The organism is Pseudarthrobacter sp. J1763 (assembly GCF_050490295.1).
Classification (GTDB): domain Bacteria; phylum Actinomycetota; class Actinomycetes; order Actinomycetales; family Micrococcaceae; genus JBNPEO01.
Genome location: NZ_JBNPEN010000006.1, coordinates 57,672 through 112,333 on the forward strand (window position 1 = coordinate 57,672; position 54,662 = coordinate 112,333).

Annotated in this window: 59 protein-coding genes and 1 pseudogene (2 of these 60 cut by a window edge); 29 read left to right on the forward strand and 31 right to left on the reverse strand. The window is 59.8% G+C overall.

Annotated features, from left to right (window positions below; all coding sequences use genetic code 11):
- Nucleotides 1–318: the final stretch of an NADPH-dependent F420 reductase gene (locus ACQQCD_RS07730; protein WP_430267819.1), read on the forward strand. Its footprint begins 324 nt before the window's first position; the window shows 318 of its 642 coding nt (coding positions 325–642); its start codon lies beyond the left edge, outside the window; the stop codon is at nucleotides 316–318.
- Nucleotides 319–420: 102 nt separating this feature from the next.
- Here the strand turns inward: ACQQCD_RS07730 and ACQQCD_RS07735 are convergent, their stop codons facing one another.
- Both ACQQCD_RS07735 and ACQQCD_RS07740 read right to left on the reverse strand, forming a co-directional pair.
- A complete protein-coding gene (locus ACQQCD_RS07735; RefSeq protein ID WP_430267820.1) occupies nucleotides 421–921 on the reverse strand; it encodes an SRPBCC family protein in 501 nt (166 codons plus the stop codon).
- Between the two features lie 13 nt (nucleotides 922–934).
- Nucleotides 935–1,267 carry an ArsR/SmtB family transcription factor gene (locus tag ACQQCD_RS07740; protein WP_430267821.1) on the reverse strand — a complete coding sequence of 111 codons (333 nt, stop codon included), beginning with the start codon at nucleotides 1,265–1,267 and terminating at the stop codon, nucleotides 935–937.
- A gap of 209 nt (nucleotides 1,268–1,476) precedes the next feature.
- Between ACQQCD_RS07740 and ACQQCD_RS07745 the strand changes: the two genes are divergently transcribed.
- Entirely contained in the window at nucleotides 1,477–2,400 is a 924-nt protein-coding gene (locus ACQQCD_RS07745; protein WP_430267822.1) for a hypothetical protein, read from the forward strand.
- Between the two features lie 102 nt (nucleotides 2,401–2,502).
- On the opposite strand, the gene ACQQCD_RS07750 is transcribed toward ACQQCD_RS07745, so the two are convergent.
- From ACQQCD_RS07750 to ACQQCD_RS07760, 3 genes are read right to left on the reverse strand one after another with little or no spacing between them, the layout of a single operon-like run.
- Nucleotides 2,503–3,291, reverse strand: a complete 789-nt coding sequence (locus ACQQCD_RS07750; RefSeq protein WP_430267823.1) for a GNAT family N-acetyltransferase — start codon at nucleotides 3,289–3,291, stop codon at nucleotides 2,503–2,505.
- A gap of 4 nt (nucleotides 3,292–3,295) precedes the next feature.
- Entirely contained in the window at nucleotides 3,296–3,802 is a 507-nt protein-coding gene (locus ACQQCD_RS07755; RefSeq protein ID WP_430267824.1) for a hypothetical protein, read from the reverse strand.
- A 3-nt stretch (nucleotides 3,803–3,805) separates the two neighbouring features.
- Nucleotides 3,806–4,393, reverse strand: coding sequence for an HD domain-containing protein (locus ACQQCD_RS07760; RefSeq protein ID WP_430267825.1), 588 nt, complete (start codon nucleotides 4,391–4,393; stop codon nucleotides 3,806–3,808).
- 118 nt (nucleotides 4,394–4,511) lie between these two features.
- Between ACQQCD_RS07760 and ACQQCD_RS07765 the strand changes: the two genes are divergently transcribed.
- A complete protein-coding gene (locus tag ACQQCD_RS07765; protein WP_430267826.1) occupies nucleotides 4,512–4,994 on the forward strand; it encodes a peroxiredoxin in 483 nt (160 codons plus the stop codon).
- Nucleotides 4,995–5,004: 10 nt separating this feature from the next.
- Here ACQQCD_RS07765 and ACQQCD_RS07770 read toward each other — a convergent pair whose 3' ends face one another.
- Entirely contained in the window at nucleotides 5,005–5,853 is an 849-nt protein-coding gene (locus ACQQCD_RS07770) for a class I SAM-dependent methyltransferase (RefSeq protein ID WP_430267827.1), read from the reverse strand.
- 98 nt (nucleotides 5,854–5,951) lie between these two features.
- On the opposite strand from ACQQCD_RS07770, the gene ACQQCD_RS07775 reads away from it, so the two are divergent.
- The 5 genes from ACQQCD_RS07775 (at nucleotide 5,952) to ACQQCD_RS07795 (ending at nucleotide 10,182) form a co-directional block, all read left to right on the forward strand.
- Nucleotides 5,952–6,308 carry a hypothetical protein gene (locus tag ACQQCD_RS07775; RefSeq protein WP_430267828.1) on the forward strand — a complete coding sequence of 119 codons (357 nt, stop codon included), beginning with the start codon at nucleotides 5,952–5,954 and terminating at the stop codon, nucleotides 6,306–6,308.
- A 77-nt stretch (nucleotides 6,309–6,385) separates the two neighbouring features.
- Entirely contained in the window at nucleotides 6,386–7,948 is a 1,563-nt protein-coding gene (gene purF, locus ACQQCD_RS07780; protein ID WP_430267829.1) for an amidophosphoribosyltransferase, read from the forward strand.
- Nucleotides 7,945–9,108 carry a phosphoribosylformylglycinamidine cyclo-ligase gene (gene purM, locus ACQQCD_RS07785; RefSeq protein WP_430267830.1) on the forward strand — a complete coding sequence of 388 codons (1,164 nt, stop codon included), beginning with the start codon at nucleotides 7,945–7,947 and terminating at the stop codon, nucleotides 9,106–9,108. The genes purF and purM overlap by 4 nt, the downstream gene beginning before the upstream one ends.
- A 154-nt stretch (nucleotides 9,109–9,262) precedes the next feature.
- Complete coding sequence (locus ACQQCD_RS07790; protein WP_430267831.1) at nucleotides 9,263–9,904, forward strand: hypothetical protein; 642 nt, start codon at nucleotides 9,263–9,265, stop codon at nucleotides 9,902–9,904.
- Nucleotides 9,889–10,182: a hypothetical protein gene (locus ACQQCD_RS07795; RefSeq protein WP_430267832.1), complete on the forward strand. Its 294-nt coding sequence runs from the start codon at nucleotides 9,889–9,891 to the stop codon at nucleotides 10,180–10,182. Before ACQQCD_RS07790 ends, ACQQCD_RS07795 begins: the two co-directional genes overlap by 16 nt.
- 195 nt (nucleotides 10,183–10,377) lie before the next feature.
- Here the strand turns inward: ACQQCD_RS07795 and ACQQCD_RS07800 are convergent, their stop codons facing one another.
- Nucleotides 10,378–10,605 carry a DUF3073 domain-containing protein gene (locus ACQQCD_RS07800; protein ID WP_430267833.1) on the reverse strand — a complete coding sequence of 76 codons (228 nt, stop codon included), beginning with the start codon at nucleotides 10,603–10,605 and terminating at the stop codon, nucleotides 10,378–10,380.
- Between the two features lie 285 nt (nucleotides 10,606–10,890).
- On the opposite strand from ACQQCD_RS07800, the gene ACQQCD_RS07805 reads away from it, so the two are divergent.
- Entirely contained in the window at nucleotides 10,891–11,637 is a 747-nt protein-coding gene (locus ACQQCD_RS07805) for a septum formation family protein (protein ID WP_430267834.1), read from the forward strand.
- On the opposite strand, the gene ACQQCD_RS07810 is transcribed toward ACQQCD_RS07805, so the two are convergent.
- Nucleotides 11,612–12,472 carry a helix-turn-helix transcriptional regulator gene (locus ACQQCD_RS07810; protein WP_430267835.1) on the reverse strand — a complete coding sequence of 287 codons (861 nt, stop codon included), beginning with the start codon at nucleotides 12,470–12,472 and terminating at the stop codon, nucleotides 11,612–11,614. The genes ACQQCD_RS07805 and ACQQCD_RS07810 overlap by 26 nt on opposite strands.
- A 102-nt stretch (nucleotides 12,473–12,574) precedes the next feature.
- On the opposite strand from ACQQCD_RS07810, the gene ACQQCD_RS07815 reads away from it, so the two are divergent.
- Nucleotides 12,575–14,023, forward strand: coding sequence for an MFS transporter (locus ACQQCD_RS07815; protein WP_430267836.1), 1,449 nt, complete (start codon nucleotides 12,575–12,577; stop codon nucleotides 14,021–14,023).
- Nucleotides 14,024–14,058: 35 nt separating this feature from the next.
- On the forward strand, nucleotides 14,059–14,940 hold the full coding sequence (locus ACQQCD_RS07820; protein WP_430267837.1) for an aldo/keto reductase: 882 nt from the start codon (nucleotides 14,059–14,061) through the stop codon (nucleotides 14,938–14,940).
- Between the two features lie 87 nt (nucleotides 14,941–15,027).
- Here the strand turns inward: ACQQCD_RS07820 and clpB are convergent, their stop codons facing one another.
- Nucleotides 15,028–17,688 (reverse strand): ATP-dependent chaperone ClpB, encoded by a 2,661-nt coding sequence (gene clpB, locus ACQQCD_RS07825; RefSeq protein WP_430267838.1) that lies wholly within the window; start codon nucleotides 17,686–17,688, stop codon nucleotides 15,028–15,030.
- 223 nt (nucleotides 17,689–17,911) lie between these two features.
- On the opposite strand from clpB, the gene ACQQCD_RS07830 reads away from it, so the two are divergent.
- Nucleotides 17,912–18,796: a DUF4031 domain-containing protein gene (locus ACQQCD_RS07830; RefSeq protein ID WP_430267839.1), complete on the forward strand. Its 885-nt coding sequence runs from the start codon at nucleotides 17,912–17,914 to the stop codon at nucleotides 18,794–18,796.
- A 105-nt stretch (nucleotides 18,797–18,901) separates the two neighbouring features.
- Nucleotides 18,902–19,300, forward strand: coding sequence for a VOC family protein (locus ACQQCD_RS07835; RefSeq protein ID WP_430267840.1), 399 nt, complete (start codon nucleotides 18,902–18,904; stop codon nucleotides 19,298–19,300).
- 124 nt (nucleotides 19,301–19,424) lie between these two features.
- Here the strand turns inward: ACQQCD_RS07835 and ACQQCD_RS07840 are convergent, their stop codons facing one another.
- Nucleotides 19,425–19,826 (reverse strand): YccF domain-containing protein, encoded by a 402-nt coding sequence (locus ACQQCD_RS07840; protein WP_430267841.1) that lies wholly within the window; start codon nucleotides 19,824–19,826, stop codon nucleotides 19,425–19,427.
- A gap of 103 nt (nucleotides 19,827–19,929) precedes the next feature.
- On the opposite strand from ACQQCD_RS07840, the pseudogene ACQQCD_RS07845 reads away from it, so the two are divergent.
- Nucleotides 19,930–21,368, forward strand: a pseudogene (locus tag ACQQCD_RS07845) (amino acid permease).
- Between the two features lie 98 nt (nucleotides 21,369–21,466).
- Here the strand turns inward: ACQQCD_RS07845 and poxB are convergent.
- The gene (poxB, locus tag ACQQCD_RS07850) at nucleotides 21,467–23,203 is read right to left on the reverse strand and encodes a ubiquinone-dependent pyruvate dehydrogenase (protein WP_430267842.1); all 1,737 of its coding nucleotides are present in this window, start codon (nucleotides 23,201–23,203) and stop codon (nucleotides 21,467–21,469) included.
- A gap of 61 nt (nucleotides 23,204–23,264) precedes the next feature.
- Nucleotides 23,265–23,861, reverse strand: coding sequence for a phosphoribosylanthranilate isomerase (locus tag ACQQCD_RS07855; RefSeq protein ID WP_430267843.1), 597 nt, complete (start codon nucleotides 23,859–23,861; stop codon nucleotides 23,265–23,267).
- A 97-nt stretch (nucleotides 23,862–23,958) separates the two neighbouring features.
- On the opposite strand from ACQQCD_RS07855, the gene ACQQCD_RS07860 reads away from it, so the two are divergent.
- From ACQQCD_RS07860 to ACQQCD_RS07875, 4 genes are all read left to right on the forward strand, one after another.
- Nucleotides 23,959–24,396, forward strand: coding sequence for a VOC family protein (locus ACQQCD_RS07860; RefSeq protein WP_430267844.1), 438 nt, complete (start codon nucleotides 23,959–23,961; stop codon nucleotides 24,394–24,396).
- A 65-nt stretch (nucleotides 24,397–24,461) separates the two neighbouring features.
- Nucleotides 24,462–25,022, forward strand: a complete 561-nt coding sequence (locus ACQQCD_RS07865) for a HutD/Ves family protein (protein WP_430267845.1) — start codon at nucleotides 24,462–24,464, stop codon at nucleotides 25,020–25,022.
- 17 nt (nucleotides 25,023–25,039) lie between these two features.
- A complete protein-coding gene (locus tag ACQQCD_RS07870; protein WP_430267846.1) occupies nucleotides 25,040–25,363 on the forward strand; it encodes a DMT family transporter in 324 nt (107 codons plus the stop codon).
- A complete protein-coding gene (locus ACQQCD_RS07875; RefSeq protein WP_430267847.1) occupies nucleotides 25,364–25,744 on the forward strand; it encodes a DMT family transporter in 381 nt (126 codons plus the stop codon).
- Between the two features lie 80 nt (nucleotides 25,745–25,824).
- Here the strand turns inward: ACQQCD_RS07875 and ACQQCD_RS07880 are convergent, their stop codons facing one another.
- The gene (locus tag ACQQCD_RS07880) at nucleotides 25,825–26,073 is read right to left on the reverse strand and encodes a hypothetical protein (protein WP_430267960.1); all 249 of its coding nucleotides are present in this window, start codon (nucleotides 26,071–26,073) and stop codon (nucleotides 25,825–25,827) included.
- A 47-nt stretch (nucleotides 26,074–26,120) separates the two neighbouring features.
- Here ACQQCD_RS07880 and ACQQCD_RS07885 point away from each other — a divergent pair, with 47 nt between their 5' ends.
- Nucleotides 26,121–26,423, forward strand: coding sequence for a putative quinol monooxygenase (locus ACQQCD_RS07885; protein ID WP_430267848.1), 303 nt, complete (start codon nucleotides 26,121–26,123; stop codon nucleotides 26,421–26,423).
- 40 nt (nucleotides 26,424–26,463) lie between these two features.
- Complete coding sequence (locus ACQQCD_RS07890; protein WP_430267849.1) at nucleotides 26,464–27,114, forward strand: MBL fold metallo-hydrolase; 651 nt, start codon at nucleotides 26,464–26,466, stop codon at nucleotides 27,112–27,114.
- Between the two features lie 82 nt (nucleotides 27,115–27,196).
- Here the strand turns inward: ACQQCD_RS07890 and ACQQCD_RS07895 are convergent, their stop codons facing one another.
- Nucleotides 27,197–28,918 (reverse strand): DEAD/DEAH box helicase, encoded by a 1,722-nt coding sequence (locus tag ACQQCD_RS07895; RefSeq protein WP_430267850.1) that lies wholly within the window; start codon nucleotides 28,916–28,918, stop codon nucleotides 27,197–27,199.
- 305 nt (nucleotides 28,919–29,223) lie between these two features.
- Nucleotides 29,224–29,346: a hypothetical protein gene (locus ACQQCD_RS07900; RefSeq protein ID WP_430267851.1), complete on the reverse strand. Its 123-nt coding sequence runs from the start codon at nucleotides 29,344–29,346 to the stop codon at nucleotides 29,224–29,226.
- Between the two features lie 90 nt (nucleotides 29,347–29,436).
- On the opposite strand from ACQQCD_RS07900, the gene trmB reads away from it, so the two are divergent.
- Nucleotides 29,437–30,378, forward strand: a complete 942-nt coding sequence (trmB, locus tag ACQQCD_RS07905) for a tRNA (guanosine(46)-N7)-methyltransferase TrmB (protein ID WP_430267852.1) — start codon at nucleotides 29,437–29,439, stop codon at nucleotides 30,376–30,378.
- A gap of 20 nt (nucleotides 30,379–30,398) precedes the next feature.
- Here trmB and ACQQCD_RS07910 read toward each other — a convergent pair whose 3' ends face one another.
- Nucleotides 30,399–31,166, reverse strand: coding sequence for a MerR family transcriptional regulator (locus ACQQCD_RS07910; RefSeq protein ID WP_430267853.1), 768 nt, complete (start codon nucleotides 31,164–31,166; stop codon nucleotides 30,399–30,401).
- A 99-nt stretch (nucleotides 31,167–31,265) separates the two neighbouring features.
- A complete protein-coding gene (locus ACQQCD_RS07915) occupies nucleotides 31,266–32,174 on the reverse strand; it encodes a DMP19 family protein (RefSeq protein ID WP_430267854.1) in 909 nt (302 codons plus the stop codon).
- 201 nt (nucleotides 32,175–32,375) lie between these two features.
- Here ACQQCD_RS07915 and ACQQCD_RS07920 point away from each other — a divergent pair, with 201 nt between their 5' ends.
- Both ACQQCD_RS07920 and ACQQCD_RS07925 read left to right on the forward strand, forming a co-directional pair.
- Nucleotides 32,376–35,864: an SNF2-related protein gene (locus tag ACQQCD_RS07920; protein WP_430267855.1), complete on the forward strand. Its 3,489-nt coding sequence runs from the start codon at nucleotides 32,376–32,378 to the stop codon at nucleotides 35,862–35,864.
- Nucleotides 35,865–36,073: 209 nt separating this feature from the next.
- Nucleotides 36,074–36,604 carry a DUF805 domain-containing protein gene (locus ACQQCD_RS07925; RefSeq protein WP_430267856.1) on the forward strand — a complete coding sequence of 177 codons (531 nt, stop codon included), beginning with the start codon at nucleotides 36,074–36,076 and terminating at the stop codon, nucleotides 36,602–36,604.
- On the opposite strand, the gene ACQQCD_RS07930 is transcribed toward ACQQCD_RS07925, so the two are convergent.
- The 6 genes from ACQQCD_RS07930 to ACQQCD_RS07955 form a co-directional block, all read right to left on the reverse strand.
- Nucleotides 36,601–37,191, reverse strand: coding sequence for a histidine phosphatase family protein (locus ACQQCD_RS07930; RefSeq protein WP_430267857.1), 591 nt, complete (start codon nucleotides 37,189–37,191; stop codon nucleotides 36,601–36,603). The genes ACQQCD_RS07925 and ACQQCD_RS07930 overlap by 4 nt on opposite strands.
- A 52-nt stretch (nucleotides 37,192–37,243) precedes the next feature.
- Entirely contained in the window at nucleotides 37,244–37,669 is a 426-nt protein-coding gene (locus ACQQCD_RS07935; protein ID WP_430267858.1) for a heat shock protein transcriptional repressor HspR, read from the reverse strand.
- Between the two features lie 8 nt (nucleotides 37,670–37,677).
- The gene (locus ACQQCD_RS07940; protein WP_430267859.1) at nucleotides 37,678–38,652 is read right to left on the reverse strand and encodes a DnaJ C-terminal domain-containing protein; all 975 of its coding nucleotides are present in this window, start codon (nucleotides 38,650–38,652) and stop codon (nucleotides 37,678–37,680) included.
- A gap of 94 nt (nucleotides 38,653–38,746) precedes the next feature.
- Entirely contained in the window at nucleotides 38,747–39,355 is a 609-nt protein-coding gene (locus ACQQCD_RS07945; RefSeq protein ID WP_430267860.1) for a nucleotide exchange factor GrpE, read from the reverse strand.
- A gap of 2 nt (nucleotides 39,356–39,357) precedes the next feature.
- A complete protein-coding gene (gene dnaK / locus ACQQCD_RS07950) occupies nucleotides 39,358–41,220 on the reverse strand; it encodes a molecular chaperone DnaK (RefSeq protein WP_430267861.1) in 1,863 nt (620 codons plus the stop codon).
- Nucleotides 41,221–41,379: 159 nt separating this feature from the next.
- A complete protein-coding gene (locus tag ACQQCD_RS07955) occupies nucleotides 41,380–42,096 on the reverse strand; it encodes a TetR/AcrR family transcriptional regulator (protein WP_430267862.1) in 717 nt (238 codons plus the stop codon).
- Nucleotides 42,097–42,247: 151 nt separating this feature from the next.
- Between ACQQCD_RS07955 and ACQQCD_RS07960 the strand changes: the two genes are divergently transcribed.
- Nucleotides 42,248–43,204, forward strand: coding sequence for an NAD-dependent epimerase/dehydratase family protein (locus ACQQCD_RS07960; RefSeq protein ID WP_430267863.1), 957 nt, complete (start codon nucleotides 42,248–42,250; stop codon nucleotides 43,202–43,204).
- A 17-nt stretch (nucleotides 43,205–43,221) separates the two neighbouring features.
- Here ACQQCD_RS07960 and rlmC read toward each other — a convergent pair whose 3' ends face one another.
- The 3 genes from rlmC to ACQQCD_RS07975 form a co-directional block, all read right to left on the reverse strand.
- Entirely contained in the window at nucleotides 43,222–44,355 is a 1,134-nt protein-coding gene (gene rlmC, locus ACQQCD_RS07965; protein ID WP_430267864.1) for a 23S rRNA (uracil(747)-C(5))-methyltransferase RlmC, read from the reverse strand.
- Between the two features lie 119 nt (nucleotides 44,356–44,474).
- The gene (locus ACQQCD_RS07970) at nucleotides 44,475–44,951 is read right to left on the reverse strand and encodes a VOC family protein (RefSeq protein WP_430267865.1); all 477 of its coding nucleotides are present in this window, start codon (nucleotides 44,949–44,951) and stop codon (nucleotides 44,475–44,477) included.
- Nucleotides 44,952–45,136: 185 nt separating this feature from the next.
- The gene (locus ACQQCD_RS07975; protein WP_430267866.1) at nucleotides 45,137–45,439 is read right to left on the reverse strand and encodes a DUF4193 domain-containing protein; all 303 of its coding nucleotides are present in this window, start codon (nucleotides 45,437–45,439) and stop codon (nucleotides 45,137–45,139) included.
- Between the two features lie 184 nt (nucleotides 45,440–45,623).
- Here ACQQCD_RS07975 and ACQQCD_RS07980 point away from each other — a divergent pair, with 184 nt between their 5' ends.
- The 3 genes from ACQQCD_RS07980 to pabB all read left to right on the forward strand — a co-directional run bounded on the left by ACQQCD_RS07980 (nucleotide 45,624) and on the right by pabB (nucleotide 49,319).
- On the forward strand, nucleotides 45,624–46,451 hold the full coding sequence (locus tag ACQQCD_RS07980) for a class I SAM-dependent methyltransferase (RefSeq protein ID WP_430267867.1): 828 nt from the start codon (nucleotides 45,624–45,626) through the stop codon (nucleotides 46,449–46,451).
- A gap of 133 nt (nucleotides 46,452–46,584) precedes the next feature.
- The gene (locus ACQQCD_RS07985) at nucleotides 46,585–47,208 is read left to right on the forward strand and encodes a LysE family transporter (protein WP_430267868.1); all 624 of its coding nucleotides are present in this window, start codon (nucleotides 46,585–46,587) and stop codon (nucleotides 47,206–47,208) included.
- Between the two features lie 23 nt (nucleotides 47,209–47,231).
- A complete protein-coding gene (pabB, locus tag ACQQCD_RS07990; protein ID WP_430267869.1) occupies nucleotides 47,232–49,319 on the forward strand; it encodes an aminodeoxychorismate synthase component I in 2,088 nt (695 codons plus the stop codon).
- A 39-nt stretch (nucleotides 49,320–49,358) separates the two neighbouring features.
- Here the strand turns inward: pabB and cls are convergent, their stop codons facing one another.
- Nucleotides 49,359–50,831, reverse strand: a complete 1,473-nt coding sequence (gene cls / locus ACQQCD_RS07995; RefSeq protein ID WP_430267870.1) for a cardiolipin synthase — start codon at nucleotides 50,829–50,831, stop codon at nucleotides 49,359–49,361.
- Nucleotides 50,832–50,908: 77 nt separating this feature from the next.
- Between cls and ACQQCD_RS08000 the strand changes: the two genes are divergently transcribed.
- The gene (locus ACQQCD_RS08000) at nucleotides 50,909–51,832 is read left to right on the forward strand and encodes an aminodeoxychorismate lyase (RefSeq protein WP_430267871.1); all 924 of its coding nucleotides are present in this window, start codon (nucleotides 50,909–50,911) and stop codon (nucleotides 51,830–51,832) included.
- Here the strand turns inward: ACQQCD_RS08000 and ACQQCD_RS08005 are convergent.
- The gene (locus ACQQCD_RS08005; RefSeq protein ID WP_430267872.1) at nucleotides 51,829–52,326 is read right to left on the reverse strand and encodes a MarR family winged helix-turn-helix transcriptional regulator; all 498 of its coding nucleotides are present in this window, start codon (nucleotides 52,324–52,326) and stop codon (nucleotides 51,829–51,831) included. The two genes, ACQQCD_RS08000 and ACQQCD_RS08005, sit on opposite strands and share 4 nt — an antisense overlap.
- A gap of 71 nt (nucleotides 52,327–52,397) precedes the next feature.
- On the opposite strand from ACQQCD_RS08005, the gene ACQQCD_RS08010 reads away from it, so the two are divergent.
- On the forward strand, nucleotides 52,398–53,417 hold the full coding sequence (locus tag ACQQCD_RS08010; RefSeq protein WP_430267873.1) for an FUSC family protein: 1,020 nt from the start codon (nucleotides 52,398–52,400) through the stop codon (nucleotides 53,415–53,417).
- Here ACQQCD_RS08010 and ACQQCD_RS08015 read toward each other — a convergent pair.
- From ACQQCD_RS08015 to ACQQCD_RS08025, 3 genes are all read right to left on the reverse strand, one after another.
- Complete coding sequence (locus ACQQCD_RS08015) at nucleotides 53,414–53,869, reverse strand: MepB family protein (protein ID WP_430267874.1); 456 nt, start codon at nucleotides 53,867–53,869, stop codon at nucleotides 53,414–53,416. The two genes, ACQQCD_RS08010 and ACQQCD_RS08015, sit on opposite strands and share 4 nt — an antisense overlap.
- 114 nt (nucleotides 53,870–53,983) lie before the next feature.
- Entirely contained in the window at nucleotides 53,984–54,502 is a 519-nt protein-coding gene (locus ACQQCD_RS08020) for a hypothetical protein (RefSeq protein WP_430267875.1), read from the reverse strand.
- 68 nt (nucleotides 54,503–54,570) lie between these two features.
- A protein-coding gene (locus ACQQCD_RS08025; protein ID WP_430267876.1) for a VOC family protein crosses the window boundary here: on the reverse strand, nucleotides 54,571–54,662 show its 3' end. It continues 313 nt past the right edge of the window; 92 of the gene's 405 nt are visible here — the last part of the coding sequence; its start codon lies off the right edge, out of view; the stop codon is at nucleotides 54,571–54,573.

Consider the following 54,662-nt stretch of genomic DNA (forward strand, 5'->3'; position numbering starts at 1 on the left):
ACCACTGCGCAGATGCTTCAGGAACACCTGCCGGAGTCCAAGGTAGTCAAGGGTTTCAATCACATCGCTGCCGCGGACATCACCACTAATGGCACCCCTGCTGGTACCGAGAACCGCCGCGCACTGGCCACTGCTAGCAAATTCCCGGAGGCCGTGGAGCTGATCACCGGCTTCTATAACGAGTTCGGATTCGACACCGTCAACATCGGCGAACTGTCCGAGAGCTGGCGTGTTGAGCGTGACCGCCCTGCATACGGGGTCCGGCAGAACGCCGCCGAGCTGGAAGCCAACCTGACCAAGGCACCGCGAACCGTCTAGGTTCTTTTTCCCGTCTCGCCGAGTGGGTAGATAACATCCCTTAGACCTTGCTCTCAGCGACGTTATCTACCCACTCGGCGGTGAATGCCATGAAGGCGAGTGCTAGGAATCTGCGGCTAGGATGGCATCGATCTGGCCCATAGCCTCGCCCATGCCTTCTTGCATTCCCATCTCAATCATTTTTTCCAGCTGCTCCGCACTCTCAAATTGAGAGCGGATGCTCATCCGGCTCCGCGCGAGCTGATCCTCGATGGATTTGATGGAGACCACCATGTGTGAGGTGCCCATTTCGGTGACGTGTGATCCGTCCTCATTGGCGAATCCGTCGTCGAGTTCTAGGCCAGTTTCTGGAGTAATCTGGGTGAATTTCCACCAGCCGTGTGCCTTAGATCCGTCCGGTCCGGTCATGTAATAGGCAACGTCGCCGCCTTCGGTGAAGTTGTATTCCGGGAAGCTGGCAGGCCACGTGGGCGGACCCCACCACTGCTCTAACTGGCGAGGGTTTTCCCAAATCTGCCAAACGCGGTCCGTGGTGGCATCAAACTCGGCAACGATCACGAGGGACAGCGCCTCGGCGTCTTTTGTGGAACTAATGACGGTCATGATGGAACCTTTCCTATGATTCGTTCAGTACTTGCGCGATCCGGTCTACTCGTTGGAGCCAGATTGCCTCGAGCTGATCGAGCAATTGCCTAGCCTGCCCAAGGCCTTCGTGATTGGCTTGCACAATCTGCTCCCTCCCGCGCTTTTCCTTGGTCACTAAGGATGCGCGTTCCAACACCGCAATGTGCTTTTGGACTGCGGCGAAACTCATGGTGTAGAGCGCGGCCAGACCGGACACCGAGTACTCCGCCGCGGACACCCTTGCCACGATGTCGCGGCGTGTGGAGTCGGCGAGCGCCTGGAACAGTCGATCCAATTCCGCTTCTGATACCTGATCTACAACCATTTGGTTGTATTTTAGAGTTTCAGTGACGACGGGTCAACCCTTTTCTTTAAGTCCGCGCCCCGGAGGGTCACCCCTCTACAATTCGCCGAGTGGGTAGATAACGTCGCTTAGACCTTGCTGAAAGCGACGTTATCTACCCACTCGGCGAAGAATTAGGGCAGGATGTTGGGGGCCGAGGCATATCCCGCCTACCCCTACTCAGGAGAATGATGAGCCGAACTGCCCGAAGCTGGCCCAAGAGCGTAGACGCAATTCTCGGCGCCCTGTGGGGGATCATTTCTGCAGGGGTTGGACTACTGCCGTGGCTGATGGCCGGGGCACGCCTGCCGCTGCAGAACCTCTGGGCCACGGAGACTATGCCCGAAGACATGCCCATCGCGCTCCTACCCGTGAGCCAGTACTCGGTCATCTTGATCCTGGCGATGTTTGTGTCCGGCGCGGTAATAGCCGCCTTGGGCGTACGGAACTTTTTTGGGGCCCGACGGCGCCCGGCAACAGCGTTTACCGTGGCCGGTTTGGCGCTGGTCCAGTTAGTGGCCGTGGTGCAGGCATTTTCAGTGGTGAGTGTGGGCCTGGCCCCGGGCAGGGCATCAACAATGTACTTGACTGGTCTTCTAGCGGCCGCAGTGATTTCGGCCGCCGTAGGACTGCTGATTTTTATGATGCTGCTTGGCAAACACCGTTGGCTTCCCACTGTTGGTTTCGCCTTAGCGGCCGTGCCTTTGGCTTCTTGGGTGGTCGAATGGATGGTTCAGTTATCACCCCGCACGATTGAAGGACCCTTTTCAACATCCATGGTGTACCGCTGGTTGCCCGCAATTTTGGTTGGCGTTTCTCTGGCTTGGTGTGGGCTTAAACCAGCAGCGCTGGCCCTCGTATGGGTGGCAAATTTGGCGTTCTTATGGGCTATCCCGGCGCTGGTGACCGCAACGCAATCAACGCTTGGCACGCGTAACCAGCTCGGAGATTTTGAAGCCATGGGCGAGATAGCAGTCGCCGTGCTCAAAGGCGCGTTGGGACCAGCCGGAGGCGCGATCTATACAGTGCTGTTGGCTCTGGGGATCGCCGTGGCCGGGTTGTTACTGCAGCGTTTTGTTCCGACCTTTAGGGGTAACACCCGGACTTCCCGCTGAGTTTCCCCGCTTTTTAGAACCCCCGACGGCGTGTCGTTGCGCAACGCCGGTGAGAACCGGCGTCGTGCTCCAAAAAGCGGAAGATCTCAGCGTGAAGGGACGTCAGCGCTTCCAGACGTAGGGCGTGGTGGTGGATACTTTAGTGAATCCGTAGCGCTCCAAAATGGGCCGAGAGTATCCGGTGGAGTCACTATGGATGAGGGTGTATCCCTGTGCGAGCGCCGAGCTGGCCCGGGCTGCGGTCAGTGCCCGGTAGATTCCCTGACCGCGCCAAGATTCCACAGTGCAACCACCCCAGATCCCAGCGAAGTCAGTTCCGGGGACGGGTTCCAGGCGGCCCGCACTGACGATTTCGCCGGCGTGATCGGCCACCCAGAGTTCGAAGAGTGGGTCACGGTGTGCGCGGGCAACAATCGCATCCGCGTACTCGGCAGACGGTTCCTCACCGAAGACTAAGTCCTGCATGGCGCACATGGCCCGGATGTCGGCGTCTTTAGTCACGCGGCGGAGGGTGATGCCCTCCGGCAAGGGGACCTCGACGGCGAGCGCGGAGGCTGCACCGATCATGATGGACTCCGGCTCTTCCTCGATGAAGCCATTGGCAAGGAGTGCCTCGTGGAGCCCGGGCGCGTGATCGTGGCCGCGGGTTTTCCATTCGACCTTGGCGATGGCCGGATTCTGGCTGTAGTAGTCCAGAGCTTCGGGGACCCATCGCTCAATCTGTGCGCGATCGGCACCCGCCAAGTCTTGGTAGGTGATGAATCCTCGCCCGCCGCTGAAGGTCACCAAGCGCAGCGCGCCCAGGTGCTTGACCGTCAGCGCGCTCGGTGTTTCGGCGTCAGTGCGCAGTTGTGCGTCGTAGGCGGCGAGTAGTTCATCGCTTGCGGTCATGGGTTCAGGCCTTTCCACGGGCTCGGACGAGGTTCGCGAACGGGAGCCGCCCGTGCTCAGCAATAAATGCAGCGTGGTAACCAGCTTCGGCGTTGCTTAGCTCCTCAGCGGGGATCTCTTTCCACGCAATGACTAAGTCAAGCGCATCCCTGAGTTGCCAGATAAGCCGAGCATCCCAAACCACTGTGGGGCGGCCGCGGCCGTAATCCATAAACTCTTGGATTTGTTTGCGCAGGCCACGGTTTCCTTGGCTGCCCGCACTGGCCTTGCCCAGGTATAGGACCTTCGCTTCCGGGATCCATTCGGCTTCGAGGGCCTCACGCTTGAGCGAAGGATCCTTCTTTTTGAAGGTGCCAGCTGTGCTCTTCGCCAAGAAAACGGGCTCGAAGTCAACCGGTTGCAGAATCGCGAAGATGCCTGGCCCTTGAGGCACCCGCATCATGTCGATTTCGTCGAAGACCCGGAATCCGGCGAACCCGTCTTCGCGGAGGGTCTTTTTGTTGGTTGCCATAGATCAGGCGCTGGCCTCATCGGGAAGTTCGTCCAGGAGAGCATCCAACTCAGGGAGTAGAGACGGATTTGCGCGCACCAGAATTTTGCGGACTTCCTCAGCGGGTACTGCCGCGTACAAGACCGGCCGAGCCTCACGGTATTTGGTCACCGGTGGCTTATCCGGCCACTTTTCGGCCAGCGCTTTAACCCGCTCAGGCAAGGAATTGTGTGCGTTGTCCGCGATCTTCACAAGAGTGGCGTCGTGACCTTCGGCAATGTAGCGAATGCCGCTTTGGTAATCGTCCGGGTTCTCGTGGAACCGGTTGGTGACTCGCTCAATAATGTCCGCGGCCCGCTCAGAAACACCCATGTCCAGCAGAGCTTGGCGAGTGATGGGGGTGTCCTCGGCAATGTCGTGGAGGTACCCGGCGATCTGGACGTCGTCGTCGAAGTCGGCAAGCGCGTCACCCACGGCAAGAACATGGTCCCGGTAGGGGCGTTTGAGTTTGTCCTTTTGCCGATTATGGGCCACTTCGGCAAGGACCCGAGCCGTCTCTACTGTAAAACGCGGGCGGGGTAGATCTGCTTCAATGAATTCTGGCTCCGACATAACTTCAGACTACGCGTCGGCGCCCGGTGAACTAAACACCGAATGCAGCCAGCGGAATACTCTTCACCCGCCCAAAGTTAGCCATTGCACACACCTTCGCTATGAAAGTTGGCCCACCGTGCTCCCCACTAAAACCGTGAAGCTTCAAACCGGCACTCCAGCCCCCGATTTTGCGCTCCGTGACGCCAAAGGAACGGTCCGCACTTTGGGCGATTTCCGCGGCAAAAACGTGATCGTCTACTTCTACCCGGAAGCCGCCACGCCGGGATGCACCACCGAGGCCTGCGACTTCCGTGACAGCCTGAGCTCGTTGCAGGGCCACGGCTACCAGGTAGTGGGGATCTCCCCCGACGCATCAGAGGAGCTGGCCGCTTTCACCGGCGATTTTGGCCTGACCTTCCCGCTCCTGTCCGATGAGGACCACGCAGTGGCCCTCGCCTACGGCGCCTGGGGCGAGAAATTGCGCGACGGCGAAATCACCGAAGGCATTGTCCGCTCCACCGTAGTGCTCGACGCCGAAGGTAAGGTCACGCTGACTCGTTACCAAATCAAGGCAGAAGGTCACGTTGCTGAGCTCAAGTCTGCACTGGGCTTGGCCTAGAAGAGCGACCTTACCCCACGGTTCCCACCACTATGGTGGCGCCCGCTGAGAAGTCGACTGCGCCGTCGTGCGTTCCGGGGAGCACTGCCTCCAGGACCTCGGCACGGATCTTTGCAACAGTACTGGCGTCCACTCCTGCCAAGCTGGCCACTACAGGCGCTGCAACATCACTCATCAATTCCCAATAGGACTCGGGCGATTCGTGATGCATCACGGCGGACACTTCAATTTCCCCAACATCAAGTAGCCCCGCCCCGGAAAAGAGTTCGCTCATCAGGCCCGGCGCTGCACAGCGGAATAGTCCTGGAGCGCCTGCCGGGGCCTGCGGTACATCAACGTGCCGCGCAATGGCACTCATCATCGTGGTTGCCCACTGATTTTTACCCGGTTCAGCCCATACCGCCGCGCAAATTCGTGCACCTGAACGGCCTAAGCGGACATGCTCGGCGGCTGCTGCGGCCATGTCTGGGAAAAAGATGTAACCAAAACGGCAGAGCACAACATCAAAGCTTCCGTCTTCAAAGGGCAACGAAGCGGCGTCGGACACCACTGTTTTGACGTTCGTCAGTCCTCGATGATGGGCCTTGTCCGTGGCAACTGCCAACATGTTCGGGGATAAGTCAGTCAACGTGACACCGCCGTGGGGAACACGCGCTGCGGCACTCAGCCCTGGTTCGCCCGTCCCTGAGGCAATGTCCAAAACTTGGGCCGCCTCACCGATTTTGGCCTGCTGAATCATGGCGTCCCCAAACGGCGCCATCCAGCCAGTCATGTAGTCATCCCACTTCTTCCAACCGGCCGAAAACTTCTCCCAAGATGCAAGTTGCGACTGACGGATCTGATCTGATGATGCGGACATTTTTTCTTCCTTAAATGACCCCTCAGGCTCAGTGTGCGCTTGTACCTAACAGTCCGCAAGAGAAAATTCCGTACACTCCACGCGGTACCCTTAAAACCATGTCTTCCCAAGATTCCACTACCCCTGCCCGCCGCGAGATCACTGTGCGTCGTGCACCGAAGTACGTTCCTTTTATGGTTGCGGGCGGGCTCTTGGGCATCATCGTTGCGGCCATCGCGGCATACGGTTTCCACTCGGAAGATTCCGTGGTTCCCGGCGAGGTTTACGAAGCCAGCACGGTGTTCGGGTTCTTCGCCGTCATTTTCGCCGCCGCCGGTGTGGTGGTGGGCTGTCTGGTGGCCCTGCTGATGGATCGATTGAGCCTCAAAAACCAGCGCACCGCCGTCGTACAGGAATTAACCCCCAGCGAAGAGGCTCAAGCCGCGGCAGCAGAAGCGGCCGACGACGAAGCGTAAGTGCCGTTTTTGCCTCGCCTTGGGCGGGCCAAAAGTCACACGTAGGGACATGGCCGCATACGTGAGATAATTCGTTAGTGGCACGCGGCGATGGAAAACTTTCTCATGATCTTCTCCCAGGCGAAAAGGGACCTCAGGATGCTTGTGGCGTCTTTGGGGTCTGGGCACCCGGTGAAGAAGTAGCAAAACTCACCTACTACGGGCTCTACGCTCTGCAACACCGTGGACAAGAGTCCGCCGGCATTGCAACCAGTGATGGCAGCCGAATCAACGTCTATAAGGACATGGGCCTTGTCTCCCAGGTCTTCGACGAAACAACGCTCAACACCCTGACCGGTCATTTGGCAGTGGGGCACTGCCGGTACTCCACCACTGGAGCAAGCCACTGGGCCAATGCCCAGCCAACCCTCGGTGCCACTTCAACCGGCACCGTCGCTTTGGCTCACAACGGCAACCTCACCAATACGGCCGAACTCAAGCGCATGATTTTGGACCGCAATGACGGCCAGCTCACGGGCGAGATGAAGCAGGGTAATACCTCGGATACCGCACTTGTGACGGCTCTCCTTGAAGGTGACAAGGACAAAACCCTCGAAGAAACTGCGCTTGAGCTTTTGCCCAAGATCCGCGGCGGGTTCTGCTTTGTGTTTATGGACGAAGGCACCCTGTACGCCGCCCGTGATGCTTACGGCGTCCGCCCCTTGGTTTTGGGACGCCTTTCACGCGGCTGGGTTGTCGCTTCGGAGCAGTCGGCTTTGGCTACCGTTGGTGCAAGCTTCATCCGCGAAATCGAGCCTGGCGAGTTCATCGCCATCGACGAAGACGGTGTCCGCACTCAGCGGTTCGCAGAAGCAACCCCGGCCGGTTGCGTTTTTGAATACGTTTATTTGGCCCGCCCGGACGCGGCTATTGCTGGCCGCTCCGTGTATGAATCCCGCGTAGAAATGGGCCGTCAGCTGGCCCGCGAAAACACCCAAGAAGCCGACATTGTGATTCCGGTCCCCGAATCCGGCACACCCGCAGCAGTGGGTTACGCCGAGGAATCCGGGATCCCCTTCGCACACGGTTTTGTCAAGAACTCCTATGTGGGCCGTACCTTCATTCAGCCCTCACAGACCCTGCGCCAACTTGGTATCCGGCTCAAGCTCAACGCCCTGGAATCAGTAATCCGTGGCAAGCGAGTGGTGGTAGTGGATGACTCGATCGTCCGCGGAAATACCCAGCGCGCCATTGTGCGGATGCTGCGCGAAGCTGGTGCCGCATCGGTGCACGTGAAGATCTCGTCCCCGCCGGTCAAGTGGCCCTGCTTCTACGGAATCGACTTCGCATCCCGCGCAGAGCTCATCGCCAACGGTGCCACCATCGACGAAATCTCCACCGCAATCGGTGCTGACTCACTCGCGTACATCTCCGAGGACGGCATGATCAATGCCACCCAACAGCCTCGCGAACGCCTCTGCACCGCTTGCTTCACCGGCAACTACCCGATCGAGCTTCCCACCGCAGACAAGCTAGGCAAAAACCTGCTGGAGCGCAGCGAAGACCCCGCCGAAAAACCTGGTGCCACCGGTTGTGATCCCGGCCCCGATTCCGAGTTCGAAAACCTTCTGAGCGACGCCGACAAGAAAGAAGCAGTATGACCTCCCCCTCCCCCGAAACAACGGCCGACAACAACGCAGGCATCACCTACGCTTCTGCCGGTGTTGACGTGGAGGCTGGCGATCGCGCCGTCGAACTGATGAAGGACGCTGTTAAGGCGACCCACAACTCCTCCGTGTTGGGCGGGGTTGGCGGATTCGCTGGGCTTTACGACGTCTCCAAGCTCCTGACTTACAAGCGCCCGCTGCTGGCCACGTCCACCGACGGTGTTGGCACCAAGGTTGCCATTGCTCAGGCCATGGACATTCACGACACCATCGGCTTTGACCTGGTGGGCATGGTAGTTGACGACATTGTGGTGGTTGGTGCAGAGCCGCTCTACATGACCGACTACATCGCCTGCGGCAAAGTTGTCCCCGAGCGCATCGCCGGGATTGTCCGCGGTATCGCTGCAGCCTGCTCCGTAGCCGGAACCGCACTGGTAGGTGGCGAAACGGCCGAGCACCCCGGCCTACTAGGCGAACACGAATACGATGTTGCTGGCGCTGCCACCGGCGTTGTTGAAGCCGATTCCCTCTTGGGCCCAGACCGCGTGCGCGACGGCGACGTGGTCATTGCTATGGCATCTTCCGGTCTGCACTCCAACGGTTACTCCTTGGTGCGCCGTGTGATCAACCACGCTGGTTGGGCTTTGGACCGCCAGGTTTCCGAGCTTGGCCGAACCTTGGGTGAAGAACTCCTCGAACCGACTCGTGTGTACGCAGCAGACTGCCTGGACCTGGCACGTGCTTTCCCGGTTGCTGGAACCTCAGGTATTGGCGCAGTACACGGCTTCAGCCACGTCACCGGTGGTGGGCTTGCCGCCAACTTGGCACGTGTCCTGCCTCAGGGCCTGCTCGCCACGGTTGACCGCACCACGTGGGAACTGCCTGCGATCTTCAAACTCGTTTCTGAACTCGGCAATGTGCCGCTCGCGGACCTCGAGCGCACACTGAACCTTGGTGTGGGAATGGTAGCCATTGTGTCCCCCGAAGCTGCGGATGCCGCCGTCGCACGTTTGAACGAACGTGGGCTGCCGTCCTGGGTGATGGGCACTGTGGGCACCAACTCCGATTCCGTCGACAAGACCGGCCCCGACTATGTCCAGGGTGCCAAGGGTGTTGACGGTGGGGCCGTGCGCTTGGTTGGGGCCTACGCCTAAAGTTCTCTCCCCCACCTTCTCCTGCCAACGCGGGGTCACTTACGGCCCATGTTTCGGGTAAACATGGGCCGTAAGTGACCCCGCGTTGGCGTGTTTGGCAGCCAGCCTGTGGATAACCGCTCGCCGGGATCTATTTGCGGGCAAAATTGCGTTTATGGTCCGCCTCAAACCGCTGCCCGCAGAGCTCGCACTCCGCCCGTTTACCGTCCAAGAGTCCCGGACTTTGGGTGTGCCACCGAAGCGATTAAGGGCCAAGGACGTGTCCGACGGCGGCAGGCAAATTCACCTGCCCACTGGCCGCGAGTTTGAACTTGTCCAACGGGCGCGCGTCCTAGCAGCAGCAACCCCCGGGGCTTGGGTTTCACACGAGAGCGCAGCCCTTCTGATCCCACTTGGCCTTCCTCCCTGGCTAGGCAATGCGGATACCGTCCACCTCAGCAAACCGCACGGGCTTCCGCGCGTGCGGCGTAGGGGCGTAACCGGCCACCGAGTTCACGTACTCCCAGGCGAAGTCATCGAACTGGATGGCGTCCCGGTGTCATCGCCATCCCGGACATGGCTGGATCTGGCACATCAGTTGACCCTGCCATACGTGATCGCCATGGGTGACCAGCTGATCCGCACACCGCGCTCGGGCTTCGAGGGTAGGAGCGAACCCTACGCGATCAAGGAGCAGCTGCGTGTGCTTATCCGCCGGCATCCGAACATGAAAGGTGTGGAAAAAGCTCGTCTTGCCCTCGAGGAAATGCGGGTCGGAGCCGACTCGTTCCCGGAAACGTTATGCGGCTGGCCATGATGGATGCTGGGCTTCCCGAACCGGAATTGCAGATCTATTTGGACCCAGGCGATCCATGGTCGCCATCTGCGGACGCCGGTTACCGACGCTTCCGGATCGCGGTGCAGTACGATGGCGCCCCTCACCTCACGCGCGAACGTCAGTCCAAGGACAACCTGCGGGACGAAGCCTTCTCTAGGGCCGGCTGGACGTACTTCAAGGCCAACGCTAACGACCTCGCCGAGGGGTTCGTCAGCCTGATTGCTCGGATCAAACGGGCCAAACTCCACTCGGCCTAGCCCAACGCGGGGTCACTTATGGCCCATGTTTCGGGTAAACATGGGCCGTAAGTGACCCCACGTTGGGTAAGAGCATTGGGTAAGAGCGTTGGGAAAAACAAAACCCTCCGGGAGTCAGATTGCTCTGAACTCTCGGAGGGTGGAAAAACTTGGTGACATTACCGGACTTCAACTCGCTTGCGCGAACCGGCCCTGCTAGCCGATGCGACGGGTATCAACCTCGTCATCATCGTCATCTTGCGCGTACTTATCCTCGTAGGCCGAGTAGTCCGGCTCCAGCGGATCATCCGCGAAGCGGCTCGTCGCACGACTGGATGGCCCAGTCAGCTCTCGCTGAAGTGCCGAATAGTCAGTGTTCGGGGAATAGTACTTAATGTCCCGAGCCTGCTTGGTAGCTTTTGCCTTTTGACGGCCGCGCCCCATGGCGTGACCCCCTTTTGTACTTGGACCGGAGGTGGTCGCCATGGCTATGACGAGGCCCCGGAAAATTTGGTCAATTTGTCGTACCTATAGATTACATGCTTTAAGCGGCATTCGTGGCTTCGACAGGACCCACTGCCCACTCTGTGGACGCCAAGCGCCCAACAATTGCCTGCCCTGTATATAAAAACTTGGGTAGAGTCACTTTTAAGGCCTGTTCGCACCCGCTTGAACTTCGGCTAAAACTTCCGTGCGAACTCAACTGCCCGACCAAAGGGGAACTCGGCAATGCAAGATTGGAATCGTCCGGAAGAACCTTCCAAAGAGCCCGATCCGGCGGCATCCACCCCGGGATTGCAGCCAAAATACCCGCCGCTGCCAACACACCCGCCATACCTCATCGCGGACCAAGAGGGGCCGGGCGCCCCGCAGCTACCCAACAACCCAACCAATGGCTCACCCAACACGCCTCCGAACAACTCAAGCACCAACCCGCGCAAACGTCTTTACCTTCTTGGCGCACTCATCCTCGCAGCTCTCATCGTCGTCGCCTTAGTGATTTGGGGAATCGCCGCGCTGACATCCGGTGGCGGCAACACTGAGCCAAACACCAACGCACCGCTGTCTTCGGACGCAAGCAGCCCCTCGCCGTCGGGCACTCCAAGCCCTACCACCACCGCGAGCGCACAAACGGTTAGCCCACTGGACCTGACGCTAGGCCAGTGCTTCAAGGACTACGATCCGCAGGCCAGCGAGACAACAGTTGTAGATTGCAAAACGCCACACTCGGCCCAACTGGTGGGTGTGTTTTTCTACGAGGACAAGGCCGAATACCCCGGCACCACAGAACTTCGTTCCAAGGGCCGGGAACTATGCGGCGGCGTCAACATGAATTCGGAAGCCAACAACTTCACACTCAAACAAAACAACGTTTACCCCAGCGAAGGCAGTTGGAGTAAGGGCGACCGTCGGGTTGACTGCTTCGCGAGTGTGGACACTGGCAACGCACTCACCTCAAGTCTGCTTGCAAAGTAGCAAGCCACGTAGCCAACATCTTCAAGCCGTCTTCAGAGGGTGACCCCGGATCGGCGGTGTAGACGTTGATCCGAAGCCCGGGGTCCGCCGCAAGCTCGAGTGCCTCAAAGCTCAGATCCAGTTCCCCCACCACAGGGTGATGAAGCCGTTTGTGTCCCGTGCGGTGATACTTCACATCGTGCCGGGCCCAGCGTGCCAAGAACTCTTCGCTCCGGGTTGAGAGCTCACCGATCAGGTCGGTGAGGTCCTTGTCATACGGGTTCTTCCCGGCTGCGGAGCGAAGCACAGCAACGATGTCGTCAGCGCTGCGTTCCCAATCCACAAAAAACTCGCGCGCCTTGGGGTTTAAAAACGTGAACCTGGCACTGTTGGGCGGGCTGACCGGATCGTTCATCATGTCCAGATACAGCGCACGGCCCAACTCATTCGAAGCCAGAACATCACCGCGATCATTCCTGACCCACGCTGGCGCGCTGGTGATCGAGTCGATCACGCGCTGCACGCTGGGCCGCACGGTCCGAGGGCTGCCCTTCCGGCGAGCGCGCGGCGAAACGCTTGCCGCACGAGCGAGGTCAAAAAGGTGAGCTGTCTCGGCGTCGTCGAGCTGTAACGCCCTGGCGAGGGACTCAATCACACTGTCCGAAGCGCCCGAAAGGTTTCCGCGCTCGAGTCGAATGTAGTAGTCAACACTCACACCGGCGAGCATCGCCACCTCTTCACGACGCAAACCTGTCACGCGCCGGTTGCCACCGTATACCGGCAGCCCAGCCTGCTCCGGTGTGATCCGCGCCCTGCGGGAAGAGAGGAACTTCCTCACGTCATCGCTGTGTGTCATAGAGTCAACGCTACGCGGGTACCGGGAAGCGTGGGAGGTACTGCCATTACCCGGAACAACAGGAACTCCCGCGCGTGTTCAAGGCACTGTTGCATTGAAGACATGACATCCCCCACCATGCACCACAAAGCAGCGCACCCTGCCGCGATCCTCACCATCATTTTGGCGAGCTACTTTATGATCCTCTTGGACAATTCGGTGCTCTTCACCGCCCTGCCCAGCCTGCAATCAGAGCTACATCTGAGCACCTCCGAGCTGTCCTGGGTTCAGGACGCCTACACCCTCGTGTTTGGCGGATTGCTCCTTCTGGGCGCCCGGGCCGGCGACTTGCTGGGCCGCCGCCGCGTCTTCGTCTTTGGGCTGGTGGTGTTCTCGGTTGCGTCTCTGTTGATCGGACTGGCTCCGGCTGGTTGGTGGGCAATTTCCGGGCGTGCATTGCAAGGTATCGGTGCGGCGATCGTCGCGCCGGCGTCACTTTCGCTACTGACCGCGAGTTTCCCCGAAGGCCGCGAACGCACCCGCGCCGTCACCCTGTACGGCGCGACGGCGGGAATTGGCGCAAGCTTGGGCCTGGTGATTGGTGGGGCGCTGGCTCACTGGATTTCGTGGCGGGCCGGGTTCTTCGTCAACGTTCCCATCGGCGCGGCAATGATCATCCTCGCACCACGATTCCTCCCGGAAACGGGCCGAAGCCGCGGCCGGTTCGACGTTTTCGGTGCGCTCACCGCCACGCTGGGTGTTGGCGCCCTAGTGTTCGGGATCATCAACTCCGCTGATCAAAGCTGGAACTCACCGCTGACCATCGCTGCGGCGAGTACCGGCGTCGTACTCTTAGTGATATTCGTGCTGATCGAACGCCAAGCCGCGCAGCCGATCATGCCGCTGCGCCTGTTCGCCAGCCGGCGCCGGACCGGAGCCTATGTGGCGCGATTCCTGTACTTGGGAGCGATGATCGGGTTCTTCTATTTCACCACCCAATTGATGCAGGAAGTCCTCGGGTTTGACCCGCTTGAGGCTGGACTCGGCTTCTTGCCGATGACCGCAGTGAACTTTGTGGTGGCCATGGGCGCTGCACCGCTGGTGCGGCGGATGCCAGCCTCGATGCCACTGGTCCTCGGGATTCTGATGACCCTGGCCGGGATGTTTTGGCTCAGCCGCGCCGGGGTGGGCAGCGACTACCTCACGGACGTTGCCGCCCCCATGCTGCTCATCGGTGCAGGCCAAGGGCTCGCCTTCGCGCCGCTGACCTCCTTTGGAATTGTTGGTGCGCCAGCGTCCGACGCCGGAGCCGCCTCAGGTTTGGTCAACACCTTCCATCAGGTGGGGACGTGTTTGGGGCTGGGTATCGGCGTTGCAGCTGCGGCAGCAGTCCCGTCCAGCGGGACCGCCGCCGCGCAACTCTCAGCCCAAGTCAGCGCCGCGCTTAGCGCCGGCAGTGTCCTCTTACTTTTGGCGTTGCTCGTAGCTGCGCTCCTGATCCTGCCCGCGGACCTTGCCTCGCGTCGGACAGTTCCTGTCCGCACTTCCGCTGAGCCCGCCTCCGCTCACTAAACCAGTACCCCCATCAGTACCACGATAGGAAGATCATGAACATCACGCTTAACAACGGAATCACGATGCCCGCTCTCGGACTCGGCGTGTTCCAAAGCCCACCGGAAGAGACGACGGCGGCAGTCCAGTCCGCATTGTCTGCCGGTTACCGGCACATTGACACGGCTGCCGCGTACGGAAACGAACGCGAGGTGGGCGAAGGTATTCGCGCCTCAGGCCTGCCGCGCCAGGAAGTTTTCATCGAGACAAAAGTCTGGGTCAGCGACTACGGCTACGACCAGACGCTGCACGCGTGGGAGAAGGCGACCGGCAAATTGGGCGTGGACTATCTAGACCTGTTCATCCTGCACCAACCGGCTCCGGACCGCTTCGATCAGGTCATCGCCGCCTACAAGGCGTTGGAAACCTTGCTAGCAGACGGGCGAGTACGTGCCATTGGGGTGAGTAACTTTATGCCGCACCACTTGGAGAAACTACTGGAAGCAACTGACGTGGTCCCAGCCGTCAACCAGATCGAGCTCCACCCGTACTTCAGCCAAGCGGAAGTCCAAGCGGCCAATGCGCGGCACGGCATCTTGACGCAAGCGTGGTCGCCGATTGGTGGCATCACGTTCTACCCCGGCTGGGGAGAGGAACGACGCAATGTGATGGAGGATCCAACCCTTGCCAGCATCGCGGATAAGCACGGCAAGTCTGCCGCGCAAGTAATGCTCCGCTGGCACCTTCAAGAGGGCCGCTCCGCCATTCCGAAATCAACCAACCCGGCACGCATTGCGCAAAACTTCGACGTGTTCGGCTTTGAGCTCGACGCCGAAGACCTCACCGCGATTGATGCCCTAGACACTGGCGTTCGGAACGGCCCAGACCCGGACGTGATCCGCGAGGACCGTTTCTCGATGGTCATCCCCGAAGCCTGATCCGCCCCGGGCGCCCGCGTGGGGCGAACATATTACGGACGCGGAATACAACGGCAGCTAGCGGCTGCTAGCTGCCGTTGTATTCCGCTATTTGCGGCGCACCACCAAGCCACTGCCCGACGGCGGTTCAGTCGCCGAAGCGCCATTGGCGAACGCTTCCAAACCGGCAATGCTGAGTTCATCAACGTCGGCGGCAGTGTCCACCAGGACGGTATCGCCGTCGAGGATTTCACCGGACAGAATGGCCTTCGCAAGCCTGTCGCCAATCTCCTTCTGCACCAAACGACGCAACGGTCGCGCACCATAAGCCGGGTCGTAACCAGTCATGGCCAACCATGCGCGGGCACCGTCGGTGACATCCAGCACCAAGCGACGATCCTGCAGCCGCTTGCCCAGTTCGCTGACCTGCAACTCCACAATTGTGGCGAGCTCTTCAACGCTGAGCGGGTCAAACATGATGACTTCATCCAAGCGGTTCAGGAACTCCGGTTTGAATGAACCGTTGACCACGCTCATCACCGCGTTGCGCTTGGTTGCTGGGTCCAGAGTCTGATCCACCAAGAACTGGCTACCCAGGTTGGACGTCAGCACCAGGATCACGTTGCGGAAATCAACGGTGCGGCCCTGACCGTCGGTGAGGCGGCCGTCGTCGAGCACTTGAAGCAGGATGTCAAAAACTTCCGGGTGCGCCTTTTCCACCTCGTCCAACAGAACTACTGAATAAGGACGACGGCGGACGGCCTCCGTCAGCTGGCCGCCCTCCTCGTAACCGACATATCCGGGAGGGGCACCTACCAAGCGGGAAACAGCGTGCTTCTCCGAGTATTCAGACATGTCGATGCGCACCATGGCGCGTTCGTCGTCGAACAAGAAGTCAGCAAGCGCTTTGGCGAGTTCGGTTTTACCAACACCGGTGGGGCCCAAAAACAGGAAGGAACCCGTAGGCCGGTTGGGATCGGAAATACCTGCACGAGCACGCCGCACAGCATCCGAGACGGCAGCAACCGCCTTGGACTGACCAATGAGTCGCTCACCCAAAACGTGCTCCATTTCAAGGAGCTTCTGACTCTCGCCCTGCAACATTCGCCCGGCCGGGATACCCGTCCACGCCGAAATCACCTCGGCGATGTCATCCGCGGTGACTTCTTCCGCCACCATTTGGGAGCCCTTGTCCGTGTTGGCAGCCTCAGCCTCCGCAGCTGCAGTGAGCTCCCGTTCAAGTGCCGGGATTTCGCCGTACAACACACGCGAAGCTGTCTCCAGATCACCTTCACGCTGAGCCTTGTCCGCCGTGGAACGCAACTCGTCCAACTTTGCTTTGAGGTCACCGACCCGGTTCAGGCCAGCCTTTTCAGCTTCCCAACGCGAGTTGAGGCCGGCGAGTTCTTCCTTCCGGTCCGCCATGTCCGCACGCAAAGCAGCCAGACGCTCCACCGACGCCGCATCGGTTTCACCGCTCAGGGCCAATTCCTCCATAGTGAGGCGGTCCACAACACGGCGCAGCTGGTCGATCTCTTCCGGCGCGGAGTCGATCTCCATCCGCAGACGAGACGCAGCTTCATCAACGAGGTCAATAGCCTTATCCGGCAACTGGCGGCCGGAAATGTACCGGTTGGACAGGGTTGCTGCGGCAACGAGTGCCGAGTCAGCGATGGCCACCTTGTGGTGAGCTTCATAGCGTTCCTTCAGGCCACGGAGGATACCGATGGTGTCATCCACGCTCGGTTCGCCCACAAACACCTGCTGGAAACGACGCTCCAAGGCCGGGTCCTTTTCGATGTTTTCGCGGTACTCGTCCAGTGTGGTTGCACCGATCAGACGCAGCTCGCCACGAGCCAGCATCGGCTTAAGCATGTTGCCGGCATCCATCGACGAATCACCACTTGAACCGGCACCCACCACGGTGTGGATCTCATCAATAAACGTGACAATCTGGCCGTTGGAGTTTTTGATTTCCTCGAGAACGGCCTTGAGCCGCTCTTCGAATTCGCCACGGTACTTAGCACCGGCCACCATGGAGGCGAGGTCAAGGGCAATCAGGGTTTTGCCGCGAAGGCTCTCCGGTACGTCGCCTGCCACAATCCGTTGAGCCAAACCTTCGACGACGGCCGTCTTACCAACGCCCGGCTCACCGATGATGACGGGGTTGTTTTTGGTTCGACGGCTCAGCACCTGAATCACGCGGCGAATCTCAGCGTCACGGCCGATCACTGGGTCCAACTTGCCCGAGCGCGCCACGGCAGTCAGGTCAGTACCGAATTTCTCGAGCGCTTGGAACGTGTTTTCCGGGTCTGGTGAATTCACCTTGCGGTCCCCACGGACACCCGGCAGTGCGGCGACCAACGCCTCATGGGAGGCACCGGCGTCGCGCAGTAGTTTTGACACCCCACCATTGCCCGAGGCGAGACCCAGCAGCAGGTGTTCGGTGGAGACGTAGGAGTCGCCGAGCTTCTCAGCCTCGGCTTGAGCAGCCTGGATCACCTGCAGTGCAGGGCGTGACAGCTGCGCCTGAGCCACCGAACTGCCGGAACTTGAAGGCAAGGCTTTGATGGCGGTACTGGCATGAACGCTCACGGAGTCCGGATCTGCGCCGGCGGCTTTCAGGAGTGAAACAGCCACGCCTTCGCGCTGATCCATCAGGGCTTTGAGCAGGTGGGCGGGTTCCACCTGGGGGTTACCGGCCGTGGAGGCGTTCATGGCCGCGGAGGACAGAGCCTCCTGGCTCTTGGTGGTGAATTTGGTGTCCAAAGCGTACTCCTTCAAGAGAACTCCAAGACCGGTCGCGGCAGCTTCCCTGCCACGAGAACCGGTTGGTGCTGAAGCTAATTACATACAACCGCGCGTTGCTTATATACGTCAACGCACTAAAGTTGAGTGTAGTCCGCTCAACTTTGAAAAACAAGTTATCCACAGGGTTCAGGGCCCTATTTTCTCGAGTTCTGGTCACCCTCCTCAGGCGTAGACTCCCAGCATGGCTCTGCTGATCGATCCGCCACTCTGGCCTGCCCATGGAACCGTGTTTTCCCACCTTGTCTCAGACGCATCTTTAGCCGAATTACACGCTTTCGCGGCTGCGGCAGGAATCCCAGAGCGAGCCTTCGACGGCGATCACTACGACGTCCCGTTGAGTCGCTACCAGGATCTTATTGCCGCCGGTGCCCTGCCCGTTGACGGCCGCACACTCGTGCGCAGACTCGTGGCCAGCGGGTTGAGAATCCCCGCCCGCGAGCGGAACAAGGCAGTAGTTTTGGCCCTCACGCACCGTTGGGATGCCCTACTGCCGGAGTGCACCGAACTGCGGCAGGAGCTGCTGGAGCGATGGGGCGAAGAGCACCGCAGATATCACAATCGGGCCCACCTTCTCGCAGTTCTCGAGGGCCTCGATCTGCTCTGCACTCCCGAGCCTGCACCCCGCACGGTTGCACTCGCCGCATGGTTCCACGATGCCGTGTACAACGGGGTCGCGGGGCAGGATGAAGAGGACTCCGCCGCACTGGCCGAGGACCGGCTGAGCGCGCTGGTTGAGGTTGTGACACCCCACGACGTTGCGGAGGTGGCACGGCTGGTTCGCCTCACCGCCAACCACCGCCCGGAGTCCAGCGACGCTGCCGGGCAGCTCCTTTGCGACGCCGACCTCGCGGTGCTCGCGCGGCACCCCGCCGCGTACGAAAGATACGCCACGGCCGTCCGGCACGAGTACCCCCATGTTAGCGACGCTGATTTCGCAAAGGGGCGGGCCGCCGTCGTACGTCAATTGTTGGCGTTGGAACCGTTGTTTCACACGCAACGCGCACGCGAATTGTGGCTCGACGACGCTCGCAGAAACCTGAGCAACGAACTCGCCACGCTCGCCTGACCCCTCCCCTCCTGCCGCCGAGGTCGGTGTATAGCTCCGAATCCCCCGGAAATTTCCTAGGCCCACGGCGCTATGCACCGACCTCGGCGGAGAATAATGGCGGTTATGACACTTCGATTTGATTCAGTAGTCATCGATTCAACCAACCCGAGCCTCGCAGCCGACTTTTGGGAAGCGGCTTTGGGCTATGCACGCACCTACCAGGACGACGACGAAATTTGCCTCGAGCCAGCCAGAGACTCTGCGCCCGCACAGGACAGCCCAACGACGAGCCCCACCGGCCCCGGCCTGACATTTTTGCGGGTTCCGGAGTCGAAGTCGGTCAAGAACCGACTTCACCTGGATCTTCGCCCGGATGACAGGGATGCCGAGGTCGCCCGGCTCGAGGCTCTCGGGGCACGCCGCATAGATGTTGGCCAAGGCCCGGACGTCACGTGGGTGGTACTCGAGGACCCGGACGGGAATGAGTTCTGCGTCCTGCGAGCCCTGCGCGCCGGCGAATAAGTCAGCAACGGCGAGTTGGTCCACCATCACCCTGCCGCCGAGGTCGGTGCATAGCTCCGAATCCCCCGGAAATTCCCTAGGCGAACGGCGCGATGCACCGACCTCGGCGAAGAGAAAGGGTGAATTAGTGCCGGTACCCGGGGAGGGCTTGACCGGTGCTGATGATCTGCTTACCCAGTGGCATCAAGGAGACTGGGATGAGCTTGAGGTTCGCAATACCCAGCGGGATTCCCACGATGGAAACGAACATCGGAATGGACGTAACCACGTGACCCACAGCCAACCAGATCCCCGCCACAAGCAACCAGACCACATTGCCCAGCAACGAGAAGAAGCCATTTCCACCGGGACGTTCCACCACTGTCCGGCCAAACGGCCACAGCGCGTAGGCCCCAATTCGGAAGGACGCGAGGCCCCACGGAATGGTGACAATAAGGATGCAGCAAATGATGCCAGCTGCGAAGTAACCGATCGCCAGCCACAGGCCACCGAACAACAGCCAAATGATATTGAGCAGAGTCTTCATAGCTTCATTGTGCCTTTTGAACGCAAAAACTCTTGCCCCAGTCCGCTAACGGGTGAATAGTCAGGGGTACCCGTGAGAACCGGACGCACCATCTGGAGGAACCGTGGCACAGAACGTCAACTCAGTTTTTCGGCGCAAACCGATCGAACAAATCGATGATGAGAAAAATGACAGCGGATTGTTCCGAAGTCTTGGACTGTGGCAACTCACAGCCATCGGCATTGGCGGGATCATTGGCGTCGGCATCTTCTCCCTAGCAGGCCTAGTGGCTCACGGTGACGAATCCAGCCCCGGAGTGGGGCCCGCCGTTCTCATCTCTTTCTTGGTTGCTGGCCTTGCTTCAGCCGCCGCTGCCCTGAGCTACGCCGAGTTCGCCGGAAGATCCCCCGCGCTGGCTCCGCGTACACCTACGGTTATGTGGCACTCGGCGAACTCATTGGCTGGTTCATCGGCTGGGACTTGCTCCTGGAATACATTGCGATTGTGGCAGTGGTGGCGATCGGCATCTCCGGTTATTTGAACTTCTTCCTCGCCGGCATTGGCCTAGAAATCCCCCACCAGCTCACGTCTACTTTTGACGAAGGAACAGGTGGCTGGATTAATCTCCCAGCCATTTTGGTGTGCCTCCTAGTCACCTGGATCCTGAGCCGCGGCACCAAAACCTTTGGCCGTTTTGAACTGATTGCGGTAGGCATCAAGGTGGTGCTGATTCTGTTTATCATCGGCCTAGGCGTCTTTTTTGTGAACACCAACAACTACAACCCCTTTATCCCCAACGGTTTTGGTCCGGTATTCACTGGAGCCGCAACCGTGTTCTTCGCGGTGTTCGGTTATGACGCTATGAGCACTGCCGCAGAAGAAGCCACGGACGGCAAAAAGCACATGCCCAAGGCCATCATCTACTCGCTGGTGATCGCCATGATCCTTTACATTGCTGCAACTCTGGTCCTGACCGGTATGCAGAACTACAAGGACATTGACCCCAAGGCGGGCTTCGGTTCGGCGTTCACCTCGGTAGGTATGCCCGTGATCGCAACGATTATTTCCGCATTCGCTGTCCTGTCCATCCTGACCGTGATGCTGACCTTCCTCCTCGGCGTGACCCGCGTGTGGTTCTCGATGAGCCGCGACGGACTGCTCCCCAAGTGGTTTTCCAAGGTTGACAAGGGCGGTACCCCGCAGCGCGTGACGTGGATTGCCGGCGGCGGTTCAGCCCTGCTGGCCGGTGTTTTACCCATCCGGCAAGTGGCCGACCTGACCAACATCGGCATCCTTGCCGCCTTTGTGGTGGTCTGCATTTCAGTGATCGTGTTCCGCTACACCAAGCCCAATGAGCCGCGCGAATTCCGCCTCCCATGGATGCCCGTGGTCCCTGCCTTCGGTGTGATCGCCTCCGCATGCTTGATCTCACAATTGCACTGGGAAACCTGGTTGCGGTTCCTAGTGTGGCTCATCATCGGCCTCGCCGTGTACTTCTTCTACGGCCGCCACCACTCACTCATGAACCCGGGCAGCCCACGCCTGAAGGACGCCAGAAGCTAAGCAAAAATGCAGTACCTCATAAAAAAAATAGTGCCCGACGGCGGAAGTTAGGTTCCGCCGTCGGGCACTATTTTGTTGTAGTCCAGTTTTGTTGTGGTTTAGAAAAGCTGCCGCAGGTTAGTTTTCGCCAGATCCAAAAGCTCATCCCCACGGCCGGACATCACTGTCCGGAGTGCGTAGAGCGTAAAGCCCTTCATCTGAGCGGCGGAGATGGCCGGCGGGATGGAGAGCTCTTGGCGGGCCGTGACCACGTCTAGTAGGACGGGGCCGTTATGGGCCATCGCCACAGCCATGGCGGCTTCGAGCTCGGAGGATTTCTCCACCCGAATACCCTTGATGCCCACGGCTTCGGCTAGGGCAGCGAAGTTGGGGTTCTCGAGGTCGGTGCCGTAGTTCACGAACCCGGCGGCCTTCATTTCCAGCTCTACAAAGTTCAGCGAGGAGTTGTTGAATACCACCGTTTTGACCGGCAACTTGTTCTGCGTGAGCGTGAGCAGTTCGCCCAGCAGCATGGCTAGACCACCGTCGCCAGCGAGGGCCACCACTTGACGGCCGGGGTATGCCGCAGCGGCCCCAATCCCGTGGGAGAGTGCGTTGGCCATGGTGCCGTGATTGAAGGAACCCAGCAGACGGCGCTTGCCGTTCATGGTGAGGTACCGGGCGGCCCACACTGTGGGTGAGCCGACGTCGGCTGTGAATACAGTGTCCTCGGCGGCGAAGGAATCAATCACTTTGGCCAAGTATTGCGGGTGGATGGGCTGCCCGTCCTTGGCCGGGGTTGCGAGCTCATCCAGCTTGGCGCGTGCCTTGGCATAGTGCTTGAGGGACGCTTCCAAGTGGGTGCGCCGTTTTTTATGCTCCAAGAGCGGCAGCAAGGCCGTGGCCGTGTCCTTGACAGTGCCAACCAGCCCTAGATCCAGGGGCGTACGGCGGCCCAGTTGCTCTCCCCGAATGTCCACTTGGATGATGGTGGCCTTCTCCGGGTAAAACTGTTGGTACGGGAAGTCTGTGCCGAGCATCAGGAGCGCATCGCAACCCTCCATGGCCTTGTACCCGGAGCTGAATCCGAGCAGACCCGTCATACCAACGTCGTACGGGTTGTTGTATTCGATGAATTCCTTGCCACGCATAGCGTGCACAATCGGCGCACCCAAAGCCTCGGCCAACGCCATCACCTCAGAGTGGGCGCCCTCGGTCCCGGCACCGGCCAGAATCGTGACGTTTTTGGCACCGTTCAGAAGCTCGGCAGCGCGGGCTAATTCGGCGTCGTTAGGGCGAATGATCGGGTGAGTTGCCGAGATAACCGGGGTACGGTGGCTCTGGGCTTCGGCCAAGGCAACATCCCCCGGAATTACCACCACTGCCACGCCGCGCTTCTCAATAGCTGTGCGCATGGCAATCTCCAGAATGCGGGGCATTTGGGCCGGGGTTGCAGCGTATTCCACGTACACACTGCACTCGCGGAACAGCTCTTGCGGGTGGGTTTCTTGGAAGTAGTTGCTGCCTATTTCTTCGCTGGGAATGTGCGCTGCGATGGCCAAAACTGGCACACGAGAACGGTTAGCGTCAAAGAGCCCGTTGATTAGGTGCAGGTTGCCCGGGCCGCAAGAGGCCGCAACCACGGCAAGTTCGCCCGTAAGGGCGGCGTCGGCCGATGCGGCGAGCGCTGCTGCTTCCTCGTGGCGGACGTGGACCCAATCGATGGTGCCGTCTTCGCGGAGGGCATCGGTGAACCCGTTGAGGGAGTCACCGGGGAGCCCGTAGACGCGTTTGATGTTGTTGGCTTTGAGGCTGGCAACAATGTTTTGAGCAATAGTGGGGCGAACAGCTGACACGGGAAGGTCCTTTCAACGGCTGACCGGGCGGACCCTTCAACGCTACTCCCGGAACCGGCGCTTAGGCTTTGGCGGCGGTCACAAATGCGGTGATTTTTTCCGGATCTTTGACCCCGCGGGAGCTCTCAACTCCGGAGGACACATCAACACCCCACGCACCGGCCGTCGAGGCAGCCAAAGCAACGTTGGAATCATCCAACCCGCCCGCCAAAAGCCACTGGCGCCCGGCAACGCCTTTGTCCTTGACGGAGGCGTAGTCCCAGGCTTCCCCGGACCCGGGGACCGCGGCATCCACGAGCAATAAGTCTTCACCACGGTCTTCAAAAGACTCAGAAGGGTCCGCCATGGTGACAGCACGGATGACTTTGAACCCGCGCCGTTGCAGGCCCTCAACCTCGTCCCGGGTGCGTTCGCCGTGCAATTGGATCCAGCGCAGCCCGGCAGCGTAAGCGGCTGCTGCAGCGTCAGCGATGTCCTCGTGACGGAAGACCCCGACGGCGGGAACGGACTGGGGGACTAGGGCCGCCAACAAGCGGGCCGCGTCCGGGTCCACCTGACGCGGGCTGGGAGTGAGAACAAATCCCACGGCGTCGGCACCGGCGTCGAGCGCCGTTGTCACGTCCTCGGCTGTGCTCAGGCCACATACTTTGACGAACATAACGCCCCTTCCGACGTGATTACTCTCCTGACCGTAGCAAAGTTCCGGCCCCACGCTGCTCTGGTGGTGATCTCTGGGGAGGGCTAGCGTGAAGGGCATGGTCATCAAACTAGAAAATGTCGGCATTGCAGTTCGAGATCTAGAAGAAGCAATCGCTTTTTTCACTGACCTTGGCCTGAGCATACTTGGCCGCGACACCGTGAGCGGCGCATGGGCAGAGACGGCTGTGGGGTTGGACGGAAACCACGCAAAAATTGCCTTACTGGAGACCCCCGATGGCAACGGGCGCATAGAGCTCTTTGAATACATCCATCCTCAAGCGATCGAAACTGAGCCCACCTTGCCGAACGAGATTGGTATGCACCGTGTGGCCTTCTCCGTTGACAACATTGAGGATGCCGTGGCCATCGCTGCCAAGCATGGCAGTTACCCGCTACGCGGAATTGCTAACTACCAGGACGTGTACAAACTCAGCTATCTGCGCGGCCCCAGCGGAATCATTGTGATGCTCGCCGAAGATTTGCGCAAAAACTAAGCGCCACTGAGCGCCTGCCCTAGCGAAGGGCGCTACGTGTCATGCCGGGGCGATACGCTGGCTGCATGGAGATCATTCGTTTTGCCGCACTGAAAGCTACGCCTTGGAAGAATGGTGGCGGCATCACCCGAGAAGTCGCTTCACAGCAGGCGCAAAGCGGTGAAGGTATCGACTGGCGGATTAGCTTGGCCGAGGTTTCCAAGGCTGGCCCGTTTTCAGAATTCCCGGGGATGGACAGGGTGCTAACCGTCACTGACGGCGAGCTTCTTCTCCTAGAGGTCGATGGCGAAAGTCACCCGCTGGAGAAGTACCGGGCCTTCCGTTTTGCTGGTGACGTTCCAGCGGCCGCGAGCCTACCCACCGGCGAAGTCCGCGATCTGAACGTGATAACCCGGCGCGGTGCTTTTAAGGGTTTTACGTCCATTATTGAACTGTCGAAAAAGCGCGCTCACGCCGTTTTCGCCGGTCAGCACGCCATTCTGCTGCACGGCCAGGCTGACGTCTCCGCTGCGGAGGAGACCGAAAAACTGGAACGGTACGACGCCGTCATCGGCGCTGACGAAAACCCGCCGGAAATCTTGGGGCGGGGTTTCTTGGCAGTGGTGAGCATCGACCCTCTCGATTAGGGGCTGTAAAAATCCTTATGCCGTGGATTATTTTGATTGCGGCCGGCGCGCTTGAGGCAGTGTGGGCAGCCGCCTTGCACCGGGCCTTCTCCGCTAAGGGCCGCGCCCGGATTCTGCCCGGTGTGGTCTTCCTCGCCGCCGTGAGTGCGAGCATGGCAGGTCTGGCGATCGCGATGCAGAGCATCCCCACTGGCACCGCATACGCGGTGTGGGTGGGGGTTGGTGTGGTGCTGACCAGCGCTTACGCCATGGTCACCCGCGTAGAACGCGCGACGGCGGCACGCATGGCGCTGCTCGCCGGGATCCTTGTGTGCGTGGCCGGGCTCAAGGTGGTGGCCTAAGTGGTTAAGAGTTCACCGGGGCTGGGGCTTCCGTGGCTGATTCTGCTGGGTAGCGCTCTGCTGGAGGCCGTGTGGGCCACGGCCTTGGGCGCTTCGAATGGTTTCACCAACCCGGTTCCTACTGTGGTGTTTGCCGTGGCGGCGACGGCTAGCATGTTGGGACTCGGTTTTGCCGTGCGCCGGATTCCGTTGGGAACCGCCTACGCGGTGTGGGTGGGGATCGGTGCAGCACTGACTGTGGGCTGGGCAATGGTTACCGGCGCCGAATCGGTCAGCGTCCTCAAACTTGTTTTTATTGCCGGGATTGTGGCCTGTGCGGCCGGGCTCAAAGCACTGCCCACCAAAAAGCCTGAGGAGCCTGCTGAGTCTCCCCACCTTTAAAGCGAGACGACGGCGTGTCCCGGGGACACGCCGTCGTACTTGCCCTCTGCTCAGCAAAAGACGGGGAATCTCAGCGGAAGCTAAGCCTTGCGGGCTTCGCGGACCAACTCGGCGCAACGCTCACCGATCATCATGGTGGTGAAAATTCCGGCCTCCCACCACTGGGTAGAGGTCTGTGTCATGGGCTGCTTGGCCTCCCACTGGATGACACCTTCCGGGTGGTCCTGCAGATGCTCACCTACGCCGGGAGAGTCAACGCGTACCGGTTGGAGAAATTGATGCTCTTTTGAGCCGGTGGAAGAAAGCGCGTAGTGGACGCGTTGCATCATGTGGGTACGCGTCGCCGGACCGTTCCCCGAACACCTCAAGGAGCCTTATGTCTGCCATTGTGCACTTCGAAGTTCAGATCGATCCCGCCCGCCGTCATGAGGCAGCCGAGTACTTGGCCAAAACTCTCGCCGCTACCCGTGCTTGGCCCGGAAACCAGGGCATTGAGGCGTTAGTGGATGACGCTGATCCGTGCCACATTTTGGTGGTTGAAACGTGGGCTACTACCGAAGATCACGGTAGCTACGCAGCATGGCGGCAAACCCCGGAGGGTAAAAACACCTTGGGTGAGATCCTCGCCGCACCACCGGTCAAGCACGTATATTCCAACACCGTGCCGCTGGGCCTGTAGCTAGGTCCGGCGTCAGCAGCCAGAACCTAGACTGACTCTTATGGACTCCTTGCGCTACGAGCTACCCGAAGTCACTATCCGCAGCATTTCCGTGGGCGAAATGGACAACAACGTTTACCTGCTGACCTCCCGGAAATCAGGTGCCCAAGTGTTGATTGACGCCGCTGATGACCTTCCAGCGATTCAGCAGTTGTTAGCCGACGGGGCGTCTGATGCTGCCGCGGATGCCCAGCTGGCGCTGATCGCCACCACGCATCAGCACTGGGACCACGTGCGGGCTCTGGCGGGCTTGGTGGCCGCCACTGGTGCTAAAACAGCTGCTGGAACTGACGACGCCGATGAGCTGCCCGCTGCCGTGGACGTGCGCCTGGAACACCAGGACGTGGGTACGTTTGACGGCTTTGAGCTCACCGCGGTGCACCTGCGTGGACACACACCCGGTTCGATCGCCTATGTGTACCAGGATCCTGCCGGGCCGGCTCACATTTTCTCGGGAGACTCCCTGTTCCCGGGCGGCGTCGGAAATACCGACAAGGACCCGGAGCGCTTCGCCTCGCTTTTGAAGGACGTGCGCGAGCGGCTCTTCGACGTCTACCCGGATGCCACACTGGTTCATCCCGGCCACGGGAAGTCCACCACGCTTGGCGCCGAACGCCCGCACCTGGATGAGTGGCAAGAACGAGGCTGGTAGAGAACCTCACCACTCGTTAAACAAGTGCCCCCGCTGAGCTTCCGTAGAAGCTCAGCGGGGGCACTTTTATGGTTCGTGGACCTTAGCGGCCGCGGCGCTCGTTTGAAGCCGGGGCCGACGCACGGCGCGAACCACCGCGGGCCGGGCGGCCTGCGCTGGAGCGTCCGCCGCCGTTGCCGGCCGCCGATTTCCCGGCACCATAGGAACCGCCCGATGTGCCTCCGGTTGCGGAGGACCACACTGAGCGGTTGCCTGAGGCGGAACCGGCACTAGCAGCACCAGCTGCTCGCTGTCCGGTAGCCGGGCGGGATCCGCGCTGCGCCGCGGGGCGCGAAGCGGAAGAAGGAACGTCGTTGCGGTGAGTAGCCCCAGCCGCGGCGCCGCGAGTGCGCGGCGAGCGAGCGACGTCGTCGTTCGCTGCCGCACGACGTTCGCTGCGGTTAATGTCCGTGCGCGGCTTCTCTGCAGAAACCTTGCCGCGACCGTTACGGCCACCACGGCCGCCAGCAGTGGGTGCGCCCTGAACGGAGCGGCGAGCGCGCTTGCGCTGTGCGTTAGCGCCAGTGGAACTTCCGCCACCCTGCGCCGGGGCCTTAGCTGCGAGCAATGCTGCGCGGGTGCGGGGATCAATCTTGTCCGCAACCTCACCAACCAGCTGTGCAATCAGCGGCGAGTTGGCAGTGACACGCTCAAAACTCACATCAACGCCAGCAGCTTTCATGAGCTTTTTGACGTCAGACTGCTGCTCCGGGAGGGTCAGCGTGACAACTGTTCCGTCCGAACCGGCGCGAGCCGTACGGCCGGAACGGTGCAGGTAGGCCTTGTGCTCTGTGGGCGGGTCAACGTGAATGACTAGCTCAACATCATCAACGTGGACACCACGGGCAGCAACGTCCGTGGCCACAAGTACACGAACGTCACCGGAGGAGAATTCCGCCAGGTTACGGTCGCGAGCATTCTGCGAAAGGTTTCCGTGAAGGTCGACGGCGGGAATGCCGGCGTCCGTCAGGGTCTTGGCCAGCTTGCGGGCGTGGTGCTTGGTGCGCATGAACAGCACACGGCGGCCAGCGCCCGAAGCGAGCTCAACGATGACCTGCTTTTTGACTGTCTGATCGTTGACCACCAGCACGTGGTGCTCCATGGTGGTCACGGCGGCCTGAGGGTCATCCACAGAGTGGGTCACCGGCTTGGAAAGGTAACGGTTGACCAGTTTGTCAACACCGTTATCCAAGGTGGCCGAGAACAGCAGCCGCTGTCCCTGGCTCGGAGTCATGTCCATCAGTTTCTTGACTACCGGGAGGAAGCCAAGGTCAGCCATGTGATCGGCTTCGTCCAAAACGGTTACTTCTACGCCCTCAAGCGTCAGGATGCGCTGCTTGGCCAAGTCCTCAAGACGGCCGGGGCAAGCAATAACAATGTCAACACCAGCGCGCAGCGCCTTTTCCTGACGTGCCTGAGAAACGCCACCGTAGATAACCGTGGTATTCAGGCCCATGGCCTTCGCCAACGGTTCAATGGTGTTGTTGATCTGGGTAGCCAACTCGCGAGTCGGCGCCAAAACCAAACCCATGGGGCGGCCCGGCTTGCGGAAGTACGGTGCTTCACGTTCGGCCAGACGCGCTACCAGCGGGATAGCGAATGCGATGGTTTTACCTGAGCCTGTACGGCCTCGGCCAAGTACGTCGCGGCCAGCCAATGTGTCCGGAAGCGTCTTGACCTGAATGGGGAAAGCTTCAGCAATTCCGTCCGCCGCGAGGGCGTCAGCAATGGCTTTGGGCGTGCCGAGGGCAGCAAAAGTAGTCATTTAGAAAGGGAGTTCTTTCTGGCAATCACCCGGGACAGAGTTGAGCCCGAAAAATGGGCTCCAACAGTGTTGGGTGTTCGGCCCCCGTGCCGGTTGGCTCAAGGGTTCGCCGAGGAAAAGTCAGTGTGATCAACCCGGTTCTGGAATTACCAGTGGGGACCAATAGAACGCGTTCATCGACGCAGGGCATGCCATCTTGCACACCAAGTAAATACAGCTTAGCATCTGGGCGCCCTGAACCCTATTCGGGCACGTTTCACCGTCTAATGGACTATTCACCCCGTCATTCAGAGGTGAATAGTCCATTAGAGGGTGACATTCCGTCCGGCGGCGGCAAAGGCGGCGAACACCAGGGCGCAGGCGCCGAGGGAAACCAGTACAACGTCGCGGTGAAAAATGCTGGTGGTGTTGGGCCGCTGCTCAGCCATGGTGCCCAATAAAGGGTTCGGCGGGGATCACAAGCGGCATCCCTCCAGCCTACCCGTGTCACTCCCCCGCTGGCCGGTATTCTGGAGGGGATGAGTGAATCCCCAGAAGCCCCTGAAACTAGTGCGCCCACCGCGCGTCCCATCACCCCCGGGACGCAGGCCTCCTTTGGAACTTATGGTGGCCGGCCGGTGAGTTTTGTGCGCCGCGGGACGCGTTTGCAGGGTCGCCGCCAAACCGCGTGGGAAGAGCATGCTGAGCGTTGGGCTGTTGATGTTCCGCGGCACGTTGCCTCTACATCGGTGCACCCGGATTATGTGTTCGACGCCGAGGCGGAGTTTGGGCGGGTTGCTCCCCTCATTGTTGAAGTTGGCTCCGGTTTGGGCGATGCCGTATGTCACGCCGCCGAGCAGAACCCGGACAAGGACTTCCTGGCGATTGAGGTCTACACGCCGGGCTTGGCGAACACCATCATCAAGATCAACGCACGTGGTTTGACCAATGTGCGGGTGGTGGAGGCCAACGCGCCTGAGGTGTTGTCTACGATGCTTCCGGCAGGCTCGGTCAGCGAAGTGTGGGTGTTTTTCCCGGATCCTTGGCACAAATCCCGTCACCACAAGCGCCGCCTGATTCAGCCCGAGTTCGCGGCCCTGGTGGCGCGGGCGCTGGCGCCCGGAGGCGTTTTCCGGATCGCCACCGACTGGTCCAACTACGCGGTGCACGTGCGCGAAGTGATGTCCGCTGCCCCCGACTTTGAGAACATGCACGACGGCGAACGCGCCGGCGCTGACAGCCCCCTCACGCAGGTGTGGCAGTCAGGTGTGGAGACGGTGGTGGGCGGCGCACCGGTGAAGGAAGGCCGCGCTCCCGTAAGTACCGAACACACCGGCCCCAACGAAGGCGTGGATGAAGTGGGCGGCTGGGCTCCACGTTTCGAAGGCCGAATCCACACGAGTTTTGAGAACAAGGCTCACGAGGCTGGCCGGCTGATCTTCGATCTCGCCTACCGGCGATCGGCTAACGCCGAAGACTAGGTCTCCGGGCCCGCCTGCCTCTACCGGAGGTTCGCCTCTGCCCAGAGTTGGATCGCGTTCCGAATGATCTCAGCGTTGGCCTGGCCACCGTACGTGGCGGCGAAACGTGCGTCCGAAACGTAGAGCTGCGACAACCCCGTGTAGCTGTTCTTATCTGGTGTGCGGCCGTTCCAGTGGTCGGTCACCCACTTGTGGTGCTCTCCCACAATTGCCTGAAACTCTGCCGACTCCGGGTCCACACCTGACTCTGCTGCTTTGCGGAGGGCAGCGTTGACGTCCAAGCTGCGTTCGTCGTCGGCCTTGCGCTCTTCCTCGGTCATATCGTTACGGCGCTTAGCGCTGTTCTCCCAAGCGGCGTCGCCCCAACGCTCGCGCACTTCGCTTTCATACTGGCTCTGATCAAAGCCGGCAAATACCTCTTCGATGCTCATTTCTTGGCCTTCCTGGACTGCGTGAAGTGTCTGCCTTACCACGGCAATTTGTTGATTGGTCCGGTCTCTGCGCTCTTCAAGGAGCGTGAGGTGCGCTTGAATCGTCTCGGCGAGCGATTCGTCGTCGTCGAGAGTTTTCTGGATCGCCGCGAGCGGTAGCTCAAGCGCGCGCAAGGAGAGAATTTTGTAGAGCCGCGAGAGCTCGGTTTCGCTATAGAAGCGATACCCGCTGCTCGCCACCCGTGAGGGGTGAAGCAAGCCGATCTGCTCGTAATGCCGGAGTGTGCGGCTAGTCAGTCCAGTGGCCTTAGCCACCTCTTTGATTGACCACTCCTGCATGGTGTTGTTCTCTGCCATGCTTCAAGCATTCCAGTTGACGTAACGGCAGAGTCAAGGGGCGCAGCGTGTGTCACGCTGCGCCCCACACTCAAACTCCGGTGACCAATGCGCCAGCGATTACGCCTTGACGCTCTCGTGGGCCTCGGCGGAGTCCGCGGAATCGTCGTCGAAGTCCTCAAAGTCATAGTCTTCGTCGTCCTCTTCAAACTCAACCGCGGCGATGATCTCCTGATTTTCAGGGTTGATCATAAACGCTTCGTCCTCTTCCTCGATCATCACAAAGTCGCCGTGATCGGTGGTGAAGTGCCACGCGAGGACCGTACCGCCGTCGTGCTCGTAGTTCGGGTCGCCACTGTTAATCTTGATCAATTCGTAGCCAGCAACATCGCAGAGTTCGCGGATGATGATCTCGAAGTCCGGAGCATCGGCGAGCGCCTCCTCAGCGGCCTCCGCACGTCGATCCTCAATGTCAGCAACCTTGGAAACGCGCTCAGCGATGTGCGCCTCAAGCTCAGCTTCCGGAAGAACCACAAGGCCCTCCTGGCCCTTGAGCCACGCGGCGTTCAAGGCAATGATGTCCTCTTCTTCGAGCGTTGATTCAAACTCGTCGTCGAGCGATTCCATCTTCTGGACGGCCTCGTTAGGCTCGCCATCTTCGTCCTCAGCGTCGCCGTCAAGGTATGCCTCTGCGTCTTCTTCGGAGAGGTCATCAAAGGTTTCGGAACTGCGGTTGAACAGCTCCAAGTGCTTCGCCGCACCCATCTCTTCCAGACCTTCGCGCACGTATTCGTCTACCCCGTCGCGGTCGCCAGAGGTGAAAACGTACTGGGCGAAACCGCCACCGAGGGCCTGGCTGAGGTAGAAGTCAACGTAGTAGCTGCGCAGAGCGTTCTGTGCGATCTCGTCTTCGCCCAAAAATTCTTGGTACATGGCATTCACAACTGTGACGTTGCCGTCCACAACTTCTTCGTTGCCGGCGGCGAGGCTAGCCTCGGTCAGTACTACGGGGAGCTGATTGCTGGTCATCGAAAATCCTCACTGCGGTTCAAACAAATTGAATCTAGGGACACCTCGAACTTACGCCCGGGCCGTGCCACACGCCGGATGCCCCCGGTGATGCCCAGGTGAATGTTAGGTGAAGTGTCACCTAGGGCACTGGCAGTGCTTGAAATTGCCAAGGCTACTAGGATTGAAAGGATTAGCGTCAATCTGTGGGAGGAACGCACAGTGAGTTTGTCCAGTAGTTCTCAACACGAACTACTCACGCATGTGCCCAAGATCCGCCCCGTGTCCGTCCAAGCCGGTATTGAATATGCCCGGGACGGCCGAGTTTCTGAGCTGCACTTTGAGCCGGACACCGGATTGTTGACCGGCAAAGTCAACGGAAACTCCACCTACCGTTCCACGGCCAAACTGATCCTGCTCGACGACGGCACTTGGACTTGCAGTGTTGGAATATGCAGTTGCCCGGTCCGTCAAGACTGCAAACACATCGCGGCGTTAATTTACGCCGCTGAGGAGAATCCCGTTATAGGCCGTGAACTAGGTGCCATTGCTGCAGTTGAAGAATCTGCCACAGAAAACTATTGGGAGTCGGGACAAAAGAACGTTCCTCAGGAAGCCAACTCACGCTGGGAAGAAGCGCTTTCGGTGTTACTCCCCCAACGAGCGGCCCCTACCCCGCAATTTGGCACACCTCTTGGGCTGATGTTTGAACTCGCCGATCCGGAACCCGTCTTCAGCTACACCGGACGCTCCGGCTCCACTGCGAGTTCTCGCCGCGCAGCACGCCCCGCCTCACAAGCACAAGAGGGCCCCATCCTGCGTGCCCGCCCCGTGGTGAAAGGAGCCAAGGGCAAATGGTTGCGCACCGGCATCGCGTGGAACAACCTCAACTATTTGAACTTTGGCCGCAAGTATGACGAAGCTCCGCTTGAATGGCTAATCGAATTTTTAGCCGCCCACTCCGGCCAACAGCGCCAAGTCCAAGCACCTGCACAGTGGCTGGAGATCAACAACTTCGCTGGCCGCAACTTCTTTAGCCTTTTGCGCAGCGCCCACCAATCCGGCATCACTTTGATGCACAGTGGTGCCTCAGGTGAGTCGGTGTGGGTAGCTAGCGACCCTGCCGCCGTGGAGCTGGAACTGCACCGCTCAGATTCCGGCGGCCTGGACGTGGTCCCTTCAGTGGAAGTGGGCGGCCGGGCAGTTGATCCCAGCACCTTAGGTATCGTTGGCAATCCCGCTCACGGACTTTTTATCCGCGGCGGAACCGGCACCGACTCCTCAAACTCAACAGCCGACGTCGGACTGACCTTGGTGCCGCTGGATGAGAGCACCTCCGCCCAGTTGCTTTCCTTCGCCACTGCGGGACGTGCCGTGCACGTGCCAGCGGCGGACGAGAACCGATTCCTGACGCAGTTCTACCCACGTCTTCGGCAGAACGCGAAAGTTGTGGCCGCCGATGAATCAGTGGAACTGCCCAGCTACGGCGCACCAACGCTCTCCCTATTAGCCAACTACGGCAAAGACCACCGGCTAGATCTGCACTGGGAATGGCACTACACCAGCGGTACCAAAGAAGTTTCTCTCCCGCTTCGTGCCGAAGACACCGACCCCGGTTACCGTGACGAATCCGCTGAGCAACGCATCCTCGATTCGATGGGCCCCCTTTGGAACACGGTTCCTGGCTTGGCGGAAACACCGAACGGGGTCTGGGGTGAGCCTCGACTTTCCCCCACGGCCACACTCAAAGGCCTAGACACCATGGAATTCACCGAGCGGGTGCTGCCCGGACTAAAAATGGTGGACGGTCTAGAAGTAGATGTTGCTGGCGAGGTTGCCGACTATCGCGAGCCCGAAGAAGCCCCGGTGGTCAAGGTCAGCACACTTCCCACCCAGGACGGTGACTGGTTCGATCTAGGCATCATCATCACTCTTGAAGGCGAATCGGTCTCCTTCGCCGCAGTGTTCTCAGCCCTCGCCGCAGGTCACACCCGAATGTTGTTGCCCAGCGGTGCCCACTTCTCGCTAGACCTGCCCGAACTGCACCAGCTCAAAGACCTCATCGATGAGGCACGAGCCCTGCATGATCTTGGGCCGGACAAGTTGCAGATCAGCCGCTTCCAGGCCGGATTGTGGGAAGAATTTGAGCGACTGGGCATTGCCGATCAACAAGCCGCCCAATGGCGCGCAGCCGTTTCAGGCCTACTGCGCGGTGGCCCACAAGAGCCCCTTCCCTCCCCCGAAGGCCTCAATGCTACACTGCGCCCCTACCAGCTCGAGGGCTTCAACTGGTTGCGCTTCCTCTACGACCACCAACTCGGCGGAATCCTTGCCGATGACATGGGCCTGGGTAAGACACTTCAAACTTTGGCCCTACTGTGCTCGCTAAAAAATGATTCAAAACTAAAGAACGACGCCGGAACCACCGGCAGCAGAGACCTCCCGGTGGGCCTGAACCCAGCGCAGCGGTCAGCACCATTTTTGGTGGTGGCACCCACGTCCGTGGTGGGCAACTGGGAAGCTGAAGCGACCCGCTTTGCTCCCGGACTGAAAACAGTGGCAGTCAGCGAAACCTTCGCCCGCAGTGGAGAGAACGCATGCGAACTGTTTGACGGCGTGGACCTAGTCATCACCTCCTACGCACTCTTCCGGATTGATTACGACTCCTACGCGGCAGGCGAGTGGTCAGCACTGGTGTTGGACGAGGCGCAGTTCGTCAAAAATCACCAATCCAAGGCTTACCAGTGCGCCCGGAAACTTCCTGCACCGTTTAAGTTGGCGATCTCCGGTACACCGCTGGAGAACAACTTGATGGAGCTGTGGTCGCTGACTTCGATCGTGGCGCCGGGGTTGTTCTCGAGCCCCAAACGATTCGCTGAGTACTACCAAAAGCCCATTGAACGCGGTGGAAGCCCGGCGTTGTTGGAGAAGCTCAAGTCCCGGATTCGTCCTTTGATGCTGCGTCGCACCAAGGAACAAGTTGTTCAAGAATTGCCGCCCAAGCAGGAACAGATCCTAGAAGTCGCGCTGAATCCGCGGCATCAGAAGGTGTACCAAACGCACCTCCAGCGGGAGCGTCAAAAGATCCTGGGCCTGCTCCAGGACATGAACAAGAACAGGTTCACCATCTTCCAGTCCCTGACGCTGCTGCGGCAATTGAGCCTAGACGTGACTCTGGTTGATCCTGCCCTGAGTGCTGTACGCTCCAGCAAGCTCGATGTGCTTTTTGAGCAGCTAGAGGACGTGATTAGCGAAGGCCACCGGGCCCTGATCTTTAGCCAATTCACCGGTTTCTTGGGCAAGGTCCGCGAGCGGTTGGACGAACAAGGTATTCAGTACGCCTATCTAGACGGTGGCACTCGCAACCGGGCTAGCGTCCTCAAGGAATTCAAAGAGGGTGACGCTCCGCTGTTCCTGATCAGCCTCAAGGCAGGTGGATTTGGGCTCAACCTGACTGAGGCTGATTACGTCTTCATTCTGGACCCGTGGTGGAACCCTGCTAGTGAGGCGCAAGCTGTTGACCGGACGCACCGCATTGGCCAGGAGAAACGCGTGATGGTGTACCGGCTGGTTGCCAAGGACACCATTGAAGAGAAAGTTATGGCGCTCAAGGCCAAGAAGTCCCAGTTGTTTATGGATGTGACCGGCGGCGAAGAACTCTCCGGAGCCGCCCTCAGTGCCGATGACTTGGCCGGGCTGTTCATCGACTAGCGCGTCGGAGTGCTGAGACTCCCCGCTTTTTGGCTCCCCCACCGGCGTTTCGCCGCGAAACGCCGGTGACGTCCGGCGTCGTACTCTAAAAAGCGGGGAAACTCGGCGGCGCAAGCCTTGGCAATCATGGGGAGTGCTGCCCATCGCGGGCGGATTTCGCCGCCGGTAGGCTACTGCGTGAAGTCACCCAAACACTCCTAGGGGGAAAAGTGAGCTACTCACAGCCGTACAACACCGTTCCAACACCCGGCGAAACACCACTATGGGCGCCACTCTACGGTGCCAACATCAAAGTCGCAGTCCAACGCGTCTTCAAAAAGTACGCTACCTTCAGTGGCCGCGCGAGCCTGAGCGAATACTGGTGGTGGATACTGGTCAACTTCCTAGTAGTCCTGGTCCTGTACATTGCGATGATTATTGGCGCTGTGGCCACAGCCACCCCGAGTGCCAGCGGTTACGGAACAAACCCCGGCCCCGGTGGACTGGTGGGAGGCCTGCTGCTTTTGCTGTGGGCCCTGGCAGTTGTTGTTCCCAGCCTGGCCGTTCAGGCCCGCCGTTTGCATGACGCCAACTACTCCGGCTGGCTGATCTTGCTGGGATTCGTTCCCTTCCTCGGCGCGATCGCGGTGATTATCTTGACCGCGATGCCCAGCAACCCGGCAGGCCAGCGATTCGACGAGCCCGGCTACCAAGCGGGCCCCGGATACCCGGCTCCGAACTACGGCCAGCCCACTAGCTAAGCTGCTAGCTCGGCCCGTTCACCGTTGAAAAATTCGATCTCCCAGCCAGCAGAACCATCGTGATTTTGCCGGTGGTGAGCCACATTTAGTACAGCATTTTCAATGCCCGGGAGTTCTTGTCCCAAAGCCTTTCCAAGGCTCAGCCGCAAGAGCGTCCCGTGCGAGACCACCAGGATTCGCTGGCCAGGAAAATCTGCAGCGAGTTCTTCGAGGGCGCAGAGCCCACGGCGCGCCGTGGCTTCTGCGTCCTCGGCCTCTTTAAAGCCACCAGGGATTCGCATTGCTTCGAGTTCAGGTCCCGCTTGCAAGCCTTCGGCCAAACCGTAGTTCCGCTCCTGCAATGCTTCACGCCGGGCTGTCACGCTCAGTCCCAAACCGTCAGCAATTAGATCAGCCGTTTCGCTGGCCCGGGACAGCGGCGAGGAAACCACAACGTCCCATTCATAAATGGACAGGGCGGCTACCGCGTCGAGAGCTTGCTGCCGTCCGACGTCGTTCAGTGGAATGTCTGCACTACCTTGAAGGCGACGTTCCGCGTTCCAGTCAGTTTGGCCATGGCGAATGAGGGCGAACGTTGTGCGGGTCATGGAATCCATTCTGCCGGGGACAGTGCTCAACGGCGCATTCCGGCTCAGCAAACTACTTTTGCGGACGCCAAACGACGACGGCTTGGGACCTCGGGCGCGGGCGTTGACCTCGCGCTAGGGAGACAACGTCGCCTGCAACTCCCGCAGCAAAAACTCGTGAGGCGTCGGGGCGTTGACGGCGCTGGGCGTTGCGTAGTTCATCGCTCAACTCGCTCACACGCGACCGTAGGGCCGCCACCTGATTTTCTAGCTCCAATATGCGTTTGATTCCCTCAAGGGACACACCGGATTGGGACAGTCGCTGAACTTCACGCAACACGTCAACGTCATGCTGCGAATAGCGCCGCGACTTTCCGGGTGCACGTCGGGGGGATACCAAACCCATCCGGTCGTACTGGCGCAGGGTTTGGGGATGCATCTCCGCCAGTTCGGCCGCCACAGAGATGACGAACAGTGGTTGATTTGCGTCCAGTGCCATAGCTATACCTACAGCCGTGCCTTGGCGGCCAAGCCTTCGCGCGGATCCGCGTCAGAAGTGGCTTCAGCAAAGGCTTTGACCGCCGCGGTGGCGTCCTCGTTGAGGTTCTGTGGAACTGCGACGTCGATCGTCACCAACAAGTCACCCTTACCTTTAGAGGTCGTAACACCGCGGCCCTTGACCCGCAGGGTCCGGCCCGAAGGGGTACCGGCCGGGACGCGAACCTTGACTTGTTCGCCGTCGATGGTGGGAACATGAATGTCCGCACCGAGAGCTGCCTCGGGGAAGCTGACTGGGACGTGGATTCGGATGTTATCGCCATCACGGGTGAAAAAGGCGTGCGGCTTAACATTCACGGTAATGATTAAGTCCCCGTTGCCTGCCTGGCCCGGGTTTCCCTTGCCGCGTTGGCGAACTTTTTGTCCGTCCTTGATGCCAGCGGGGATCTTCACGTCAATGATGTTGCCGTTAGCTTCGCGGAGACTAACAGTGGTTCCTCGCATGGAACCGGCGAACGAAATGCTGGTGCTGGCAGTCCGGTCCGAGCCCTTGGTAGGGGCCTGCTGGAAGCCACCTCCGAACCCGCCGCCGCCAAAGAGGTCAGCGAACTCGGGCGGAATGCCACCGCCACCGTTGCCGAAACCGGCTGGCCGGCGGCCACGCTGGCCACCGAACATGTCCCCAAAGAGATCTTCGAATCCGGCGCCGCTGGGGCCGCCTGCGCCGCCGGGGGCAAACCGAGCACCGCCACCCATGGCACGGATTGCGTCATATTGCTGACGCTCATCCTTGTCACTCAGGACCGAGTAGGCCTCCGAGACGTCCTTAAATTTCCGCTCAGATTCAGCATCGCCAGGATTGGTGTCCGGGTGATACTTCCGCGCGAGCTTGCGGTAAGACTTCTTGATGTCGGCGTCGGACGCGTCCTTGGCCACCTCGAGGATGGCGTAGAAGTCTTTCTCAACCCAATCTTGACTGGCCAAGGGCGTTTCCTTTCATTCCTGTGTGCCGAGTTGGCAGTTCACGCCAATGTTTGGAGCAAACATCAGCGCGAACTGCCAACTCGATGGCGTTTTACTAAGCCGGTACCGCTACGATGACTTGCGCCGCCCGCAGCACCCGAGTTCCGGTTTTGTAACCGGAACGGAGCACTTGGCTCACGGTGTCCACTTGTACGTCCTCGCCAGGTTGCTGGATGAGGGCTTCGTGGATGGTCGGGTCGAACGCCACACCGGTCTCGTCAATGCGTTCCAGTCCGTAGACCTTGAGAGCATTTTCGAGCTTAGTGGCGATCGAGGCGAATGGTCCGTCCGCGAGGTCGCCGTGCTGCCGCGCGGCGTCAACATCATCCAGGACTGGAAGCAAGGAGTTCAGGACGCCAACAACGGCCATCTCTCCTGCCACAGCCCGGTCACGTTCAACGCGCTTGCGGTAGTTGACGTACTCAGCTTGGAGGCGGAGCAGGTCATTTTTCAGCTCGGCGGCCTCTGCAGAGGACGCGCCTTGTGCTACCGATTCCTCGGCGGGAACCTCCACCCCGTTGAGGATGTCCTCGGCCTGGCTGAGGGCATCGCCTTCGCCAGCTGCCGGGGTTTCCTCGGTGGGGGTGCCGTCGATGTTTGCCGAAGCGTCCTCTTGCTGGTGACCGGAAGAGTTGTGCTCTTCTTCGTTACCGTGGTGAGGCATGGTTACTTCTTTTCGTCGGTGTTGTCTTCGTCGATGACTTCGGCATCAACAATGTCTTCCTCCGGTGCGGAGGTTGCACCCTCGGCGTTAGCCGAATCTGCTGCACCTTCAGCGCTGGCCTGAGCGTAGATGGCTTCACCCAACTTGCCCTGGGAAGCCTGAAGCTTCTCGAAGGCGGTCTTTACGGCGGTGTCATCGGTGCCCTCGAGCGCGGACTTGAGCGAGTCGACGTCGGCCTTGACTTCAGTCTTGACCTCTTCGGGGAGCTTGTCGTCATTCTCAGCGATCAACTTGTCTACGGAGTAGGCGAGCTGCTCTGCGGAGTTACGAACGTCGGCTGCCTCACGGCGAGCCTTGTCCTCGGCTGCGTGCTCTTCGGCTTCCTTGACCATACGGTCAATGTCTTCCTTGGAGAGGCTGGATCCACCGGTGATGGTCATGGACTGCTCCGTGCCGGTGCCCTTGTCCTTGGCGGATACGTGGACAATACCGTTTGCGTCGATGTCGAAGGTGACCTCAACCTGCGGAACGCCGCGCGGAGCCGGTGCAATACCGGTCAGCTCGAAGGTACCCAGCGGCTTGTTGTCGCGGGTGAATTCGCGCTCACCTTGGAAGACCTGGATGGACACGGACGGCTGGTTGTCATCTGCCGTGGTGAAGGTCTCGGACCGCTTGGTGGGGATGGCCGTGTTGCGCTCGATGAGCTTGGTCATCACACCACCCTTGGTTTCGATACCGAGGGAGAGGGGGGTGACGTCGATCAGGAGAACATCCTTGCGCTCACCCTTCAAAACGCCGGCCTGCAGTGCTGCACCAACTGCAACAACCTCATCCGGGTTAACGCCCTTGTTCGGTTCCTTACCACCGGCGAGGTCCTTGACCAGCTCGGTGACGGCGGGCATACGGGTGGAGCCACCAACCAGAACGATGTGGTCGATGTCGCCAACCTTGATGCCGGCTTCAGCAATAACGTCGTTGAACGGCTTGCGGGTGCGCTCCAGCAGGTCCTTGGTGAGGTCCTGGAACTTGGCGCGGGTCAACTGCTCGTCCAAGTGAACCGGGCCGTCGGGGGTGACGGAGAGGTACTGGAGGGAGATGTTGGTGCTGGTCGAGGAGGAGAGTTCCTTCTTGGCCTGCTCTGCGGATTCGCGCAAACGCTGCAGGGCAATCTTGTCCTTGGAGAGGTCAATACCCTTGACCTTCAGCTGGTTCAAGAGCCATTCAACAATGCGGTTGTCCCAGTCGTCGCCGCCGAGGCGGTTGTCACCGGAGGTTGCACGAACCTGAATGGTGGAGAAGTTGTCTTCGTCCTTACCAACTTCCAGGAGGGAGACGTCGAAGGTTCCACCACCGAGGTCAAAGACCAAGATGAGTTCGTCTTCTTTACCCTTGTCCAGACCGTAAGCCAGAGCAGCAGCGGTGGGCTCGTTGACAATACGCAGCACGTTGAGGCCCGCGATTTCGCCGGCTTCCTTCGTGGCCTGACGCTCGGCGTCGTTGAAGTATGCGGGAACGGTGATCACAGCGTCGGTGACCTTTTCGCCCAAGTAGGACTCGGCGTCGTTCTTCAGCTTCATCAGCGTGCGAGCGGAGATTTCCTGCGGGGTGTACTTCTTGTCATCGATGGCGACGGTCCAGTCGGTGCCCATGTGGCGCTTGACGGAAGCGATGGTGCGATCAATGTTGTTGACGGCCTGGCGCTTGGCGATTTCGCCAACCAGAACTTCGCCGGACTTGGAGAATGCCACAACGGACGGGGTGGTGCGCCCACCTTCAGCGTTGGCAATAACGGTGGGCTCGCCACCTTCGAGAACAGAAACGACGGAGTTGGTGGTTCCGAGGTCAATACCTACTGCACGGGACATAAGGTGCTTCCTTCTTTCTTGGAAACTCGAGGGCGCCGGCCGAAGCCAGGCATTTCGAGATCTTGAGCGATCTGCACTCAACTTTACTCACGTCAGAAGTTAAGTCAACTCAAAGTTGAGTGAAGATGACTCAACTTTGCTGACGGCGAAATCTCTTGGCTACTTTGACGGAAATCCCAAGCTGTTCGCCCACTCATTGAGGTGGTGCTCAAAGAGCTCATCAAGGGCTTCGAAGGTTCCGGAGCCATATTGGCCGAATACTTCAAAGCTCACGGCACCGAATATTCCAGTCCACACCGAGCTTGCTCGCGCCAGCAACTCCCCTGGCAGCTCAAGGCCCAGCTCGGCACAAATTCGCTCCATGTCACGCGCAAGAGAAGGAACGACGGCGGCACTTGCCACGGCGCTCAGCTCACCTTTCCGGTGGGCAGCGTCGAGGATGCCGATCAAGCGATAGACCACTCGAGTTCCGGGGACGGTGGTTCTTTCCGCGGGCGCGGCATATCCCGGAACTGGACTTCCGAACAGAAGTGCATAGCGCGAAGGCTTGGCCAACCCCCAAGCCCGAACCGCTCGACCCACCGCTTGGAAGCGGTCCCGTGAATCACTCTCCGGGAGTGCGTCCACCGCTGCATCCACTGCATCACCGAGCTCATTGTAGGCGTCAACCAAAAGCAGGGTTAGTAGCTCATCCCGGCTTGCCACGTAGCGGTACACGGCAGAGGAAACCACACCCAAATCCCGGGCCACGGCACGCAAGGAGAGGGCGGCGGCGCCATGTTCAGTGAGGTGCCGGCGGCCAATCCGGAGGATTTCGAGTTCGGTGTGTTCGCGAGCACTCGCCCGCGGAGATTTGGGGGCATCTGTGGCTGACATTGCCCTATCGTCGCACATAATGCAGCCAAATTGAGAGCACTGCTCTTGACAATGCTCCAAGTCAGTCGCACGCTTAATCGAGAGCACTGCTCTCATCATCACGTGGCCGCTTGGTCACGTGGCCGCTCATTCAACAATTCGAAGGAACGTTATGTCGCAAACCCCAGCAGCCCCGCACAACCCAAAGCTCAGCATTGTCACAGGCGCTGGCCCCGTGGGCTGGAGCGTTGCCGAAGCGCTTGCCGCAGCTGGCACTCACGTCCGGGTTCTCACTCGCTCCGCCAGCGGCCCCGATCACCCACTCATCGAAAAAGTGGCCACGGATGTCTCAGACCCGGCTCAACTAGCCGCTGCATTTGAGGGCGCGGGCACCGTATTCCACTGCATTCACGCCAGCGCCTACACCGCCAAAGCGTGGGCAGCCCAACTCCCCCAGACCGAGCAAACGGTGATGGATGCAGCGGCAGCCGCGGACGCCGTCGTCGTTTTCCCGGAAAGTTTGTACTCCTATAACCAGAGCAACACGGTGATGACCGAGGATGGGCCACGCGCCGCCCAAGGTGGGAAGCGCGGGATTCGGACTGAATTACTCAAAGCCCGCACAGCCCATCCGGCGAATACCGTCTCTGTGGTGGCCGGCGACTTCTTTGGCCCGCGGGTTAAAGTCGCTCACGCCGGGGACCGGATGGTGCCGCGGATCCTGGCAGGCAAAGCTCTGAACCCACTAGGTTCCGCGGATCAGCCGCACTCGTTCACCTACGTTCCAGATTTGGCGGCCGCCATGGTGGCCGTGGCGAACCGGCCAGAGCTTTGGAACACCGTTCTGCACGCCCCAACGGGCCCCGCACTCACGCAACGAGAGCTCGCCAAGGCCTTCGCAAGCGCCGCCGGCGTCCCACTCCCCACGCTCCGGGTCATCCCAGGATGGATGGTTCGCAGCGGCGGACTGGTCTCCACGGATCTGCGGGAAATCGGCGAACTCCTCTACCAATTCACCAAGCCGTTTGTGATGGACTCTTCACGCAGCGAAGCCCTGCTGGGATTCAAAGCTACGGCGTTCCCGGATGCTGCCGCAGCAACAGTCGCTTGGTGGAAGAGTGCTGCGTAGCCGCTGGTGGAAATCACTTAGTTAGCTCGCTCGAGCAAAACCATCACTTCGTAGTGCTTGGTCTGCGGAAACATGTCCAGAACTCGCGCACGCCGAGGGGTGAATGACGGCATGGCCTCAAGATCCTTGGCCAGCGTCACGGCGTTGCAGCTGGAGTACACCAAGTGCTGTACGGTCGAGTTCTCCAGCCAGCTCGCCAGTTCTGCGCCGATCCCGCGCCGCGGCGGATTCACGATCACCAGTTCAGGGACATCGCCCTTATCCGCTGCCACGGCGAACGCTGTTGCGTCACCAGCCCTAAAATGCGTGCCAGTGAGTCCCGCTTCGTGAGCGCTGAGCTGGGCACTAACAATCGCTTCCTCGCTCAACTCGATTCCGGTGACTTTCCGGTGGAGCGCGGTGCTGTGCAGGGCGAAGCCTCCCACCCCACAATAGAGGTCCCAGATCGATGCCGGGTTTGCCTCGTTGACCCACTCGCGGCCTTGCCGGTAAAGGGCAGCAGCGATCTCGGTATTGGTTTGGAAAAAGCTTTTAGGCCGCAAGTGCAGATTGACGTCATTGACCCGCATTCGGAGGGTGGACTCGCCAGTGAGGACGATCTCCTCCTCACCCTCAAGCACCGCTTTGTGCTCCGGGAGAATGTTCGCCGTAACCACTCGTAGCCCGGGAATCGCCTCCAGTAGTGCGGGCAAGTACTTACTAATTTTACTCACCAGGTTGGTGCTTCGCAGGACAAAGCGCAGCATCAGCTCTCCGTCTGCGGACTCGGTGAGCAGAATGTACTTGAGCTCGCCCCGGCGCTCCGGAACGCTGTACGGGGTCAGTCCTGCCAAGGTAATAAACGCCGAAATGCTTGGGAACGTTTCTCGCAGGGCAGGCGAACACACGCCACACATACGCAGATCCACACCATTTCCGGCGCGGTCCAAAATACCGATGGTTGGTTCCTGAACGCTCCCGGCAATCACCATTTTGGCTTTGTTGCGGAATCCATCCTCACTGCTGGCAACCGCAGGCAACCACTCAATCTCCCGATGCCCACCGAGCAAGGAGCGGCAGTGACTCTCTTTATCCGCCAGTTGCTCCGAATACGGTTGGCCCATCAGGGTGCATGAAACGCATGTGCGCGCGTCGAAGTAAGAGCACTGCATGCGGCCAAACCCGTCCTGACTCGAGGCAAATCTGGGTCTACGGACCCCAGCGAACAATTTTACCCACCAGAATTCAGTGGTTCATCCCGCAGTAAACGCCACCGCTGCGCTCAAGGCGACTACTCGCCGTCGTACGCTTTTTGCAGCTCGGCGATGTCCAACTTTTTCATGCCCATCATGGCGGCCATGGCACGCCCTGCGCCGTCCGGATCCGGGCCAGAGATGAGCCCCGGCATAGCGGAGGGGACCACCTGCCATGACACCCCAAACTTGTCCTTGAGCCAACCACACTGACTTTCTTGGCCTCCGTCAGCTGTCAGGGCGTTCCAGAAGTGGTCCACCTCGGCTTGATCGGCACAATCGATCGAGAAGGACACCGCCTCGGAGAAGGTCAACATGGGCCCGCCGTTGAGCGCAATGAACTTGGTCCCATCGAGTTCAAAGTCAACGGTGAGAACCGTCCCGGCCGGCAGTGGCGCACCTTCGCCGTAGCGGCTGACGTTGAGGATCTTGGAATTCTTAAAAAGTGAGGCATAGAAATTCGCTGCGACCTCGGCCTGATCATCAAACCAGAGACAATTACTGATCTTGGACATACCCGCTCCTCGCTGGGGTCCGCGAATCGGACCGCTCCGTTGAGGGTAGGCGCGGCCACTGACAGTATCAACGCCTTGACCTTTAATACTGCCCGCTTAAACGCCAACGACGCCGGGCACCAGCCCGCCGTCGTTGTGTCACCGCAGTCCCACTCACCTGAAAGTGTGAGCGTTCAGCGGAAGTCCTAGCCTTCGCACTCCACGCAATATGCGTGACCATCTTTTTCGCGCGCAATCTGCGAGCGGTGACGGACCAAGAAGCACGAGTAGCACGTGAATTCATCGGGCCGCTCAGGAATGACCACAACGGTCAATTCCTCGCCGGAAAGATCGGCACCCGGCAGCTCAACACCGTCGGTTGTGTCCGCTTCATCAAGCTCCAGCACAACGCTGCGAGCGTCTGAGGAGCCAGCAGACTTGAGGGCCTCTAGCGACTCATTCTGGATCTCTGCAACGTCGGATCGCACTGCATCGTAGTCGGTTGCCATGTGTGGCCTGCCTCTCATCGCTTCGGAGCAACGGTTCGGGGCTCCGGAGAAGCATCATAGACCACACTTCACAGGCTAGCTAATCGTGTTCACCTCAGGCAGAACTGCACTCTATTTGTTGCCGGCGTTGTCTCACGGTGTGGCTACCTATGGCGCTGTCAGATGGAGAGAGTAGCGTGCTGCCATGAGCGAGGAATCCCAACCCCAAACAGCGCAAGACGTCTACACTCACGGGCACCACGAATCGGTAGTAAATGCCCACGCATCTAGGACGGCCCAGAACTCGGCGGCCTACGTTATTCCGTACCTCACCGAGGGCGCCAAAGTGCTTGATGTGGGCTGTGGGCCGGGCACTATCACGTGTGACTTTGCGGAACTAGTTGGGTCCGGCCACGTCACCGGCGTGGACCGCGCACCGGAGGTTGTTGAGCATGCCCAATCCTTGGCTAGCCAACGCGGTGTTAAAAATGCCACCTTCGAAACCGGCAATATCTATGACCTGGACTTTGAAGCTGAGACCTTTGACGTTGTCCACGCCCATCAAGTCCTCCAGCATCTCAGCGACCCCGTGGAGGCCCTGCGAGAAATGCGGCGTGTGGCTAAACCGGGCGGGATTGTTGCGGTTCGCGAAGCAGACTTCCATGGCGTGAGTTGGTATCCGGATGTCCCGGAATTGGATGAATGGATGGACCTTTACCAGCGGCTTGCACGCCGGAATAGTGCCGAGCCTGATGCTGGCCGCCGCTTGGTCTCCTGGGCGCAAGCAGCCGGGTTCACCGATGTTGCCCCGAGCAGCAGCAACTGGCTCTACGCCACCGGGCAGCAACGCCGCTGGCAGGCCAGGGTGTGGGGCGAGCGAGTGCTGCATTCGGCATTCGCCGAGCAGGCTCTGGCCTACAACCTGGCCGAGCAGCGGGACCTTGAGCGCATCTCGGCGGGCTGGCACCGGTGGGGTTCAACGGACGACGGCTGGTTCTTGATCCCCAATGGCGAAGTCATTGCACGCGCCTGAGCCCTGCGCCGCTGAGTCTCCCCTCTTTTTGCCGCCACTCACAGCGTGTTGCCGAGAATCCCCGGCGATTTCCGGCGTCGTAATGCACAAGAAGGGTAATCTCGGCGCCCTCCCCACCCACTAGGCTGATTGAGTGCAATTCTCGCTTTGGCTAGCCCTTGTTGGTGCCAGCACCCTGATCAGTTTTACTCCCGGCGCCGGGGCCATTTTCACCATGGGCAACTCCCTGAATTCGGGGTTCAAGCGGTCCCTGTGGGGTGTAATGGGTCAACAGTTGGCCTTGGTCATTCACATTATGATTGTGGCCCTAGGTGTGGGAGTGCTGGTGGCCAGCTCGCCGGTGATCTTCAACGTGATCCGCTACGCCGGTGCCGCCTATCTGGTGTACCTGGGCATCAGGCAGTTTATGCACAAGCCGGACTTGGATCAAGAAAAGACTGATGCTCGCCGGAACGAATCGGGCTGGTCCATGCTCCGCCGTGGAATCTGGGTGAACCTACTTAACCCGAAGGCAATCGTTTTTTTCTTGGCGTTTATGCCGCAATTCATCAAGCCGGATCATCCCTTACTCGTCCAGTACGTGGTTTTGACTGCCACAGTGCTGATCATCGACACCCTGGTGATGTGGCTGTTTTTTGCAGCAGCTGCCAAGTCTTTCCAACGATTCACCCACAATGAGCACGGCCAAAAAGTCCTCAACCGCATCTTCGGTGTTCTTTTTATCCTGGTCGGCATTTTGCTCGCGGTGATTCACTAGGCCCACCGGGTACGCTCTATTGCATGAGCCCAGCACCCGTGATCATCGGCATCGATGGCCGCTCCGGCGCCGGAAAAACCACTCTTGCTGTGGAGTTGGCGGCCGCACTGCGCGAACACCGAAAGGTTTCGCTCTTCCACCTTGAGGACATTTACCCGGGGTGGAATGGGCTCAGCGCGGGCATTGAGCGCTACGTCAACACCGTGCTCGCACCGCTGAAACGCGGTGAGGACGCCGAGTGGGTCTGCTGGGATTGGGAACAGCGTTACGATGGCGACACTCGCCTCACAGCCGCCGCGGACGTGGTGATTGTGGAGGGCGTTGGGGCTTGCTCGGAAGCGGCCCGGGCCTTTCTGGACGTGGTGGTTTGGGTAGAGTCGGCTGACGATGAGCGCAAACGCCGCGCCTTGGACCGGGATGGCGAGGTGTTCGCTGGCCACTGGGACGAGTGGGCGCAGCAAGAAGAAGAATGGCTGGCCGAGGATCCCGTTCACAACCATGCCCAGGTCACGGTGAAAAACGCGGCTAGTGGCTCTGCCCCAGCGGACGTATTGCACCTATTGAGCCACCTCCCGGCGTTGGAACATGTTCTGGCCCCGGAACGGCTTGCGCAGCATTCCCATAAATTATTCGCCGAACGCTTGGATGTTGCTGCGGACCCGGCCCGTGTGTTTGATGCCCTCTACGCGGATTCGCCGCGAGCAATATGGCTGGACTCCTCCATTGCGGAAACGCACACTGGGGCCCCGCAAGCCGATACGCCGCAGCGTAGCCGCTGGAGCATTATGGCGGACGACGCCGGGCCTCACGGCGCGCACGTTACTCACCGCCCGGGGATCACAACTGTGAGAGCTGGCAGTGCGAGCGCCACAATTGAGTCTGGATTTTTTCGCTGGTTGGATGGCGAGTGGGGAACTGTCCCTGCCTCTGATTGGGCTAGTTCGGCTCAGGGTTATTCGGGGGACTTCACGCTTGGTTGGTTGGGTTATCTGGGCTATGAACTCAAGCACGAGACCGGAGGTAGACCTGCCGCACTGGCCGAGGACTCTGCACCTGATGCGGAACTGATCTTCGCTGGCCGGGCCGTGGTGTTCGATCATCTCGAAGACTGTGTGTGGTTATTGTCCTTGTTCCCGTTGGCCGGTGACTCACCGGCGCACCAGGACAATGACTGGGCCCGGCAGGCCCGCGCCGCAGTGAATAGCTCAGCCCGTCACAGTGCCCACAAGCCAAGGAACCCAGAAACCCTTAGCGCCCCGGTGTTCAGCGCCCGCGATTCCGAACGTGAATACAAAGCGAAGATTGCCCAGGCGCAGCACCAGATTGCTGAGGGTAATACCTATGAGGTTTGCCTGACCACCACCGTCACAGCGCGGGTTCCCGCACTCAAACTGTGGGAAACGTATCTGCGTCTACGGGCACAAAACCCGGCACCCTTCGCCGCCTATCTTCGCTTCGGGGCTTGTGAGGTTGCCAGCACGTCACCGGAGCGTTTTATCAAAATAGGGTCCGACGGCGGGCTTCGCGCCGAACCGATCAAGGGCACCCGGCGTCGTTCTTCTGATCCTGCCGTTGATCAAAAGCTGCGGGAGGAACTGGCCAGCAGTGGCAAGGACCGCGCCGAGAACATCATGATTGTTGACTTGCTGCGCAACGATCTGAGCCATTACGCGGTTCCGGGCTCGGTGAAGGTGCCGCGTTTGTGTGCCATTGAAAGTTACGCGACTGTCCATCAAATGGTGAGCACCATTGATGCTCAACTCTTGCCCGGCGCATCGCGTTCGGAAGCTGTTGCGGCGGCTTTCCCGGCCGGTTCCATGACGGGTGCGCCGAAGATCAGCACCATGGCTATTTTGGATGAGCTCGAAGTTGAGCCGCGCGGTGTGTATTCAGGCGCCTTGGGCTATTTTTCGCTTAATGGTGCCACGGATCTTTCGGTGGTCATTCGGACCCTTGTGGCCCGTCCGGACGGTGACGGCGGTACTGAACTGAGCATCGGTATTGGCGGCGCCATCACAGCGGATTCTGCACCGCAAGAGGAGTACGAGGAGATTCGCATCAAGGCAAGCGGGATCTTGGGGACCTTGGGCTCGAGTTTCCCTTCTCGCTGACTGCGCGTCCAGTTCAAGCTGTACTGGGTTTGAAGGAACTTACTGAACCGTTGCCGTCAGCCGCGCCACGTTGTCCACGTACTTGGCGAGGATGGGCCGGCGCATCCAATCCTCGAGCAACAATTCGCGTGATCCTTCGCGGTAACTGTTCTCCACCGAACGCATTTGTTCCACAATGTCTGCACCGAGCATCATGACTGACACTTCCATGTTCAGTGAGAAGGAGCGCATGTCCATGTTGGAGGAACCAATCACTGCAACTTCATCATCAATGGTGAAGTGCTTTGCGTGCAGCACGTACGGGGCCCGGTAGAGGTAGACCCTCACACCGGCGTTCAGGAGTGCCTCGTAGTAGGAACGTTGTGCGTGGTGGACTAGGAACTGATCGCCCTTTTCAGAGACGAAGAGCTCTACTTCTACCCCGCGTTGAGCTGCCGTGGTGATTGCGTAGAGCAGTGAGTCATCTGGGACAAAGTAGGGGCTGCAAATGGAGATGCGTTCTTGTGCCGAGTAGATGAGGGTGTTGAAGAGGCGCAGGTTGTTTTCGGTGCTGAACCCCGGACCGCTGGGCACTACTTGAGCCGGGATGTGCCCGGCTGAAGTGCTCTCCGGTAGAACGAGTTGGTGCTGAAGAGATTCGTCAGTTTCGCTGAGCCAGTCGGTGGCAAAAACAATGTTCAAGGTAGGGACCACGGGGCCACGCAGTTCTGCCATGAGTTCCACCCATTGGCGCCCTGACTTGATGTTTTTGGGCTTGCGGTAGTGCGGTTCCACTAGGTTTTGGGAACCGGTGAAGGCCACTTCACCATCCACCACCACAATTTTGCGGTGGTTGCGCAGATCCGGGCGGCGCCATTGGCCGTGGATGGGCAATAAGGGAAGCATTCGGCGCCATTTGATTCCACCGCTGCGCAAGCGTTTGAGTAGCTGACGGTAACCCTTCACGCGCAGGGTTCCAATGTGGTCAAAGAGCAAACGCACTTCCACGCCGCGGTCCGCGGCTTCTTCAAGGGCAGTCAACAACGGGTCCGTGAGTTCATCTGAACTCATGATGTAGAACTCAACGTTGACAAAGTTTTTAGCCTCGCCAATGGCTGCTGTCATGGCTTTGAAAGAGTCTTCGTAACCAGGAAAGAGTTTCACGGAGTTGGCGTCCACCAGCGGCAGGGAGCCTAAATGTTTGTTCAGTTCGGCGGCGGACTTTACCCACGCCGGACCTTCGTAGCAGTTGCCGAGTTCTTGAATGCCACTGCTGCTTTGACGCACTCGCTCATTCACTGCGGCTTGTTGCTCGGTACGCCGGCGCGAGAGTTTGAAGTTGCCGAACAGCAGGAAGAGGACAAAACCCACGGAAGGGACCAGGAAGATGGCTAGCAGCCATGCCATTGCGGTGTTGGGGCGCCGGTTTCCGGGAATAACCCCGAGGAGCACCACGCGCAAGACCAGTTCGATGACAGCCCAAGCGCTGAGAAGCCACGTCCATTCAAGTCCCACTGGGAACGGCCAAACCACCCGTATTGCCCCTATCAATTTCAGTTGCCTCTACACGCTGGGCAATGTGTTTATGCTACCGCCGATATGCTGATCACATGACTTCTGTGCCTGCCCCCGCCGTTCTGGTTTTCCTCGATTCTCAGCACCCGCAAGGGCGCATTGTGGACGCCACAGCACCACAGTTGATGGCCACCGATTTGGGTGCCACCCGCGGTGATGGTGTCTTCGAGTCCCTGCTGGCCGTTGATGGGAAGCCACGGAAGGTTCCGGCGCATCTGAAGCGCTTGGCTTCCTCCGCGGCGATGCTGGATCTGAGCATTCCCGCTCCGCAGGCGTGGGAAGCGGCCATCAGCACTGCAATCGACGTGTTCCGTGACGCTAAGCCGGATGAAGATGAGATTGTGGTCAAGCTGCTGGTGACCCGCGGCGTGGAAGGCGCGGCAGAGCCGACCGCGTGGGTGCAAGCTTCGCCTTCTCCCGCTTTGGGGCGGCAGCAGCGGAAGTCGGGGATCGACGTCGTTATGCTTGACCGCGGTTATGACTCTGACCTAGCGGACCGCGCACCGTGGTTGTTGCTCGGTGCAAAGACGCTTAGCTACGCGGTCAATATGGCGGCGTTGCGTTATGCGCACACCAAAGGTGCTGATGACGTGATTTTTACGTCCGCGGATGGCCGGGTTCTTGAGGGCCCCACCTCTACGGTGTTGCTGGCTCACCAGGAAACGTCCGACGACGGCACCGTCACCAAACGCTTGATCACCCCGCAACTTGACGCTGGAATCCTGCCTGGAACGTCTCAGGGTGCCTTGTTTGTTGCTGCGAAGGCCGCTGGCTGGGAGCTCGGTTATGGCCCCTTGGTGCCAGAGGATTTGCTGGACGCCGATGCCGTATGGCTAATCTCTTCGATCCGGCTGATTGCACCGGTGAACCACATTGACGGGCAGAGAATCGGTAAGGATCCGGCAGTTGCCGCAGCGTTGACTGCCGAACTGAATGAGCTATTCGCCGGGATCTCCTAAGCGTTTTCTGCGGGGCCCTCTACGGAGGTCAGCAACGCTCGCAGTTGGTTTGCGAGCTGTTCGGAGTCATTGGCTGTCAGTTCGCCCAGTAGTGCACTATCGAATTTCGCTACGGCGTCGATGATCGGGCGCAGGACTGAACTGCCCTCTTGCGTGAGGTGGATGAGCGCACCACGCCCGTCACTGGGGTTAACTTCACGGCGGACCCAGCCGGCGTCGTCGAGTTTCTTAAGTCTTTTGGTGACGGCTGCTGCCGACGTGATTTGAGAAGCGGCGAGCGCGCTGGGGGTGAGCGGGCCTGCACTGCGGGCCAGCAGGGACATCAATTCGAATTCGTCCCGTGTGACGCCGTGCTCTGCGAGGACCACGTCGCCTCGCAGCTGGATCATCCGGGCAATGCGGGTAATACGGGCAACAACGCCTGCCGCCTCGGTATCCAGTTCTGGGTAGATGCTCGCCCATTGTTGGCGCATGGTGTCTACATAGTCGCTCATCTCACAATTATAGTTTACCGGTAAAACAAAATGCTAAGCTAGGGACATCCCCACCACAAAGGCAGGCTTCTTTGCAGCGCGTCACGGAATACTTCCGCATGCAGCCCGGACACAACGATCACCACCCGGCTCTCCGCACGGCCGTAGGTGTTGGTGTCCCACTGCTCACTTTGCTGCTTGTGGGCAGGCTGGACCTTGCCGTATTCGCGGCGTTTGGGGCGTTCACCGGAATCTATAGCCGCAACACGCATCACCGCTCGCGCCTGCGGGAACAGACTCTCGCTGGAGGTCTTCTCCTGGTGTTTATTTTTGCCGGGCAAATCACCTCGCACAGCAATGCAGGCCCGTGGGTAATTGTCGCCGGAGCTTCAGTGGTCTCCGGTTTGGGAGCCCTCGGCACCGGCTTGGGGCGTTTGAGGCCAGCCGGTTCGCTGTTTCACATTTTTGCGTACGGTGCGATCGCTTCGATCCCGCACCAGGCACCCATCTGGCAGGGGATGCTCGTGGCGATCATCGTCGTCGTTTTTAACTTGTTTGTGGGACTCAGCACGCGCCTGATCCCTAGCCGCCGAACCCCGTGGGTGGCAAAGGTGCGCGAACCGCTCACGGCCAAGGGCCGGCGAACCGTGTACTTGGAATCTGCGCAGTATTTTGTTGCGGCCGCGGTGGCTGGGAGTATCGCAACGGCCATGGGGATCGGGCATAACTACTGGGCCATGGTTGCTGCAGTGGTGCCGCTGGTGGGGGCTACCGTCAACCACCGGGTGGAACGCGGACTCAACCGCATTCTGGGTACGGCGGCAGGACTACTTGTCACGGCTGCGATCCTGCTGGCCGACCCTGCCCCGTGGGCCATGGTTCTACTGATCGCCGTCCTGCAATTTGCCGCAGAAATGTATGTCCTGCGCCACTACGCGCTGGCGCAAATCTTCATCACACCGCTCGCGCTCATCAGCACCGAACTTGCCCATCACAGTGAACCGGGCCCACTGATCACCGACCGCGCGGTGGAGACTTTCATTGGCGCGGTTGTGGGCATTGTTGTGGTGGTCACGATGCATTACCGGCGACCGACGGCGACTGTCGCCTAGTCAGCGAGAAGTTCGACGAACGCTTTCGCCTGCGCGCGCTGCGTCCGCGAGGCTTGCGGGTTTAGATCCGCGCACCACGATGGATATAACCGAATTCCGCGCTTGCCGGCATGCCGTTCAGAGCTGGCGTATCCGAGCGAGCTGAGATGCTCCGGGGTGAATTTGAAGACGCCGAACCGGCCTTGGTCCTCAACGAAAATCAGAAGCCCCGACAGCGACTCATCAACCGTGAACGGCCGCGTGACCCCGTCAGTCCCCCGCTTCCAGACGGCGACGAAGGCGCCAGGTTTGGTGGGTGTGATTCGGGCAGTCCGGATGCGCCACGACTCATTGCCGAAGCTCGCAACTCCTGACTCGTAGTCGCTGTTTTGTTCTTCAACTTCGACGACCGGCGTAGCTCCGGTGGGGGTAAGTTCAAGGGCTGCGTAGCGATCAAATGCGTTGAAATTCACTCCCACACTGTAGTCGCTCGTGGCGGGAGTCCGGCGCGCATCGAACGACGACGAAAAAGCCGTTGCTTCGCCGACACTAGGAACATCTAATGGAACCCTAGGGACGTCCAGCGGTCAGTTGGAAGGCTTCACGAAGGCAAATCGTTGCTCTGGCTCGAACAGATACGTGTCATCACAGCGGTAGCCGCGCAGCCATACCTGCCCGCCAATGACGCGAAGATAGAAGCCTTTTGGGTCTTCAAAATCGCTGCTTATCGCTGCAGATGAGACATGAACCGACCCGTTCGGGGCGCGGCCGGCAGACAGCACCGAATCGGGTGCTGCTTCCTGGTTCAGAGTCACCAATCGGAGGTAGGGTCCGGTCACCAACGGGCAAAGTTCAAGGCCTTGGTTTTGCGCCGCGTCAAAAATGTTGGGCAGCTCTGCACCGTTTCCGAAGCCGAGCTCGGCGACGGTCCGCTCCACAATAATTAGATCCTGGCTCGCGGGCGTATCGAAGTCAGCGCGATCGAGCAGAGTCTGGGCATGGTTGTTAAGCAATACGCCATTGCCCGAGAGAGCCCGCTCAATCTCTACGCGGGTCAGGTCTCCGACTCGAAGCTCAAATCCGTCGTCGTTCTGTGCTGAAATCATGAACCGATTATCCATGGCTGCGAATGCCAGAGAGTTTCAACTGGTCGCTGGTCAGGTCACGGCCTAATCTAATCCGCGGCAATGAGTTCGATCTCGAATCCATCAGAGTTGACGAGGTAGGCCGCGTAATTACCCAGACCTCCCGCGTTCGGGTATTTAT

Bases quoted from the DNA above. Each gene is read 5' to 3' on its own strand.
- rlmC (WP_430267864.1), bottom strand. From the start codon at position 44,355: ATGCAGTGCTCTTACTTCGACGCGCGCACATGCGTTTCATGCACCCTG.
- ACQQCD_RS07735 (WP_430267820.1), bottom strand. From the start codon at position 921: ATGACCGTCATTAGTTCCACAAAAGACGCCGAGGCGCTGTCCCTCGTG.
- ACQQCD_RS07880 (WP_430267960.1), bottom strand. From the start codon at position 26,073: ATGATGCAACGCGTCCACTACGCGCTTTCTTCCACCGGCTCAAAAGAG.
- ACQQCD_RS07760 (WP_430267825.1), bottom strand. From the start codon at position 4,393: ATGTCGGAGCCAGAATTCATTGAAGCAGATCTACCCCGCCCGCGTTTT.
- ACQQCD_RS07910 (WP_430267853.1), bottom strand. From the start codon at position 31,166: ATGGCAGAGAACAACACCATGCAGGAGTGGTCAATCAAAGAGGTGGCT.
- ACQQCD_RS07820 (WP_430267837.1), top strand. From the start codon at position 14,059: ATGAACATCACGCTTAACAACGGAATCACGATGCCCGCTCTCGGACTC.
- ACQQCD_RS07770 (WP_430267827.1), bottom strand. From the start codon at position 5,853: ATGTCCGCATCATCAGATCAGATCCGTCAGTCGCAACTTGCATCTTGG.
- ACQQCD_RS07755 (WP_430267824.1), bottom strand. From the start codon at position 3,802: ATGGCAACCAACAAAAAGACCCTCCGCGAAGACGGGTTCGCCGGATTC.
- ACQQCD_RS08020 (WP_430267875.1), bottom strand. From the start codon at position 54,502: ATGATTTCAGCACAGAACGACGACGGATTTGAGCTTCGAGTCGGAGAC.
- ACQQCD_RS07860 (WP_430267844.1), top strand. From the start codon at position 23,959: ATGGTCATCAAACTAGAAAATGTCGGCATTGCAGTTCGAGATCTAGAA.
- ACQQCD_RS07775 (WP_430267828.1), top strand. From the start codon at position 5,952: ATGTCTTCCCAAGATTCCACTACCCCTGCCCGCCGCGAGATCACTGTG.
- ACQQCD_RS07795 (WP_430267832.1), top strand. From the start codon at position 9,889: ATGCGGCTGGCCATGATGGATGCTGGGCTTCCCGAACCGGAATTGCAG.
- ACQQCD_RS07870 (WP_430267846.1), top strand. From the start codon at position 25,040: ATGCCGTGGATTATTTTGATTGCGGCCGGCGCGCTTGAGGCAGTGTGG.
- ACQQCD_RS07855 (WP_430267843.1), bottom strand. From the start codon at position 23,861: ATGTTCGTCAAAGTATGTGGCCTGAGCACAGCCGAGGACGTGACAACG.
- ACQQCD_RS07840 (WP_430267841.1), bottom strand. From the start codon at position 19,826: ATGAAGACTCTGCTCAATATCATTTGGCTGTTGTTCGGTGGCCTGTGG.
- ACQQCD_RS07745 (WP_430267822.1), top strand. From the start codon at position 1,477: ATGAGCCGAACTGCCCGAAGCTGGCCCAAGAGCGTAGACGCAATTCTC.
- ACQQCD_RS07960 (WP_430267863.1), top strand. From the start codon at position 42,248: ATGTCGCAAACCCCAGCAGCCCCGCACAACCCAAAGCTCAGCATTGTC.
- ACQQCD_RS07975 (WP_430267866.1), bottom strand. From the start codon at position 45,439: ATGGCAACCGACTACGATGCAGTGCGATCCGACGTTGCAGAGATCCAG.
- ACQQCD_RS07815 (WP_430267836.1), top strand. From the start codon at position 12,575: ATGACATCCCCCACCATGCACCACAAAGCAGCGCACCCTGCCGCGATC.
- ACQQCD_RS07915 (WP_430267854.1), bottom strand. From the start codon at position 32,174: ATGACCAGCAATCAGCTCCCCGTAGTACTGACCGAGGCTAGCCTCGCC.
- ACQQCD_RS07945 (WP_430267860.1), bottom strand. From the start codon at position 39,355: ATGCCTCACCACGGTAACGAAGAAGAGCACAACTCTTCCGGTCACCAG.
- dnaK (WP_430267861.1), bottom strand. From the start codon at position 41,220: ATGTCCCGTGCAGTAGGTATTGACCTCGGAACCACCAACTCCGTCGTT.
- ACQQCD_RS07885 (WP_430267848.1), top strand. From the start codon at position 26,121: ATGTCTGCCATTGTGCACTTCGAAGTTCAGATCGATCCCGCCCGCCGT.
- purM (WP_430267830.1), top strand. From the start codon at position 7,945: ATGACCTCCCCCTCCCCCGAAACAACGGCCGACAACAACGCAGGCATC.
- ACQQCD_RS07890 (WP_430267849.1), top strand. From the start codon at position 26,464: ATGGACTCCTTGCGCTACGAGCTACCCGAAGTCACTATCCGCAGCATT.
- ACQQCD_RS07805 (WP_430267834.1), top strand. From the start codon at position 10,891: ATGCAAGATTGGAATCGTCCGGAAGAACCTTCCAAAGAGCCCGATCCG.
- ACQQCD_RS08000 (WP_430267871.1), top strand. From the start codon at position 50,909: ATGACTTCTGTGCCTGCCCCCGCCGTTCTGGTTTTCCTCGATTCTCAG.
- ACQQCD_RS07750 (WP_430267823.1), bottom strand. From the start codon at position 3,291: ATGACCGCAAGCGATGAACTACTCGCCGCCTACGACGCACAACTGCGC.
- ACQQCD_RS07800 (WP_430267833.1), bottom strand. From the start codon at position 10,605: ATGGGGCGCGGCCGTCAAAAGGCAAAAGCTACCAAGCAGGCTCGGGAC.
- ACQQCD_RS08005 (WP_430267872.1), bottom strand. From the start codon at position 52,326: ATGAGCGACTATGTAGACACCATGCGCCAACAATGGGCGAGCATCTAC.
- ACQQCD_RS07830 (WP_430267839.1), top strand. From the start codon at position 17,912: ATGGCTCTGCTGATCGATCCGCCACTCTGGCCTGCCCATGGAACCGTG.
- ACQQCD_RS07895 (WP_430267850.1), bottom strand. From the start codon at position 28,918: ATGACTACTTTTGCTGCCCTCGGCACGCCCAAAGCCATTGCTGACGCC.
- ACQQCD_RS07790 (WP_430267831.1), top strand. From the start codon at position 9,263: ATGGTCCGCCTCAAACCGCTGCCCGCAGAGCTCGCACTCCGCCCGTTT.
- trmB (WP_430267852.1), top strand. From the start codon at position 29,437: ATGAGTGAATCCCCAGAAGCCCCTGAAACTAGTGCGCCCACCGCGCGT.
- ACQQCD_RS07970 (WP_430267865.1), bottom strand. From the start codon at position 44,951: ATGTCCAAGATCAGTAATTGTCTCTGGTTTGATGATCAGGCCGAGGTC.
- ACQQCD_RS07900 (WP_430267851.1), bottom strand. From the start codon at position 29,346: ATGGCTGAGCAGCGGCCCAACACCACCAGCATTTTTCACCGCGACGTT.
- ACQQCD_RS07980 (WP_430267867.1), top strand. From the start codon at position 45,624: ATGAGCGAGGAATCCCAACCCCAAACAGCGCAAGACGTCTACACTCAC.
- ACQQCD_RS07810 (WP_430267835.1), bottom strand. From the start codon at position 12,472: ATGACACACAGCGATGACGTGAGGAAGTTCCTCTCTTCCCGCAGGGCG.
- ACQQCD_RS07930 (WP_430267857.1), bottom strand. From the start codon at position 37,191: ATGACCCGCACAACGTTCGCCCTCATTCGCCATGGCCAAACTGACTGG.
- ACQQCD_RS07865 (WP_430267845.1), top strand. From the start codon at position 24,462: ATGGAGATCATTCGTTTTGCCGCACTGAAAGCTACGCCTTGGAAGAAT.
- pabB (WP_430267869.1), top strand. From the start codon at position 47,232: ATGAGCCCAGCACCCGTGATCATCGGCATCGATGGCCGCTCCGGCGCC.
- ACQQCD_RS07740 (WP_430267821.1), bottom strand. From the start codon at position 1,267: ATGGTTGTAGATCAGGTATCAGAAGCGGAATTGGATCGACTGTTCCAG.
- ACQQCD_RS07935 (WP_430267858.1), bottom strand. From the start codon at position 37,669: ATGGCACTGGACGCAAATCAACCACTGTTCGTCATCTCTGTGGCGGCC.
- ACQQCD_RS07835 (WP_430267840.1), top strand. From the start codon at position 18,902: ATGACACTTCGATTTGATTCAGTAGTCATCGATTCAACCAACCCGAGC.
- ACQQCD_RS07955 (WP_430267862.1), bottom strand. From the start codon at position 42,096: ATGTCAGCCACAGATGCCCCCAAATCTCCGCGGGCGAGTGCTCGCGAA.